Below are 57,671 nucleotides of genomic sequence, written 5' to 3' on the forward strand. Positions count from 1 at the left end.
GCGCGACCTTTCGCGCCACCATGGAGGCCGGGAAATTCCACGGCGTGATCGTGCCGACGATGCCGACCGGCTGCTTGATCACGAACATCCGCCGGTCCGTGGACGGTGCCGGAAACGTTTCGCCATAGACGCGCTTTGCCTCCTCCGCATACCATTCGATATAGGCTGCGGCATGCTGCACCTCCGAGCGCGCCTCGCCCAGCGGCTTGCCCATTTCGGCGGTCAGGATCGCGGCGAGATCGTCGATATGCGCGAGAACGAGATCGTGCCAGCGCCGCATGAGCTGGCTGCGGTCCTTGGCGGGCAGCCCCGCCCAGGCCGGCTGCACCACCGATGCCCGCTCGATCGCCGCACGTGTTTCCGGCACGCCCATATCCGGCAGGGTCGCCAGCAGAACGCCGGAAGAGGGATTGCGGACCTCGAACGCCGCACCCGTCACCTCGGCCTCGGCAAGGATCCGCGGATCCCGGAGATGGCGGGTGAGGTCGGATGTGACACGCATGGCAGGCTCCCGGATCAAGGCAATTCCCCACCTCGTCAGGCGTTCTAATGCCCCGGGGAGAAGGCTCCGGACATTGCGGCGATTGTCCCGACATGACCAATGAAATCCGCTGATCGGATGACCACACCGGCGAATGATAGAGGCAAACGATCGTCAAGCGTCGATGGCTGCAGCGGGAAATGCGACCCGCGCCTTCAGGCCGCGGCCGGTCCCGCCCTCGTCCACTAAGGTCGGCCCGAGCGAAAGGCGACCCTCGAAGCGAACCGCGATCTCCTCGACGATCGGCAGCCCGAGCCCAAGACCCGGCGCCTCGCTCTCGCCGCGGGCAAAGCGCTGGCGCACGGCGGACAATCTTTCCGGTGGAATTCCCGGCCCGTTGTCCTCGACATCAAGGAACACAACGGCCAGCTCGTGGCCCACCCTCACCGTTACCTCGGCACCCTGTCCGGCATAGGCGAGCGCATTTTCCACGAGGTTGCGCAGGAGTTCGCCGATCAGCAGCGGCTCCGCGGCGATGAAGGCCGTTCCCTCGCCTTCGAAGCCGAGATCGATACCGGCATCGGCTGCACGGGGCACGTATTCCGCCGTGATCTCCCGCACAACCATCGTCAGGTCCATCGGCACCGGAGTGGTCGACGATCCCGATCCCGTCGCATCGATCTTTGCCAGAAGCAGCAACTGCGCAAGAATCCGTTCCGCATGACCGACGGCCTCGTCGCTGCGGGCGATGAACGTCTTGATGTCCTCCGGCTTTTCGGACCGGGCCGCGAGCGCGAGCTGCGTACGCACCACGGCGAGCGGCGTGCGCAGCTGGTGGCCCGCATTGCCGGAGAAATGCCGCATGGCATCGAGCGACGATTGCAGCCGCACCATGAAGGAATTGACCGTCTCGACCAACCCTTCCACCTCCCGCGGCACGGATTGTCGGATCGGGCGCAGATCGTCCGGACTGCGCTCGGCGATCGCGTCGCCCAGCCGGTAGAGCGGACGAAGCGACAATGTGACGGCGATCCAGACGATGGTCGCCGCCCCGAAGATCAGGAGGAACAGGCGTAGCGCCGAGCGAAACAGCAGCGCACGGGCCAGCTGCTGCCTCGCCACCGTGGTTTCCGCCACCGTCACGACGAAGGGTACGGAATTGATCCCCGTCGAGGCGGAGCGTTCAAGCGCGGCGATACGGATCGGCTCTCCGCGATAATCCGAATCGAGATAGACGGCCTGCCGCCCCTGCATTTCGGCGATGCCCGGCAGCGTCCGGTAACCGGTGATGAAATGGCCGGGCGGCCCATCGACCCGGTAGAACACCCGGTCCTGCGCTGCCGAGGTCAGCATTTCCAGCGCGACATAGGGCATATCGACCTCGAGCGTACCGTCTTCCGCAACGACGACGCGGTCGGCGATGGCGAGCGCCGATCCCGCCAGCACACGATCCGACACGCTGTTCGCCGTCTTCATGGCTTCCCGATAGGTATCGCCGAGCGCGATGATGCCGATGACGGCCGTGGCCGCGAGCAGCCAGGCGAGAAGCCGCCTGCGCAGCGAATGCGCTGCCCGCACCCCGCTCATGCCATGTCCGGCGCAGGGTCGGCCGGCACCGCCGCCTTGTCGAGATAATAGCCGATGCCGCGCGCCGTGCGCACCGTCAGCCCATAGGGCGAGAGGCGCTTGCGCAGGCGGCTGACATATTGCTCGATGGCATTGGGGCTGAGATCGTCGTCGAAGGCCGTCAAAGACTGCATGATGGCGTCCTTCGCCACCACCTTCCCGGCCCGCATGAACAGGATCTCCAGAAGCCCGGTCTCGCGCAGGGGAATGTCGATGGGGATGCCGTCGGACGAAAAGGTCCGCGAGGTCAGGTCCAGCGAAACCGAGCCGAAGGTGACCATGGAAGAGCGCAGGCCTGCCTGCCGCCGCAGGAGAACACGCACGCGCGCCTCGAACTCGCCGATGTCGAAGGGCTTGATCATATAGTCGTCGGCGCCGAGATCGAGCCCGCGCACCTTCTCCTCCGCACTCCCCCGCGCGGTGAGGATCAGTACGGCCGACCGGTTCTGCCGCGCCCGCATGGAGCGCAGCACGTCGAGCCCGTCCATCTCGGGCAGGGTCAGATCGAGGATCACGAGGTCGAACCGCTCGGTCGCCGCCGCCGCATCGGCCGAGGCACCGTCGCGCACCACGTCCACGGCATAGCCGCTGCCGCGCAGGATGGCGGCAAGCCCCTCCGACAGGACCTTGTTGTCTTCGACCAGAAGAATTCTCAAAACGCGGCGGCTCCTCGACGGGGGCGATCCTAGAATAAGTCCCCGCACGGACAAAACGATTTCCAGCCACATCGCGCCATCGATTTGGAATGGCAGAGGAAGCCGGCTTGCCCACGCTTGTGCGAAGGCCACCGCTGGCGCACACTCCGCCGATGTTTCGCCTCGCCGCAGCCCTTCTCCTGTTTCTCGCCGGTCCGATCGCTGCTGTTGGCGCGCCCGATTTTTTTCCCGCACGATCCGGCAGGACGGATGCGCCGGTGCTCAACGTCTATTCCTCGCTGGACGATCCCCTGGCGCAGCCGCTGATCAACGGGTTCCAGTCCGCCAATCCCGACATTGCCGTTCGCCATGAAAACATGCTGACCGGCGAGATCTACGACCGGATCGTCCGGGAAACGGATGCCGGACAGAAGACGGCGGACTTCGCCTTTTCCTCGGCGATGGACCTGCAGGTGAAGCTGACCAATGACGGCTATGCCCAGCCAAGCGACCTGCCCCTCACCCGCTCCTGGCCGGCCTGGGCCAACTGGCGCAACACCGCCTATGCCCTGACCTTCGAGCCGGCCGTCTTCGTCTACCACAAGCCGAGCTTTGCCGGCCGCAAACCGCCCTCGACCCGCGCGGAGTTCGTGCGCTTCCTGCAGGAGGCGGGCAGCAAGGCCTTTGGCCGCATCGGCACCTACGATATCGAGCGTTCCGGCGTCGGCTTCCTGTTCATGGCGCGCGATCAGGAGCAGTTCGGCGACATCTGGTCGGTGATCCGCGCCATGGGCGAGGCCGGGGTCAAGCTTTATGCCACGAGTTCCGATATTCTGGAGCGGGTCGCCGATGGGCGCTTCCTCCTCGGCTACAACATCGTCGGCTCCTACGCGGCCGATTGGGCCGAACATCATCCCGATCTCGGCATTATCCTGCCGACCGACTACACCGTCGTCATCTCCCGGATCGGCCTCGTGCCGGAGGCAGCCGCTGCACCCGAACTCGGACGGCGCTACCTCGAATTCTTCATGTCCGCCGAGGGTCAGTCGATCATGGCGCGCGAGCTTCATATCGCCGCCGTCAATCCGGACGTGGCCGGCGACAACACGGCAAGCACGTTGCAGGACATTCTGGGCGCGCAGCTGCGTCCCGTTCCCGTCAGCCCCGGCCTGATGGTCTATCTCGACCAGGTGAAGCGTGCCCGCCTCATCGCCCGCTGGAAGGACGTGCTCGGCCTCCCTGAACCGTGACTCCCAGACGGAAACCAAAGCCCCCGCGAAATCTGGCGCGATCTATCCTGAGTTATGCACGGGATGCATGGATGTCAGGTTGATGTCAGCTTACTATGGTGGCTTAGTGGTGTTCGTCAGCCGTGGAGGCGGTGACGAAGCGGTGCGGAGGAGTGTCTCACCCAAAACGGCCCGAGCGAAGATCCCTCGATCTCACGCGCGCCTGTTCCACATACTCCTCGCGTCAAGACTCGAAACAAAGCGCGCAAACGCGCTGACGGAGGACGTCACCTTGAAACAGTTTCTCATTGCATCCCTGATCGCCGGTGCCATGGCGCTCCCAGTGGCCGCTGCCGACTACACCATCATCGCACCGGCCAACCCCGGTGGCGGCTGGGATCAGACAGCGCGCTCCATGCAGACCGCCCTGCAGCAGGAAAAGATCTCCGGCAACGTGCAGGTGCAGAACGTACCCGGCGCCGGCGGCACGATCGGTCTCGCCCAGTTCGCCAGCCAGTCGGCCGGCAACCCCAATGCCCTGCTCGTCGGCGGCTACGTCATGGTCGGCGCCATCCTGACGAACAAGTCGCCGGTTTCGCTGAGCGAAGTCGAGCCGATCGCCCGCCTGACCGGCGAATACGAAGCGATCGTCGTTCCCGCCGAATCGCCGCTGAAGACCATGGGCGACCTCGTCGAGGCGCTGAAGAAGGATCCGGGTTCGGTCTCCTGGGCTGGCGGCTCGGCCGGCGGCACCGACCATATCGCGGTCGGCCTCATCGCCAAGGCAGCCGGCGTCGATCCAACCAAGATCAACTACATCGCGTTTTCGGGCGGCGGCGAAGCGCTGGCAGCCATTCTCGGCAATCAGGTCACCGCCGGCATCTCCGGCTACGGCGAATTCGAATCGCAGGTGAAATCCGGCACGCTGCGCCTCCTCGCCGTCTCCAGCGCCGAGAAGATCGCCGGCGTCGAAGCCCCGACGCTGAAGGAAAGCGGCCTCGACGTGGTCGTGCAGAACTGGCGCATGGTCGCCGCTGCGCCCGGCCTGTCTGCCGAACAGAAGGCCGCCGTTACCGCCGACGTCGAAAAGATGGTGAAGTCCGCCTCCTGGCAGGAAACGCTGAAGACCAAGGGCTGGCAGGACACCTACCTTTCGGGCGACGCCTTCAAGGAGCAGCTCGCCAAGGACGTCTCGGCCACCGAAACCATCCTTAAAGACATCGGTCTCGTTCAATGAGCGAACTTTCGCGCACACAAAGCGCAACCTCGCGCCGCCCCGACAGGGCGGCGCTTGCCGTTGCGGTCTTCCTCGGCGGCCTTGCCGGCCTGATCTTCTGGGATAGCTCCCGCCTTTCGGCCATGGCCAATTACTCCAAGATCGGCCCTGCCACCGTTCCCTTCGTCATCGCTTGGTGTCTTCTCGGCCTGGCCATCTGGACCGCCGTTGCCGCTTTCCGCAGCGAGTTCCCGGCGCGTGAACGCCAGGACATTCCGCCGGTCGCGTGGATCGTCGGGGGTCTCGTCCTGCAGATGCTCCTGCTTCGCATCGCCGGCTTCTCGATTGCCACGGGCCTGCTCTTCGCCTTCACGGCTGCGGGCTTCGGCCGGCGCAAGCTGTGGATCACCATTCCGGTCGGCATCGTGCTCTGTCTCGCCGTCTGGCTCATCTTCGCCGGTCTCCTGCAGCTGTCGCTGCCGGCAGGGCCGCTCGAACACCTCTTCTTTTAAGAGACCGTCATGTCGACATTCGAATTCCTGCTCCAGGGCATCGGCATTGCCATGCAGCCGATGAACCTGCTCTACGCGCTGGTCGGCGTGACGCTGGGCACCGCGGTCGGCGTTCTCCCGGGCATCGGCCCGGCGCTGACGGTCGCACTCCTGCTGCCCGTGACCTACCGGCTCGATCCCGCGGGATCGCTGATCATGTTCGCGGGCATCTATTATGGCGGCATGTATGGCGGCTCCACCACGTCGATCCTGCTCAACACGCCCGGCGAAAGCGCCTCCATCGTCACAGCGCTGGAGGGCAACAAGATGGCCCGGAAGGGCCGGGGCGGGCCCGCGCTTGCCACGGCCGCCATTGGATCCTTCGTCGCCGGCCTCATCGCCACCATCGGCCTGGCGTTCATCGCGCCCTTCGTGGTCAAGGTGGCGCTGGTCTTCGGGCCGCGCGAATATTTCGCGCTGATGGTTCTCGCCTTCGTCACCGTATCCTCGGCCTTCGGGGATTCCACCCTGCGCGGGCTGACCTCGCTCTTCATCGGCTTTGCCCTGGCCATCGTCGGCATTGACCAGCTGACCGGTCAGGCGCGCATGAGCTTCGGTGTGCCGGATCTGCTCGACGGCATCGAGGTGACGACGCTCGCCGTCGCCCTCTTCGCCATCGGCGAAACGCTCTACATCGCCGCACAGGGCGCGACGGGGCCGGACAAGGTCGAGGCCGTCAAGGGCTCGGTGTGGATGACCAAGCAGGATTGGTCGCGCTCCTGGAAGCCTTGGCTGCGCGGCACGTTGATCGGCTTCCCGATCGGCGCCATGCCGGCCGGCGGTGCCGAAATCGGCACCTTCCTCTCCTACGCGACCGAAAAGCGGCTGACGAAGCACCCGGAAGAATTCGGACACGGTGCGATCGAAGGTGTCGCCGGACCGGAGGCCGCCAACAACGCGTCTGCCGCCGGCACGCTGGTGCCCCTCCTGACACTCGGCCTGCCCACGACGGCGACCGCCGCCATCATGCTCGCGGGCTTCCAGCAATATGGCCTGCAGCCGGGCCCGCTTCTGTTTGCGACCAACCCGCAACTCGTCTGGGGTCTCATCGCATCGCTGCTGATCGCCAACTTCATGCTGCTCGTCCTCAATCTGCCGCTGGTGGGCCTCTGGGTAAAGCTGCTGACGATCCCGAAGCCCTGGCTCTATGCTGGCATCCTGTTGTTCGCGACGCTCGGCACCATCGGCGCCAATCCGTCCGTCTTCGAACTCGGCATGCTGCTCGGCTTCGGCCTTCTCGGCTACATCATGCGCATCCTCGGCTATCCCATCGCGCCCGTCGTCGTCGGCCTCATTCTCGGGCCGCTCGCCGAACAGCAGCTGCGCCGGGCGCTGGCGATCAGCCAGGGCGATCCGAGCGTGCTCTTCACCTCGCCGATCGCGGCCGTGCTGCTGACCATCGCAGCGCTGGCTCTGATCGTGCCGCTGATCCTGCGGGCGCGGGGACGCGGACAGGTGCTCTCGCAACTCGCCGCCAGCGAAGACTGATCCGAGGCTTCATCGCCCATGACATCGAATGGCCGGATGCTCCCTCGAGGGGCATCCGGCCATGTCCATTTCCGGCTTAGAACAGCGACAATATAATCGATTTAATTCTGGTGATACTTGTCTCTGCAAACGTCTTAGCGGCGCCCTCGCGAAGTAATATTTTCTTAAGACATCCGTCTTGCTTGCCGCGCATGGCTGCAATGAACTCTTGTGCATTGTGAAAGGGGCTTGGGAAGCCCATCTTCAGGTCACAGAAGAAGAGCAGGAGACGAAGACAATGACCAGCAAGCGTAACATTTTCGGCCGTGCCTTTGCCGTTATCGGTGCCGCATCCGCAGCAGCAGCAGCCATCGAAGGCGGCCGTCGCCCGCAGGCCCGCGACCTCAACACCCTCGGCATCGACCCGACCAGCTTCCCGGCTCCCTATCGCCGCGGTTGATACGACGCGACTGCCGACAAGCAGTTGCAGTAAAAGATTTCGCCTGGGATCATTCATCCCGGGCCGCAAAAAGCCCGCAGGTCCATGACGGACCGGCGGGCTTTGCTTTTGGGGGATAGCGCGTAGACGAGACGTCCCTTCCCACCACGCCCACCGTCTCCATCACAGTCGATAAAAAAACCCGCGGTCCTTTCGAACCGCGGGTCTGTCTGCGAGGAGATTGACGGCGACCTGTGCCGCCAGCCTCGATAATCAATGCGGGGCGACAGCGTCGGCCCCGACCGGGTGATGCTTCTTGTTGTAACGAATGGACGACCAGAGAGCGATGCCGATGAGCGTCGCGCCACCGAGACCGGTGATGACTTCGGGGATATGCACCAGCGTCTGGACGTACATGATCACCGAGAGGATCAGGATCGCGTAGAACGCGCCGTGCTCCAGATAGCGATATTCCGCGAGCGTTCCCTTCTCCACCAGCATGATCGTCATGGAGCGCACATACATGGCGCCGATGCCGAGGCCGATGGCGATGACGAACAGGTTCTGCGTCAGGGCGAAGGCGCCGATGACGCCGTCGAACGAGAAGCTGGCATCGAGCACTTCGAGATAGATGAACGCACCGAGGCCGCCCTTTGCCGCTTCGCTCATCGTCTTCTGCGACGCGTCGAGCAAACCGCCAATGACCTCGACCACGAGGAAGGTGACGAGGCCGTAGATGGCCGAGAAGACGAAGGTCGTGCTCTCGATATCCGGCGTCGCCGCATCGTCCGGGATCAGCGCGGAGAAGGCGAGGATCAGGACGAGGACGAAGGCGATTTCGACGCCCTTGATGCTGGCCGCCGCCGACAGACGCTTCTCGATGAAGGAGATCCAATGGATCTTCTTGTCATGGTCGAAGAAGTAGGAAAGGCCGACCATCATCAGGAAGGTGCCGCCGAAGGCTGCGATCGGCAGGTGGGCATCGTTCATGATGCGCGCATACTCATCCGGCCGTGCGGCGGCGAGGATGATGGCATCGATCGGACCGATGCCGGCCGCGATCACCACGATCAGCAGCGGAAAGACGATCCGCATGCCGAAGACGGCGATGAGAATGCCCCAGGTCAGGAACCGCTGCTGCCAGATCGGCGTCATGTCCTTGAGCTTGTTGGCATTGACGATAGCATTGTCGAAGGAAAGCGAGATTTCGAGCACGGCGAGCACCGTGCAGATGAAGAAGACGGTGGCCATGCCGCCGATCGTGCCGGTCTCGTTCCAGCCGAGCCAGGCGCCGAGCGCAAGACCGAGGCCGGTGACGATGAAGGCCCAGGTGAAATAGCTGAGTGTCGATGTCTGGGTGGAGGGGTTCATGCGCCCGCCCTCCCGTTCGAAGCGACGTTCGCTCCGTTGCTGATCGGATCGGGGGTGGCAAAAAGCGATGCCATGCCCGCACGGGTATGCATCGTCGTAGAGACGTTCTTTGTCATGGGAATTTACATCCGCCGGCTCGGTGTGCTGGCGGTACCGACATCGCGAGAGCGCCGTTAAAACTCTCGCCAGAGGGGCCCGGCACCAAATTCGTCCCGCGCGAGTGTCGATGTCGTATGCGCGGGATTGCTGAACTATCTAGCCATCCCTGATCCCGCGTCAAGATGCCACCCGTGCAACGGAGAAACTCATTTCCTTTTGTCATGAAGCCATCGTCAACCGGCACTGGATCGGGCAGGCCTTTTATGGCAACAGGCAGAGCCTCTTGCCGCGCCTGATCGAGCGCGCATCGGCCCGATCCCCGATCATGCGCCCCGATCCCGCCGAGCAGCCCGCCATGCCCTCAACCGTCCCTCCGAAACCCTCTGCCATTCAACACGGTTCAGCCAGCCTGGGCATCGTCTTCATGCTCTTGGGCATGCTGATGTTTTCGCTGAACGACACGATGGGGAAATGGCTGGTCGAGACCTATCCGGTTCTGCAACTGATGGCGATCCGCAGCGTTGCCGCGCTTCTCGTGCTGCTGCCGCTCGTGCTCCGCCGCGGCATCATGACGGTGATCAGGGTCGAGCGTCCCGGGCTGCAGGCCCTGCGCGCGCTGCTGTTTGCCATCGACGCGACCGCTTTCTACTTCGCCGTCGGCTACATGCCGCTGGCCGATGCGATGATCTACTGGCTTGCGGCCCCCATCTATGTCGCGGCGCTGTCGCCCTTCCTGCTTGGCGAAAAGGTCGGATGGCGACGCTGGACCGCGATCCTCATCGGCTTTGCCGGCGTGATCATCGCGCTCGATCCCTCGCGCGAAAGCCTGTCGATGCCCGCATTGGTCGCGCTCTTCGGCAGTGCCTGCTTTGCCTTTGCCATCATGCTCGGCCGCACGCTGCGCACCACGCCGGATACGACGCTGGTCGTCTGGCAGTTCGTCGGCTCGCTGGTCTTCTCGCTCATCGGCGTCGCCGTCGTCCCCGGCAGCTGGAAGCCGCTCGATCCCGCGACGATCCTGCTTCCGGCCCTTCTCGGCATCGTCGCCATGCTCGCCCACGTGCTCGTCAGCCGCTCTCTGAAGCTTGCGGATGCCGCGACCGTCGTTCCTCTGCAATACACGCTGCTTTTCTGGGCGGTGGTCTTCGGCTGGATCTTCTTCGGAGATACGCCACGCCCGACCGTCATCATCGGCGCCGCCCTCATCGTTGCCTCAGGTCTCTTCATCTTTTTCCGTGAGCAGACGCTAAAGAAATTTCGGCAGGTCGACGAATAGCGGCCTTCTCCGTTGCCAAAACAGTTGCGATCCTTATGCTGGTCAACCAGAGAGATCCGGCGGTCGTCGCTCCGAGGGCACCACGACGTCACTTGGGAAGCCCGCCCGGAGCATGGGAAAAGAGCAGCCGCAACCAGAGCGGACGGCACAATGGGAGAGAGTGAATGGGACTGATCAGCCTTCGGCAATTGCTGGATCATGCGGCCGAAAACGACTATGCGGTACCGGCCTTCAACGTGAACAATCTGGAATATGTCCAGGCGGTCATGCGCGCGGCGGACAAGACCGACAGCCCCGTCATCCTTCAGGCCAGCCGCGGTGCGCGGGCCTATGCCGGCGATGGCTTCCTGCGGCACCTGATCCTCGGCGCGGCCGAGGAGTATCCGCACATTCCGATCTGCCTTCATCTCGATCACGGCGACCAGCCCTCCACCTGTATCTCCGCCATCACCAACGGCTTCACCTCGGTCATGATGGACGGCTCTCTGCTGGCCGACGGCAAGACGGTGGCAAGCTATGAATACAACGTCGCTGTCACAGCCGAAGTCGTGAAGATCGCGCATGCGGCCGGCGTCTCGGTCGAAGGCGAACTCGGCTGCCTCGGCAATCTGGAAACCGGCGCAGGCGAGAAGGAAGACGGGCACGGCTTCGAAGGCAGGCTGACGCGCGAGGAACTGCTGACCGACCCGGAACAGGCGCTCGACTTCGTGAGTAAGACCGGCGTCGATGCGCTCGCCGTCGCCATCGGCACCAGCCATGGCGCCTACAAGTTCACCCGCGCGCCGGATGGCGACATCCTGTCGATCGATACCATCGAGAGGATCCACAAGGCCCTGCCCAACACGCACCTCGTCATGCACGGCTCCTCCACGGTGCCGCAGGACCTGCAGGACCTCTTCACCGCCTATGGCGGCGAGATGACCCAGACCTGGGGCGTGCCCGTATCGGAAATCCAGCGCGGCATTCCCTTCGGCGTGCGCAAGGTCAATATCGACACCGACCTGCGCCTGGCGATGACCGGGACGATCCGCAAGTGCTTCAAGGAGAAGCCGGAGAACTTCGACCCGCGCAGTTACCTGAAGCCCGCGACGGCCCTGATGACCGACGTCTGCCTGGAGCGTTTCGAGGCCTTCCGGACCGCCGGCAAGGCATCGTCGATCCGCATCAAGCGGATGGCCGATATGGCGGCCACCTACGCGAAGATGGCCTGATCCACGTGCCGGACATCGATAGCAAAAACGGGCGGCCTTCCGCCTCCCGCACCGCCCCGCAGGAGGGGACGGCCGTTCACCTGCCCGCACCCGTGGTCGTCATGGGCGTCAGCGGCTGCGGCAAAAGCTCCGTCGGCGAGGCCATCGCCGCGGCTTTTGTGACCGACTTCATCGAGGGCGACGCCCTGCACCCGCCGGAGAACATCGCCAAGATGTCGGCGGGCACGCCACTGACCGATGAGGACCGCTGGCCGTGGCTCGATGCCATCGGCAAGGCCCTGCATCAGGGATCCGACGCAGGTCACGCGGTCGTGGTGTCCTGCTCCGCGCTGAAGAAGGTCTATCGCGACCATCTGCGCAAAGCCGCAGGCGGCAGGCTTGCCTTCGTCTACCTCACGGGCACCCGAGCCGTCCTCGAATCCCGCATGGGCCATCGCACCGGCCATTTCATGCCCACCTCCCTGCTCGACAGTCAATTCAGAACGCTGGAGCCCCCGACGGGCGAAGACCTCGTCGTCACCGTGGATATCGACCGACCGCTCGACGCCGTTATTGCCGCCGCCCTGGAAGGCCTCGCCGATCTGCGGACCGCGTGAGAGCCTTCCTGCGGGATGTCCTTCGTCTCCGGCACCCGATCTGCGTCATTTTTGACGCAGCCCAACCCGGCCTGTCCTGAAGCGCACGCACCCCGTGACTCCGACGTCAAAAGCGCTTTAAGGACGTTCGGTAAGGCGGCACCCGTGATTCTCCACCGCTCGCGACACCGGGAAACGCAGCCGAGGAGATGTGAGGCGGTAACCGCAGGCGATGTCATGACGTCGTCACATGAGAATGACACGCGTGCCGCAAACGACGGCAAATACCACATCCGCTTCGACAGGCGTCTCCCGGTGCTCGGACGATGTGGAACAGGAACGACCGCCAAGGCTTTGCCGAATGCGCAAAGACCGGAAGCAGGCCATGATCGAGGATGCGATGCGCTACGCCCTTTATTTCACCCCACCGAAAGACGATGCCCTGACGCTGGCCGCCGCGGCCTGGCTGTCGCGCGACGCCTTTCTCGATGGCCGGGTGCCGACACCCGAGGTTCCCAGCTTCACGACGGAAGAGCTGGGCACGCTGACGGCGGAACCGCGGCGCTACGGCTTCCACGCCACGCTGAAGGCACCCTTCGAGCTTGCGCCCGGCCGCACGGAAACCGAGCTGCTGGCAGCCCTCGATGAATTCTCCGCCGAAAGCGAACCCTTCGAGATCCCGTCCCTGACGCTCGGGCAACTCGGCCCCTTCTTCGCGCTCGTTCCCGGCGCGCCCTCGGATGCGCTCTCACGCTTCGCCGCCGAGACCGTGCGCCGGTTCGAGCCCTTTCGTGCGGCCCTGTCGGCAGAAGACATTGCCCGGCGAAATCCGGAAATGCTGCCCACAGCACAGCGAGAGAACCTGGAAAACTGGGGTTACCCCTATGTTTTCGACGAATTCCGCTTTCACATGACGCTGACCGGTGCGGTTCCCGAGGTGAGGCGCCCGGCCGTGCGGGCAGCGCTCGAAGAGGCGTTCGCCGGCTTCCTGGACAAGCCACTGCCCGTGACCGCACTCGCGCTCTTCATCGAGCCGAAGCGCGGCAGCCCCTTTACCGTCCACTCGCTGATGCCGCTGGGCGACGCCGCGACCGAAGGAGACAGATGAATGGCCCTTGAGCAGATCTTCACCAATGCCAGCATTGTCCTGCCGGATGAAATCGTAAAAGGCTCCGTCCTCGTACGCGACGGAGAGATTGCCGATATCTCGACCGGCGCGCTTCACAGCGGCGAGGACTTCGAGGGCGATTACCTCATTCCGGGCCTCGTGGAGCTGCACACCGACCATCTGGAAACGCATTATTCCCCACGCCCCGGCCTGCGCTGGATGAAGATGGCGGCGATCCAGGCGCATGACGCGCAGATCGTAACCTCCGGCATCACCACGGTCTTCGATTGTCTGCGCATGGGCTCTGCAGAGGGCGACGACGGCTTTGCCACGGGCGAAATGCGCGCCATGGCCGATGCGCTGGCCGAGGCCGAGCGGGAGAACCGCCTGCGTGCCGACCACCGCATCCACCTGCGCTGCGAGGTCTCGACCGACAACGTGCTCGATCAGTTCGACGCCTTCCGCGACGATCCGAAGGTCGGCCTCGTCTCGCTCATGGACCACGCGCCGGGCCAGCGCCAGTTCCAGACGATGGATCAGTACATCCTCTACTACAAGATCAAGCGCGGCCTCTCGGACGAGGCCTTCGCGATCTATGTCGAGAAGCAGCTGGCGCTGTCGGAGCGCAATTCCGCCCGCCACCGGATCGCGCTCGCCGACATCTGCGCTGCCCGCGGCATCCCGATCGCGAGCCACGACGATGCGACGGCGGCTCACGTGACGGAATCGATAGACCTCGGCGTCAAGCTGGCGGAATTCCCGACCAGTCTGGAGGCCGCCGATCTCTCCCACGAGGCCGGCCTCAGCGTGCTGATGGGCGCGCCGAACGTCGTGCGCGGCGGCTCGCACTCCGGCAACATCGCTGCGCGGGATCTCGCCGAGCGCGGCGTGCTCGACGTGCTCTCTTCCGACTACGTGCCCTTCAGCCTTATCCACGCCCCCTTCCTGCTCGCCGATGCGATCGAGGGCTTCGGCCTGGAAAGAGCGATCGCGCTCGTCAGCGACAATCCGGCCCGCACGGTCGGTCTCGACGACCGAGGACGGATTGCGATCGGCCGCCGTGCCGACCTCGTGCGTGTCGAGCGGCCGAGCGGCGTGCCGATCGTCCGCTCCGTCTGGCGCAACGGGCGGCGTGTCGCATGACCCCGGATCACCCGACGGGCGGCACCGGTGCCATGATCGTCGTCGTCGGCCCCAGCGGCGCCGGCAAGGACAGCGTCATCGACTATGCCATGGCCCGGCTGAAGGCCCGATCGGCCGAGGTCGAGCTCGTCCGTCGCGTGATCACCCGCGCGCAGGATGCCGGCGGAGAGGATCACGAAGCGATCTCGCCCGAGGATTTCCGCGCCCGTGCCGAGCAGGGCGCCTTCGCCGTGCATTGGGAGGCCCACGGCCTTCATTACGGCATCCCCGTCGCGTGCCACGCCAAGCTCGAGGAGGGACGCACCCTGGTTGCCAATGGCAGCCGCGCCGTGCTCGACAGTTTTCGAGACGCGTTTCCGCGCGTGGCAGTCGTCAATATCGTAGCGTCGCCCGAGGTCATCGCGGCCCGGCTGATCGCTCGCGCCCGGGAAAGCGAAGCCGAGATCCGCCGGCGTCTCGCCCGCCAGGTGCCGGATATCGATGGGGACCCGCACCTGACCACCATCGACAATAGCGGCCCGCTGGAAGAGGCCGGCGAGCGCTTCGCAGCCTTCGTGCTGTCGCTGGCGAAAGCCGAAGCGAGTTAGTCCAAGGAATGAGGGCGGATAACGCGCCCTCATTCCTTGTCGTCCTTATTCGATGTCGAACGAGACGCCCTGCGCCAGCGGCAGCGCCTTGGAATAGTTCACCGTGTTCGTCGCCCGGCGCATATAGGCTTTCCAGGCATCCGAACCGGATTCGCGACCGCCGCCGGTTTCCTTCTCGCCACCGAACGCACCCCCGATCTCGGCACCGGACGTACCGATGTTGACGTTGGCGATGCCGCAATCCGAACCGTCGGCCGATAGGAACCGCTCGGATTCCTGCAGGTCGCGGGTGAAGATCGATGAGGAGAGGCCGGCGGCCACGGCATTGTGGGCCGCAATCGCCGTGTCGAAGTCGCTATATTTCATGACGTAGAGGATCGGCGCGAAGGTTTCCTCCAGCACCGGGCCCGCCTGCTCCGGCATTTCGACCAGCGCGGGCTTGACGTAATAGGCGTCGGTATGGCCGAGATCGACGCGCTCGCCACCCGTCACGCTGCCGCCATGGGCCTTGGCCTCCTCAAGCGCCTTCTGCATGCCCTCATAGGCCGGGCGATCGACCAGCGGGCCGACGAGGGCCGTACTTTCGAGCGGATTGCCGACGGACACGCTGCCATATGCCTTCTTCAGCCGCGGCAGGAGCGCGTCATAGACGCTCTCATGGACGAACAGGCGGCGGAGCGTCGTGCAGCGCTGGCCGGCCGTGCCCATGGCGCCGAAGGCGATTGCGCGCAGCGCCATGTCGAGATCTGCAGACGGGCAGACGATGCCGCCATTATTGCCGCCGAGCTCCAGAATGCCGCGCGCAAAGCGCTTGGCAAGCCGCGGGCCGACATCGCGGCCCATGCGGGTGGAGCCCGTTGCCGAAACGAGCGGGACCCTGGGATGATCGACCAGAACTTCGCCGATCGTGCGGTCTCCGATCAGCACGAAGGAGAGACCGGACGGTGCGTCATCGCCGAAGCGCTTGATGGCCTTTTCGAGAACGGCCTGGCAGGCGAGCGCCGTCAGCGGCGTCTTTTCCGAAGGCTTCCAGACCACGGCATTGCCGCAGACGAAGGCGAGGGCCGCGTTCCAGGCCCAGACGGCGACCGGGAAGTTGAAGGCCGAGATGACGCCGATGACGCCCAGCGGGTGCCAGGTTTCCATCATCCGGTGGCCGGGGCGCTCGGTCGCGATGGTCAGGCCGTAGAGCTGGCGGGAAAGACCGACGGCGAAATCGCAGATGTCGATCATCTCCTGCACTTCGCCGAGACCTTCGGACGGGATCTTGCCGGCTTCCAGCGAAACGAGGCGGCCGAGATCGGCCTTGTGCGCGCGCAGCTCCTCGCCGAGCAGACGGACCAGTTCGCCACGTCGCGGCGCGGGGATCAGGCGCCAGGCCTTGAACGCCTCATGCGCGGCCTCGATGCGGGCAGCGGTCTCGTCGGCCGAAATGGTCTTGAGGCGCGCGATTTCCTGGCCGGTGACCGGCGAGAAGGACGCCATGTCGCCACCGGTGTAAAGGGACGGATCGACGCCGAGAAGGCCGAGAAGGCGGCCCGTCTCTGCGACGACGTCGAGCGGCTTGTGAGCGATGTTCATGGGTTCAACTCCTGAAAGGGGATCAGCCAAAGCGGACGGTGCCGAGACCGCCGGGCGAGGTGAGGGTGAGAAGGCCGCAGGCCATGTCCTTGATCTTCTGCGGCGTATAAAGATCGTAATAATGCTGGTTCTTGCGGCCGATGGCGTGCTCGGCGCTGAAGCTGCCGGCAAAATCCTCGACGGTCACGGCATAGACCCAGTCGCGCAACGCCGTTTCCAGCGAACCGTCGGCAAGCCCCTCCGCGTCGCGCGGAAAGACGATGTTGAGATGGACGCCGCCATCGCCGATATGGCCAAAATCGCAGATCCGCCCCTGCGGAAAGCGCTCCGGCATGTCGCGCTTCATCCGCTCGCAGAACGCCATGATGTCGCCGCGACGAAACGCGACGTCGAAGGCAATGAGACGGCCGGACTGCTTGACGCCCTCCGACAGGGCATGCCGCAACGCCCACATCTCGTGCGCGGGACCGATGAAGGCATCGGCCAGCGGCGCAGCCTCTGTCTCGAAGATTTCGGCCAGCACGGATTCGAGCATGTCGCCGAGCGGCTCCTCGCTCTCACGCGCCTGCCACGTCCGGCTGACCTCGGCGAGGATCACATAGTCCGGGATCTCGCCGTTCTGGAACGGGTTGCGAAGCGACGGCACATGATCGAGCGCCGCGGCAATAGCATTGCGCGACATGCCCTCAAAGGCCGACAGCGTCGTGCCGAGCCTCTCCTCCATCATCCGCAGCAGCGGCATCACCGCCTCGGGTCCCGCCGGCACCAGATAGGCGGTGGCGGTCTGCAGCGGCAGGCGCTCCAGGTTGAGCACGCAGCGTGTGACGACGCCGAACGCGCCGGATGTACCGATGAACAGCTGCTTCCAGTCCACGCCGGTATTGTTCTTGCGCAGCGCCTGCCCGAATTCGAGGATCGTCCCCTCGGCATCGGCCAGCACCACCGTCAGCCCGAGCACGTTGCGCCTGACATCGCCATATTTCAGAAACCGGGAGCCGCCGGTGTTGGTGGCGATCATGCCGCCGAGCCGCGGATCGGCCCCGAGATCGATCGGAAAGAACAGGCCGGACGCCTCCAGCCGCCGGTTGACGTCCGACAGCAGCAAGCCCGCATCGGCCTCCAGCGAGCGGTTATCGGCATCGAGCGCGAAATGCCTGGTCATCCGGTCGAGGCTAAGCACCACCTGCCCGCCCGCCGCATCAGGCGTCGAGCCGGAGACGAGGCCCGTATTGCCCGACTGCGGTACGACGGCAAGGCCGTGACGCACGCAGTAGGAGAGGACGGCGGACACCTCCTGCGTGGTCTGCGGCCGCACCACGGCCAGCGCCCGGCCGGCATCATAGCGCGCGCCGGTCTCATAAGCCGCCATGTCACCGGCGTCGGACACGAAGCCGCGTTCGCCCACTAGCGCCGTCAGCGCCCGCGCATGCTCGTCTACGATGGCAACGCGAACGGTCACTCGGCCGCCTCTGCGCGCGATGTCGCCTGTCCCGACGTGGCGGACATGCAGGCCGCGATAGAAGCCGCTTCGATCGCGGCATAATGGTCGAATTCGTTCAGCACGGCCTGTCCGAGATCGGCCTCGAACTGCTGCTGGCTGGGGCTCGCGGAGAAATCCTGCGCGGCGGCATTGCCGAGGTTCGACTGGAAGATGCCGGCGGCACTGACGGGAAGGAAATCCTCGTAGACGATCGGGTCGAACCGCACGAGCCCGTCACGCAACAGCGTCTCAAGGTCGCCCGACATCTCGGCACCGCGGCCGGCATCCGTCAGGCTGTAGGTGAAATAGCCAAGCCCCTGCGCGCGAATACCGTCCCAGCTGTCCGGAAACGCCTCGAAGGCATCCGCCAGCGCCTGCTCGTAGGCTGCGGCATTGGAGCCATCCGCGGCCGGACGGACATGTTTGCGCGACTGATCGAGCAACGCATCGTAAAGCGCCCGCCCCTTCGGCGTCAGGGCAATGCCGCGCTGCTCGATCTCGCCGAAGCGGGCCGTGTGCGAACCGGTAACCCAGTTGCCGTTCTCGTCCTTGAACGAAACCGGCTCGTCCAGCGCCTTGAACGAGGTCTGGCGCAGGAGGATCGGGCAGGCCCGCGTCGGCGGACCTTCGATGACGGCCTTCGGGGCAATGCCCTTTTCCGGCATGCGGGCCTGCACTGCGTCGATATCGAGTGTGCGCGGCGTCAGGTGGTTGATGTGCGGACCCTTGAAGGAAACGACGTCGGCCATCAGGCGATGCGCATCGTGCAGCCGCTTGTAGAGGCCCGCATCCACGATGGCCTTGTCGTGCCAGCGGAACGTCTCCAGCACCGCCTCGACAAAGGCATCAGCGTCCTCGGCATTCAGCCCACCCTCGGCCTCCGCCTTCTCGGTGAGCGCTACGGCACCAGGCGTGAAGATCGCGCGCGTCGAAAGCACGCGTTCGGCTTCTGCCCGCAACTCGGCATCGTCGATCAGGTCTAGACGCAGCAGCGAGGTGAAGACACGGAAGGGGTTGCGGCTGAGGGCTGCCGCACCGACCGGACGAAACGCCGTGGAGTGGACCGGAACGCCCGCCGTGCTGAGGTCGTAATAGCCGACCGGAAACATGCCCATGACCGCAAAGACGCGGCGCATCATCGACAATTCCGCAGGCGTGCCGAGCCGGATGGCGCCATGCCGCTCCTGCGAAATCCGCTCCAGCGCATCGGTCTCCGTCAACCGCTCGGCAAGAGCGGGCTCTGCGGCGAGCACATGCGCATTCACCTCGGCAACGAGATCCATCAGCGTGCCATAGGCCGGCACTTCCGCCCGGTACATGGCCGACATGGCGGCAGAAAAGGCGGAACGGATAGCGTCGTTCTGAACGAAGGTCTTCTCGGTCATGGCGGCTTGCCTCGCGATATGGCGTCACGATAGGATGTGGCGCGCTGATCATTCTGGTTTCGTATGATACTACCCCGAAATGCGCTTTGATTGCGACGGTTTTGACTATGATCATGCGGGGGCGGAATGAAGTTGAGCCGAAGATTGGTGCCCGACATCGCCACGCTGCAGGCGTTCGAATGCGCCGCGCGGCATGGCAGCTTCACGCAGGCCGCAGCGGAATTAAGCCTCACCCAGAGCGCCGTCAGCCGCCAGATCAAGGACCTTGAAGGCCAGCTCGGCGTGCTCCTCTTCGAACGCATCCGCCAGCGCGTCATCCTGTCGGATGCGGGGCAGAAGTTCCTGCCCGAAGTGCGCCGCCTGCTCCGCCAGTCGGAGGAGCTGATGGTGCGGGCCATGGGCGCTGCCCGCTCCGACAATGCGCTGTCGATCGCGACGCTGCCAACCTTCGGCAGCCGGTGGCTGACGCCGCGCCTGTCCGATTTTCTCCGCCTTCACCCCGATACCATTCTCAACATCGCCGCCCGGTCGCAGCCGTTCGATTTCGGCGAAGAGAATTTCGACGTGGCGATCCACTACGGCCAGCCTGTCTGGGCGCATGCGATCTGCGACTATCTCTGCAGCGAGGTCATCGTGCCCGTGGCCAGTGCAGCCCTTTTGGCGCGCCACCCTGCCCCCGAACCGACCGACCTCGACGGCGCTGCGCTGCTGCACCTCGCAACCCGGCCGAAAATGTGGGCGGAGTGGTTCGAGGCGAACGGCACGACGGCCGGCAGCGCCTATCGCGGCAGCCGGTTCGACCAGTTCGCCATGGTGATCGAGGCGGCAATCGCCGGCCTCGGCTTTGCGCTCCTGCCGCGCTATCTCATCGAGCACGAGCTTGAAATCGGCCGCCTCGTCGTGGTGTTCGACCGGCCGATGAAGACCGAAAACAGCTATTACCTCGTGGTGCCCGAGGGAAAGATGGAGAACCGGGCAGGCCTTGCCTTCCGGGACTGGATCATGGGTCAGGTGACATGACGACAGAGCTTGAGACCTTCACATTCAAGACACAACTTACGGAACAAAAGGCCGCACGCTGCGTTTCCATGGGGAGAGAAATGCCATGCTTTCGCTTTAAGCCCGGGAGGTGGCGGCCATCGAATGTCATCCGAAAAGACCTGTGACGACGCTCTGTCCTCCCGCGCTCCACACTCTGTGGCCGGCTGCGCCGAAGCTGCGCTTTGCCTTGCAAGCGCACCGGCATCCCGCTAGAAAACAAAGCCTTTATTTCAGATACCTCACATCCGATCGGCAATCGCGCCTGTCGGCGATCGAGAGGGCGCTTTTCCGCACCCTCTCACGGATCGGCTGCCGCGATGCCGGCGGGGTCCCGAAGCCGGGTTTTCCCGGTCGCGGTCCACTGCAAACGATGCCGGCGCCGTGAAAGCGCCCGATTGAGAGGCCACGCCTCACGCCGACCGACTGCGCCTCGTGCAGTCGCCTTACCTCTTAACTCAACGGTTGGATCCAGAACCCGCTCCATGGCCCTGCAAGAAACAAACACGACCTCGCCGCGCGGAGCCCAGCCCGCCCTCCTCGACACCAACGACTCGATCCGTTCGACCTATTTCACGAACGAGGAACTTCGGGCCGCAGGTGCCGCACTGGCACGAGACGGTGCGACGACCCTGCCGAGCTTCCTCCCGTTCGAGTTCCAACAGCGTCACCGCGAGAACGAAGGCGAGATCTTCCGGGTCTACAAGATCACGGCCGCCGACGTGGAAGCCGGCGCCACCATCACGCCGGCGGCGGAGTGGCTGCTTGACAACCATTATGTCGTGGAAGAAGCCATCCAGGAGGTCCGGCGCGACTTCCCCCGCAAGTTCTACCGCCAGCTGCCCACGATCCCGGTCGCCGGCACGTCCATTCCGCGCACTATGGCGCTGGCCTGGCTCTACACGGCCCACACGCACTCCACCGTATCGCGCGAAAGCCTGACCGCCATGGTCGAGGGCTTCCATGAGCATGCCACCTTCAAGATCGGCGAGCTCTGGGCCCTTCCCTCCATCCTTCGCTTCATCCTCATCGAAAACCTGCGCCGCATCGCCATCCGCGTCGAGCGCTCGCGCGCCATGCGCCACAAGGCCAACGACGTGGCCGACCAGATCGTCCGCCTGAGCGATCCGGAAAAGGCGGCGACGCTCCTGAAGGACTACGAAGGCCTGACGGCCGACAATTCCTTCGTCGCCCAGCTTCTCTACCGCCTGCGCGACGGCTCCCAGAGCGGACGCGTCGTCATCGGCTGGCTCGAGGAACAGCTGGAAAAGCGCGGCAGCGACGTCGAGGAGGCCCTGGTCGCCGAGCAGAACCGCCTGTCGTCCGGCAATGCGACGATGAGCAACATCATACGGTCGCTGCGCGAAATCGACGACAATGACTGGGCCGTCTGGTTCGAAAGCGTCAGCAAGCTCGACGCGGAACTGCGCGAGCACTCCGATTACATGGCGCTCGATTTCGGCTCCCGCAACAAGTACCGCACGACGATCGAGCGGCTCGCCAAGCGCTCCGGCCTGACCGAGCTGGAGGTTACCCAGCGCGCCATCGCCATGGCCGCCGAAGGGCAGAATATCGTGCCGATCCGGCCGGCAGCCGACGAGACGTCGGTGGAGGCCGGCATAGAGCCTGTGATCGAAGACGACATTCAGGTCCATGCCACCAATGTCGGCGATTTCCTGGTCGGCAACCGGACCGACGCTTTCGAGGAGGCCATCGGCTACCGCCCGACGCCCGTCCAGTCGGTGGTGCGCACGGCGCGCCGCATGGGCTGGCTCGCCATCGCTCTACCCAACCTCATCCTCACGATCCTCGCCATCGTGCTCGTCTATGATTTCATCAGCCCCATGGACATGCCGACAGGCGCCAAGCTGATCATCCTGCTTCTCTTCGCCCTGCCCGCCTCCGAAGGTGCTGCCGGCCTCTTCAACACGGTCGTGACCTTCTTCCTCACCCCGTCGCGGCTCGTCGGATACGAATTCCTCTCCGGCGTTCCTGAGGACGCCCGCACGCTGGTCGTCGTTCCCTGCCTGATCTCCAAGCGCGATCACGTGGACGAACTCGTCCGCAATATCGAGGTCCACTACCTCGCAAATCCCAAGGGTGAGATCTATTTCGCGCTGGTCAGCGACTGGGCCGACAGCCAGACCGAGGAAACCGCCGCCGACCTCGACGTCCTGGAATATGCCAAGGACGAAATCGCGACGCTTTCCAAGCGCTACGCCCATGATGGCCGCACCCGCTTCTACCTGCTGCACCGCCGCCGCCTCTACAACGAGGGCGAAGGCGCGTGGATGGGCTGGGAGCGCAAGCGCGGCAAGCTGCACGAGCTGAACCTGCTTCTGCGCGGCGACCGCGACACGACCTTTATTGCCGGCGCCGACAAGGTGCCCGAGAACGTTCAATACGTCATGACGCTCGACAGCGACACGCGCCTGATGCGCGATGCCGTCACCAAGCTCGTCGGCAAGATGTACCACCCCATCAACCGCCCCGTGATCGACGCCAAGAACCAGAAGATCCTGTCGGGCTATTCGATCCTGCAGCCGCGCGTCACGCCGTCGCTGACGACCGGCAGCGAAGCCTCGTCCTTCCAGCGTATCTTCTCGGCCAATCGCGGCATCGACCCTTACGTCTTCACGGTCTCCGACGTCTATCAGGACATCGTTTCGGAAGGCACGTTCACCGGCAAGGGTCTCTACCACGTCGATGCCTTCGAAGCGGCGATCAAGGGCCGCATCGACGAGAACGCGGTTCTCAGCCATGACCTTCTCGAAGGATCGTTCGCGCGCTGCGCGCTGGTGACCGATGTCGAACTCGTTGAGGATTTCCCGATCCGCTACGAAGTCGAGACCTCGCGCCAGCATCGCTGGGCGCGTGGCGACTGGCAGCTCCTCCCCTACATCTTCAGCCCGTCCAACGGCCTTTCCATGCTCGGCCGCTGGAAGATGTACGACAATCTGCGCCGCTCGCTGATCCCCGTCGCGTGGCTGATCGCCTCCGTGCTCGGCTGGTACTACATGGAGCCGACGCAGGCGCTGATCTGGCAGGTCGTGCTGATCTTCTCGCTCTTCGTCGCCCCCACCCTCTCGCTCATCTCAGGCCTGATGCCGCGCCGCAACGACATCGTCGCCCGCGCCCATTTCCACGCCGTCCTCTCCGAGATCAGCGCCGCCAATGCCCAGGTCGCACTCCGCATCGTCTTCATCGCCCATTCCGCCGGCATGATGGTGGATGCGATCGTGCGGGCCGTCTACCGTACCTTCGTCAGCGGCAAGCTGATGCTGGAATGGCGTACGGCAGCACAAGTCCAGAGCAGCGCCACCGGCACCGTGCTCGACTACTACCGCACCATGTGGATCGCTCCGGTGATCGCCGTCGTGTCGCTCGGTCTGGCCGCCGTCTCGGCCACCGGCCTGCCCTTCATCGGCATTCCCTTCGCCGTTCTCTGGGCGCTCTCCCCGGCCATTGCCTGGCTCGTCAGCCAGTCGGCAGAAACCGAAGACCAGCTCGACGTTTCCGACGAGGTGAAGGCCGAGTTCCGCAAGATTGCACGGCGCACCTGGCGCTTCTACGAGGATTTCGTCACCGCCGAGCAGCACTTCCTGCCGCCGGACAATTTTCAGGAAATTCCGCATCCGATCCTTGCGGAACGGACGTCGCCGACCAATATCGGCGTCTACCTGCTCTCGGTCATGTCGGCCCGCGACTTCGGCTGGATCGGTTTCGAGGAAACCATCCGCCGTCTCGAGGAAACCGTCGCGACCGTGGATGCCCTGCCGAAATATCGCGGCCACCTGTTCAACTGGTACACGACCAACCGCCTGGAAACGATGGAGCCGAAATACGTCTCGGCCGTCGACAGCGGTAACCTCGCCGGTCACCTCATCGCCGTCTCCTCCATGTGCCGCGAATGGGCGGAAGCGCCCTCGGCGCACGTACAGGGTAGCCTCGACGGCATCGGCGACGTGGTCTCGATCCTTGCCGAAATGCTGGCCGCCCTGCCCGACGACCGCAAAACGGTTCGCCCATTGCGTCGCCGTATCGAGGAACGCCTGATCGGCTTCCAAAGCGCGCTGCAGGCGGTCAAACGCGAGCATGAATTCGCCTCGATCCGCGTCATCAATCTCTCGGTCCTCGCCCGCGACATCCAGAAGCTGTCGCTGAACCTCGACCACGAGGTGAAAAGCGGCGCCAGCGGCGAAGTCGTCAAGTGGTCGGGCCTGCTCGTCCAGACCTGCGAAGCGCACATCGCCGACAGCGTCTTCGACCTCGGCGCCATCGACGCGCTGCGCCAGCGCCTCATCGTGCTGCGCGACCGCAGCCGCGACATCGCGTTCTCGATGGACTTCACGTTCCTCTTCCGCAAGGAGCGCCGCCTGCTCTCGATCGGCTACCGCGTCAACAGCGGCGAGCTCGACGAAGCCTGCTACGACCTTCTCGCCTCGGAATGCCGCCTGACCAGCCTGTTTGCGATCGCAAAGGGCGACCTGCCGACGGAGCACTGGTACAAGCTCGGCCGTCCGGTCGTGCCGATCGGCGCGCGTGGCGCGTTGGTCTCCTGGTCCGGCTCGATGTTCGAATATCTAATGCCTCCGCTCGTCATGCAGGAGCGCCAGGGCGGCATTCTCAACCAGACGAACAATCTGATCGTGCGCGAGCAGATGAATCATGGCCGTCGTCTCGGCACGCCATGGGGCATCTCGGAAGCCGCCTTCAACGCGCGCGACCATGAGTTGACCTACCAGTACACCAATTTCGGCGTGCCTTCGCTCGGCCTGAAGCGCGGTCTCGGCCAGAACGCCGTCATTGCGCCCTATGCCTCGATCCTCGCCAGCATGTACGATCCGAAGGCAGCCCTTGCCAACCTTGATCGCCTGCGCGGCTTCGGGGCGTTGGGTGTGTACGGCTTCTACGACTCGGTCGACTTCACGCCGACCCGCGTTCCCGAAGGCAAGACCTGCGCGGTCGTGCGCAACTACTATGCGCACCACCATGGCATGTCGATCGCCGCGGTCGCCAACGTGGTCTTCAATGGCCGCCTGCGCGAGTGGTTCCACGCCGATCCGGTCATCGAGGCCGCCGAACTCCTGCTGCAGGAAAAGGCGCCGCGCGACATCCCGATCATAAACGCCAAGCGGGAGCCGGAAGCCCTCGGCAAGGGCCAGGAAGACCTGCTCCGCCCCGAAGTCCGCGTCGTCAAGAACCCGCTCGCCAAGGACCGCGAGACCGTGTTCCTCTCGAACGGCCACTACGCGATCATGCTGACTGCCGTCGGCTCGGGCTATTCCCGCTGGAACGGCCAGACCGTCGTGCGCTGGAAGCCGGATCCGGTCGAGGATCGCACCGGCACCTTCATCTTCCTGCGCGACACCGCAAACGGCGACTGGTGGTCGGCCACCGCCGAGCCGCGCCGAGCGGAAGGCGAGAAGGCGACGACCCGCTTCGGTGACGACAAGGCCGAGTTCATCAAGATCGTTGGCGATCTCACCAGCGAAGTCGAGGTCATCGTCGCAACCGAACACGATGCCGAAGGCCGGCGCGTGACGCTGGTCAACACCGGCTCCGAGGACCGCTTCATCGAAGTGACCTCCTATGCCGAACCGGTGCTGACGACGGACGATACCGACAACGCCCATCCGCTCTTCGCCAAGATGTTCCTGAAGACGGAAATCGACGCCAAGGGCGACCTCATCCGCGTGATGCGCAACAAGCGCACGCCAAGCGAGCCCGACATGCAGGTCGCGCACCTGATCGTCGATAATGCCGGCACCGATCGTCCGACGGAGGTCGAGACCGACCGCCGCCGCTTCATCGGCGAAGGCCGCACGCTGGCGGAGGCCCGCGCCTTCGACGGCGATGTCAGCCTCTCCGGCACATCGGGCTTCACGCTCGATCCGGTCATGGCGCTGCGCCGCACCGTGCGCGTGCCCGCCGGCAAGAAGGTCAGCGTCATCTTCTGGACGATCGCGGCACCCAACCGTGCGGATATCGATCGCGCCGTCGAGCGCTACCGCCACCCGGACAGCTTCAGCCATGAGATGATCCATGCGTGGACGCGCAGCCAGGTGCAGATGCGCCATGTCGGCGTGACCTCGCAGGAAGCCGCCAGCTTCCAGATCCTCGGCCGCTACCTCGTCTATCCCGACATGCAGCTGCGTGCGGACACGGCGACGGTGCGCGCCGGCCTCGGTCCGCAGTCGGCCCTCTGGCCGCTTGCGATCTCCGGCGATTTCCCGATCTTCACCGTCCGCATCAACGACGATGTCGATATGGGCATCGCCCGCGAAGCCCTGCGCGCGCAGGAATATATGCGCGCCCGCGGCGTCACAGCCGATCTGGTGATCATCAACGAGCGCGCCGCCTCCTACGCTCAGGACATGCAGCACGCGATCGACAGCATGTGCGAGAACCTGCGCCTGCGCGGCCAGTCCGATGGTGCGCGCCAGCACGTCTTCGCCGTCCGCCGCGATATCATGGAAGCCGAGACATGGGCGGCGCTGCTGTCCGCCTCGCGCGCCGTCTTCCATGCCCGCAACGGCAAGATCTCCGACCAGATGGCCCGTGCCGAAGCGCTGTATTCGACGCCGAGCATCAAGAAGGACAAGCCGGCAACCGGTTCCGTACCGCTGCTGGCAGCCCCGACCGTGACCGATGCCGTACCCGCCACGATTTCCGGCGATGGCCTCGACTTCTGGAACGGCTATGGCGGCTTCTCCGCGGATGGCCGCGAATACGTCACGCGTCTGCGCGGTGGCGAGGCGACGCCCCATCCGTGGATCAACGTCATCTCCAACGACATCTTCGGCTTCCACGTCTCGGCCGAAGGTTCGGCCTTCACCTGGAGCCGCAATTCGCGCGACTACCAGCTGACGTCCTGGACCAACGATCCGGTCGGCAACCGCCCCGGAGAAGCGATCTTCATCAAGGACATGACCAGCGGTTCGGTCGTCACCCCCTATGGCGCGCTCTCGCGTCGCAAGGATGTGACCTTCGAAACCCGCCATGGCCTCGGCGTCTCCACCTTCTCGAGCGTTCAGGACGGTCTGACGGTGGAAGCCACGCAGACCGTGCATCGCACGCTGCCCGTAAAATACACCCGCCTGCGCCTGACGAACGGCGCCGGCGAAGCCCGTCGCCTACGCCTGTACGGCTATGTCGAATGGGTGCTCGGCAACAACCGCGCCCGCACCGCGCCCTTCGTCGTCAGCCATTATGACGAAGTCGCGGAAATGATGTCGGCGACCAACCCGTACAGCATCGACTATGCAGGGCGGACCGCCTACCTCGCCGTCAGCGAAACCCCGGCAAGCTTCACCGCAAGCCGCCGGGAGTTCCTCGGCCGCACCGGTGGCATCCTTGCACCGCAGGCTGTGGTCGATGGTGCCGTTCTCACCGGCAGCTCCGACATTGACGGCGATGCCTGCGCCGCGCTCTCGCTCGACGTCACCCTGAAGCCGGGCGAAACCCGCGATCTCGTCTTCTACATCGGCGACAGCGACAACCGGGCCCAGGCGCTCGAACATCTGGAAGCCGCCAAGGCTGACACGTTCGATGCCGTTCTGGAAGCATCGACCGCCTTCTGGGAAGCCTTCACCGGCGTCTTGGAAATCGAGACCCCGGACAAGGCGTTCAACAACCTCGTCAACCGCTGGCTCCCCTATCAGAGCCTCGGTTGCCGGATTCTCGCTCGGTCCGCCTTCTATCAGGCAAGCGGCGCCTTCGGCTTCCGCGATCAGCTGCAGGATACGCTCGCCTTCATCGTGCACCGGCCGGAACTGGCGCGGACGCAGATCCTCAATGCTGCCGCCCGGCAGTTTGCGGAAGGCGACGTGCTGCATTGGTGGCTGCCGGGATCCGGCGCCGGCGTGCGCACGCTGATCTCCGACGATGTCGTCTGGCTCGGCCACGCCACGCAGCATTATTGCGAGGTGACCGGCACCACGGACATTCTGGACGAGACCATTCCCTTCATCGAGGGAGCGGCGCTCGAGCCAGGCCAGCACGACAGCTTCTTCCAGCCGAAGGTCTCGGAAACCACCGCAAGCCTCTACGAGCATTGCGCCCGGGCTCTCGACCTCGCCATCAAGCGGACCGGCGAAAACGGCCTGCCATTGATCCTCGGCGGCGACTGGAACGACGGCATGAACCGTGTCGGAATCGAAGGCCGCGGCACCAGCGTCTGGCTCGGCTGGTTCCTCGCCTCCACCCTGCGCGCCTTCACGGGCATCGCAGAGGCGCGCGGCGACAGCACCCGCGTCACCGCCTGGACCGCCCATCTCGAAAGCCTCAAGCAGGCGCTGGAGACGGCCGGCTGGGACGGCACGCACTACCGCCGCGGCTACTATGACGACGGCACGCCGCTCGGCTCGGCCACGTCCGACGAATGCCGCATCGACTCGATTGCCCAGTCCTGGAGCGTGCTCTCGGGCGAAGGCGATCCGGCCCGGGCCACGCAGGCCATGGATGCGGTGCTCTCCGAGCTTGCCGATGACGAACATCGCCTGATCCGCCTGTTCACCCCGCCGCTCTCCGGCACCGAGCAGGACCCGGGCTACATCAAGGCCTATCCGCCCGGCGTCCGTGAAAACGGCGGGCAGTACACCCATGCAGCAACGTGGGTCGTCCTGGCGCTCGCCCGCCTGAAGCGCGGCGACGATGCCTGGAAGGCGTTCCAGATGCTGAACCCGGTGACCCATGCGCTGAACCGTGAAGACGCCAATGTCTATCGGGTCGAGCCCTATGTCGTGGCAGCCGACGTCTACGGCCATGGAGACCTGACCGGCCGTGGCGGCTGGACCTGGTACACCGGCTCGGCCGCCTGGCTCTATCGCGTTGCCGTGGAAGGGATCCTCGGCCTGCGCAAGGAGGGCGAGCGGCTGATCGTCGATCCCGCCCTTCCCTCGGAGTGGCAGGGCTTCAAGGCCCGGCTGACCATCGACGGCAAGGTGCACGAGATCGCCGTGGCCAGAAGCGGCGACGATAATGGTGCGTTTGAAGTTACGGTTGATACGACTGTCACAAAAAACGCGCATGATGGCGTTTTGCTCTAGCAACCAATGGCAGACCGGCCCGGTCGAACCCGGGCCGGTCTGCAAAGAAGCCTGAACGATATCGGCGAGGTTGAGGGGCTGGGGCGCCAAGATCCGCATGAGACCTCGAATGCTTCATGACACGCCTCCGGTGCTGCGCACCGCTCCTCCGGCCCTTCTGCAGCCCTTGCTGCAGCCGGTGTCCGCGTCAACGCCCAGTGTGCCACCCACTCCGGCGCCCTCGCGGACGCCCGTTCCGGGCGAGCGCGATACGCGGCTGGATACCTATCGGGCCATCTGCCTGTTGATGATCTTCATCAACCATGTGCCGGGCCAATATCTCGAATATCTGACGACGAAAAACTTTGGCTTCTCGGATTCGGCCGAAGCCTTCGTACTGATCTCAGGTCTTTCGGCCGGCCTTGCCTATGGGCGGAAGTTCCTGCCCGGCAACCGGCTGGCGCTCAGCCTGCGCATCTGGCGCCGCGCCTTCACGCTCTACATCGCCCACATCATGTCGAGCATCATCACGCTCGCGATCTTTGCCGGCGGTGCGCTCTATTTCCACCGGCAGGATCTGATCAGCGAGATCAACATCCGCCCCCTGGTCGACAACACGGAGCAGGGCGTGGTGGCGATGGTGCTGCTCGGCCACCAGTTCGGTTACAACAATATCCTGTCCATGTATGCGGTGGTATTCCTCATGCTTCCAGGCATGCTGCTGCTGCAAAAGATCGGTCCCGCCCTTCTTTTGGGCGTCTCGGCGCTGGTTTGGCTTCTCGCCGGCATCTTCCACATCGTGCCGATCAACTTCCTCGATCATAACTACTGGTTCCTGAACCCCTTTTCGTGGCAATTCCTGTTCGCCATCGGCCTCGTCGCCATGATGCGCAGTCGCAAGGGCCTCTCCCTGCCGCGCCACCCCGCCCTCGTCTCGATAGCTGCCCTCTATGTCGGCGTCTCCTTCGCCTGGGTGCTGTTTTCCTGGTGGTCGATCGATTTCTCCCACGGCCTCCCCGCCGTTCTCACCGGCTTCGACAAGACCTTTCTGTCGCTGACCCGCCTCCTCCATGTTCTCGCGCTCGGTTATCTCCTCGCCATCACCCCCGTCTTCAACCGGCTGTCGCGTCTGCGTCTCGATCACCCCTTGGTCATGATCGGTCGCCACTCGTTGCCCGTCTTCATCTTCGGGACGATCCTTGCGATGATTGGCCAGGTCCTGCTGTTCGTCACCGGCAAGGACCCGATCATCGGCACCCTGTTCGTGATGGTCGGCATCGCGCTCCATTTCGCCTATGCCCGATATCTCGACTGGCTCGGCGGCCTCTCCACCATCGCGCCGCTCAAAACCTGACATGACAGGTCTTATTCTTGGAGCGACGGCATTTTCCTGTCGGACGACATGCGGTAAGGAACCCACAATCCGATTTATCAAAGCCATGGGAGGCCTTCTTGTCCACGCGCACACTTTTCCTTCTGCCGGGTGACGGCATCGGTCCGGAAGCCATGGCCGAGGTCGTCAAGATCATCGACCACATGAACACGGACGCCGGAGCCGGCTTCGTCACGGACACGGGTCTCGTTGGCGGTTCGGCGTATGACGCCCATGGCGCCGCCATCTCGGATGCCGACATGGCCAAGGCCATGGCAGCCGATGCCGTTCTCTTCGGCGCCGTCGGCGGCCCGAAGTGGGACGACGTGCCTTACGAAGCACGCCCCGAAGCCGGCCTCCTGCGCCTGCGCAAGGACATGCAGCTGTTTGCAAACCTGCGCCCCGCCATCTGCTACCCCGCGCTCTCGGCCGCATCGTCGCTGAAGCCGGAGCTGGTCGAAGGCCTCGACATCCTCATCGTGCGCGAACTGACGGGCGGCGTCTATTTCGGCGAGCCGAAGGAAATCATCGACCTCGGTAACGGCCAGAAGCGCGGCATCGACACGCAGGTCTACGACACCTACGAGATCGAGCGCATCGCCGGCGTCGCCTTCGAGCTCGCCCGCACCCGCTCGAACCGCGTCTGCTCCATGGAAAAGCGCAACGTCATGAAGTCGGGCGTGCTCTGGAATCAGGTCGTCACGGCAAGTCACAAGGAAAAATATTCCGACGTGCAGCTGGATCACATGCTGGCCGATGCCGGCGGCATGCAGCTGGTTCGCCAGCCCAAGCAGTTCGACGTCATCGTCACCGACAACCTGTTCGGCGACATGCTGTCGGATGTCGCCTCCATGCTGACCGGCTCGCTCGGCATGCTGCCTTCCGCCTCGCTCGGCGCGCCCGACGAGACGACGGGTAAGCGCAAGGCGATGTACGAGCCCGTACACGGCTCGGCCCCCGATATTGCCGGCCGCGGCATCGCCAACCCGATCGCGATGATCGCGTCGTTTGCCATGTGCCTGCGCTACTCGTTCAACATGATTGCGGAAGCCGACCGTCTGGAAAAGGCGATCGCCAACGTGCTCGATCAGGGCATCCGCACCGGTGACATCATGGCGCCGGGTGCCCGCCAGGTCGGCACGAACGAAATGGGCGACGCCATCCTGGCCGAGTTCAAGGCACTTTCGGCCTGATATCTCCAGAAAGACACGTTAGATGCCCCGGCTCCCCGCGGAGACCGGGGCATTTTCATGTCCGGCGGTTGACTTCAGCGAAAGCGAAAACACTTTCCGGGGGATCGACCGGGCGGAAGAATAAAGGAACATCATGAACAAGCCGATCTCCTCCTCCGTCTGGCTGCTTCTGGGCGCCATCCTCCTCGTCGTCGCGCTCGTGCCCTTCGATCCGCACCTGTCGCAATCGGCGCAGGCGCTACCGGAACCCTTCGTCGCCTTCAATGCCCGCATCACGGATTTCGGCACCTTCGCCTGGATGATCTACGGCTCCGCAACCCTGGTCATCATCGCCTACATCCTCGCGCGCGTCGTCAGCAGCCACGGCTTCGCCGAGAAGGCGAGGGCGGCACGGCGCCTGTCGCTCTACTTCCTCGTGACGATCGGCACCGCCAGCGCTGTGGTCCATATCCTCAAATTCTTCATCGGCCGCGCCCGGCCGGAAGCCTTTTCCGATCTCGGTGCCTATAGCCTGACACCCTTCGCCTCCGAATGGCTGTTCCAGAGCTTCCCCTCGGGTCACTCGGCGGCCGTCGGCTCCTTCTTCGGCGCCTTCGCCATGCTGGCCCCGCGCCTGCGGATCCTCTTTGCGCTCGGCGCGCTCACCATTGGCGTCACTCGTGTCGTCGTCGGCGCGCATTATCCGAGCGACGTGGCCGCCGGCCTGCTGGTCGGTCTATGGAGCGCCCTGATGATCGCCTTCCTCTTTGCCCGGCAGAACTGGGTGTTCCGGCTCGACGACAAGGGCTGGCCACGGCCCAAGACGCAGTTTCCGACCCACGAGAACGTCTGACGAGAAACCCGGCGAGGTGACCCGCCGGGTTCGTATCTGCTGGGATTAGGGTCTCGCTCAATCCATGGCGTGGATATCGCGGTCCTTGGTTTCCGGCAGGAAGAGCATGCCGATGACCAGCGTGATGCCTGCAAAGATGATCGGGTACCAGAGGCCGTAATAGATGTCGCCCTTGGCCGCACTCATCGCAAAGGCCATGGCCGGAAGCAGGCCGCCGAACCAGCCATTGCCGATGTGATAGGGCAGGGACATCCCCGAATACCGAATACGGGTCGGGAACAGTTCGACCAGCAGCGCGGCGATCGGGCCGTAGACCATGGTCACGTAGATGACGAGAACGGTCAGAACGGCGATCGTGCCGATCCAGTTGACCCGCTGCGGATCGGCGACCATCGAATAGGTACCGCCATTCGCCACCGTGTAGACCGGCATGGACGTCACACCGGCGGCTTCCTCCGCCGTCAGCAGCTTGGCAGCCACCAGTTCGTCAGCCGTCATCGTTGCCGGCGCCGAGGCGCGTACCGTTGCCGGATCGAGCGAAAGCTCCGGATTGGCGGCGACGAAGCCGTCGAGCTTGCTTTCAGGCACCTTCGCCGCACCCCGCTGCAGCGGATAACCCGCATCGTGCAGCGCCATGTTGATACCCTTCTCGAACACCGAAGCCTTGGCTTTCGCATCCGCACCGGCAGCGACCGTATCGTAGCTCGGCACGGTCGCGTCGCCGATCTTGACGGCCGCAGCCTGGCCAGCAGGGCCGGGAACGATGTCGTAGGGTACGGAATTGCGGGTGAGGAACGCGGTTGCCACGTCGCAGGACGTCGTGAACTTCGCCGTGCCCGTGGGGTTGAACTGGAAGGTGCAGTCTGCCGGATCGGCGGTCACCGTCGCGCGGACGGTCGCCTGCGCTTCGGCGAGCGCCGGGTTTGCCGTCCAGGTCATGGCCTTGAACAGCGGGAAGTAGGTCAACATGGCGAGCAGCAGCCCGGCCATGATGATCGGCTTGCGGCCGATCTTGTCAGAGAGCAGGCCGAAGATGACGAAGAAGCTCGTGCCGATGAGCAGCGAGATGGCGACCATGATATTGGCCGACTGACCATCCACCTTCAGGATGTTCTGCAGGAAGAACAGCGCATAGAACTGACCGCAATACCAGACGACGGCCTGGCCCATGGTGGCGCCGAACAGCGCGAGAATGCCGATCTTGGCGTTCTTCCATGTCCCGAAGGCTTCCTTGAGCGGTGCCTTCGACGTCTTGCCTTCTGCCTTCATCTTCTTGAAGGCGGGCGACTCGTTCATCTTGAGGCGGATCCAGACGGAAACGCCGAGAAGCACGACGGAAACCAGGAACGGAATGCGCCAGCCCCAGGCCGCAAAGGCTTCCTTGCCGAGCGCGAACTGGACGCCGAGAATGACGACGAGCGACAGGAACAGCCCGAGCGTTGCCGTCGTCTGGATCCAGGACGTGAAGTAGCCGCGTCGGCCGTGCGGTGCATGCTCGGCCACATAGGTGGCGGCCCCGCCATACTCGCCGCCGAGCGCCAGACCCTGAAGCATGCGCAGGAGGATGAGGATGATCGGGGCGGCAATGCCGATGGTCGCTGCACCCGGCAGGATGCCGACGAGGAAGGTCGAGAGACCCATGATGAGGATGGTGACGAGGAAGGTATATTTGCGACCGACGAGATCGCCCAGCCGCCCGAAGACGAGGGCGCCGAAAGGCCGCACGAGGAAGCCGGCGGCAAAGGCGAGCAGCGCGAAGATGTTGCGCGTCGTCTCCGGATACTGGCTGAAGAAGGTTGCGCCGATATAGACGGCGAGCGAGCCGTAGAGATAGAAATCATACCACTCGAACACGGTGCCGAGCGAGGATGCGAAGATGACCTTGCGCTCCTCCCCGGTCATCGGTGCGGCCTTCGTCCGGCCCACGGATGTCACATTTGCCATTCTCTTTGTCCTCCCAAAACATAGCATGCATCCCACCGATCCTCCTCGATCGGTTCACGGGATGCACCGAAGGGCAAGAATGGCAGATCGGGAGGGCGCCGGGCAGCGATCCTTTCGGATTATGACTTTCGTCTAACAACAGGCCCGCTCCGACGGGTTTTGCCGCGCGAAGAACCTTGACTTTACCGGCAGAATGAATAAGAGCAGCAGCGGAAAGGGAAGGGTTCATGCTTCGTCAGATGTCCATCATCGACTGCGCAAACGGTCTTGCTTCGGCAGGAGCGCCAGAACCCATGTCCGCACTTTTCACAAACACGGCCAAAACGACGACGAAAACCGTCTGACGTCTCTGGCCCACCGCTCTCTCCCCGGCACGGCCGGGGACGCGAAGCCCGCGCCGCAGGCGATCCGGGTTTCTCCCCCAGCTTCCGCGGAGAGAAGAGAAAGAGAGCAAGACAATGGGTTTCAAGATCGCCGTAGCAGGCGCCACCGGCAATGTCGGGCGCGAAATGCTCAACATCCTTTCCGAACGCGGCTTCCCGGCCGATGAGGTCGTGGCACTGGCCTCGGCACGGTCGCACGGCACCGAAGTCTCCTTCGGCGACAAGACGCTGAAGGTCAAGAACCTCGAAAATTACGACTTCTCCGACACGGACATTTGCTTGATGTCGGCCGGCGGCGCGGTCTCGCTCAAGTATTCCCCGAAGATCGCCGCGCAGGGCTGCGTCGTTATCGATAATTCCTCGGCTTGGCGCTACGATCAGGACGTTCCGCTGATCGTTCCGGAAGTCAATCCCGACGCCATCACCCAGTTTACCAAGCGCAACATCATCGCCAACCCGAATTGCTCCACGGCGCAGCTCGTGGTCGCGCTGAAGCCGCTGCACGACTTCGCCAAGATCAAGCGCGTCGTCGTCTCGACCTACCAGTCCGTTTCGGGCGCGGGCAAGGACGGCATGGACGAACTCTTCAACCAGACCCGCGCCGTCTTCGTGGCCGATCCGGTCGAAAGCAAGAAGTTCACCAAGCGCATCGCCTTCAACGTCATTCCGCACATCGATAGCTTCATGGAAGACGGCTACACGAAGGAAGAGTGGAAGGTTCTGGCCGAGACCAAGAAGATGCTCGATCCGAAGATCAAGGTGACCTGCACGGCCGTGCGCGTTCCCGTCTTCATCGGCCACTCGGAATCGGTCAACATCGAATTCGAAAACGAGATCACCGCCGATCAGGCCCGCGACATTCTGCGCGAAGCGCCCGGTTGCCTCGTTATCGACAAGCACGAAAATGGCGGGTACATGACGCCTTACGAAAGCGCTGGTGAGGACGCGACCTATATTTCACGCATTCGTGAAGATGCGACGGTCGAAAACGGCCTGAACATCTGGGTTGTGTCCGATAACTTACGCAAGGGTGCCGCACTCAACGCGATCCAGATCGCTGAACTGCTGGTCGCCCGCGGGCTGATCACGGCCAAGAAGCAGGCTGCCTGATCGGCAGCAAAGAGACGAGGGCACCCGCCGACCGGGACAGGAACGGCGGGTACCCGAACATTGAAGACGGACGGTGACGGACGGATTCACGTGAAACATCAAGGCGCTGCCTCTGCCAGACGGCAAGGTTGTCGGCCATCAGAAGCAGGGCTACGGGGTTTTTTATGCTGAAGAAGACGTTCGCACTGGCAGGTCTTGTACTGGCCGCCGCCCTCGCGCCGCAAGCGGCCTTTGCCGCCAGCTGTGGCAACACGTCTGCCGGCTTCGACGCCTGGGTTCAGGACTTCAAGCAGGAAGCTTCCGGCCGTATCAGCCCCGCCGTGCTCGACCGCGCCTTTGCCAATGTGAAGTACAACACGGCCACGATCCGCGCCGACCGCGGCCAGAAGAGCTTCAAGCTCTCGCTCAGCGAATTCATGAAGAAGCGCGGTGGCGCGACCATCGTCTCGCGTGGCAAGAAGATGAAGGCCCAGAATGCGGCCCTCTTTGCGTCCATCGAACAGCGCTACGGCGTGCCGGCGGGCCCGCTGATCGCAATCTGGGGCATGGAAACCGGTTTCGGCAACTTCCTCGGCAAGGAGCACACGCTGTCTGCCGTTTCGACACTCGCCTATGACTGCCGCCGGTCCGACTACTTCACCGACCAGCTCTACGCAGCTCTGACGCTCGTCCAGCGCGGCGATCTTGCGACGGATGCCCGCGGTGCGGCCCATGGTGAAATCGGCCAGACGCAGTTCCTTCCCGCAAACGTCGTGAAATATGGCGTCGATGGCGATGGCAACGGCCATGTCGACATGGTTCGCTCCAAGGCCGACGCCCTGGCCTCAACGGCCAACTTCCTGCGCGGCCATGGCTGGCGGGCAGGGGGCGGCTATCAGCCGGGTGAAGCCAATTTCGGCGCCATCCAGGGCTGGAACGCGGCCAGCGTCTACCAGCAGGCCATCGCCCAGATCGCAGCCGACATCGACGGCTGATCCTTTCGGATTTTGATGACAGAAAAGCCCCGGCGCGGATGCGTTCCGGGGCTTTTTCATGGTCATTTTCAAGAAGGCTGCAACGGTTCGACCCGTGCAGCTTTCTTGAAACGATAATCTGGCGCGTGTCAGGTCCCGGGCCGGGAGAAATCACCCGACTTCGGATCCATCACCCACAGCTCCCCTGTCGAAATATCGAACCAGGCGCCATGCAGCTGCAGCTTGCCGCGCTGCTCGAGGATCTGGACGCAGGGGAACGTCCGCAGGTTGACGATAGAATTACGGATGGACACATGCTCCATCGCACGCTGCCGTTCCGCCGCCGTCATCATGTCATTGCCTGCAATCTGTTCGGCCGCCGGCTTCAGCATGTTCATCCATTTGCCGATGAAATCGCCGGGCGACAGAGGCTCGGCGCTGCTATCGAGCACCGCCTTGATGCCGCCGCAGCGGCCATGGCCCATGACGACGATATCCTTGACGCGCAGCGACTGGACAGCGAATTCCAGTGCTGCCGAGGTCGAATGATACTGGCCATCGGGCTCGTAGGGCGGAACCATATTGGCGACGTTGCGCACAACGAAGAGTTCGCCCGGTCCGCTGTCGAAGATGGTTTCCGGCGCGGCGCGAGAGTCGCAACAGGCAACGATCAGCGTCTTCGGCTGCTGTCCGGTGTCCGCCAGCGTCTTGTAGCGGGCCTGCTGCTCGGTGAACCGGCCGTTCATGAATTTCTGGTAACCGCCCAGCAGGTGCTCGGGAAAATGATACATGTGCCTGTGCCCTTTTTGCTGCCTCGTGTTTAAGCGCCGAATGCCCGATGAGGCAAGAGTAACGCGGTCAGCTGGGTTAATTTGCGGCGCGCCGGGCACGACGCCGCCCGCAAATCCCCGTATCAGCGCCTACGCGTCTGCGACGGATGCATCAGATGCCGCATCTGCACCAGCGACATCGGCCCGGTCAGGCAATGCGCGTCCTGCTGCAGCGTCAGCTCGTCCGCGCCGCGTCGTGCCGAGCGGGCCACCATCTCGAACACGCTGGCGGTGGCAAGCTGCAGCGCCTTCTCCTCGCTCTGCCCCTCCAGCAGCCGTCCCAGAAACAGCGCGGCCATCAGGTCGCCTGTCCCGTTCGGCGGATTGTCCACCAGCCGGTGCTCGGCCAGCAGCGCATGATGTCCGGAGAGGTAGAGATTGCCCGTGCTGCCGTTCATCATGGCGATCGCCGACGTTACCAGCATGCGCGATGGCCCGAGCGCCAAGGCGGCATCCAGAATGGCCGCATTGCTATCGAGCGCCGCATTCGAGAGCCACGACAGTTCGAACCGGTTCGGCGTGGCGAGCCCCGCCAAAGGCAGCAACCTGTCCCGGATGCCCGAGGCCACCGGTTCCGGCACATAGAGATCGCCCCGGTCGCCGATCACGGGATCGCAGGCATAGATGAGGTGAGGATTGCGCACCTTCAGCGTCTCGACCAGCCGTGCCACCGCCTCGACCTGCTGCGCATTGCCGAGATAGCCGGACAATACGGCCCGAACCTCGCCCACCCAGGGGGACGCCGCAAGCTCGCCCAGCATCGCATCGAACGTATCCGGGTCGATCGCCATCCGCGTCGAGCGTCCGTGACCGGGATGCCAGGGCATGATGACCGTCGGCACGGCCCACACGGTAAAACCCAGCGTCTCCAGCGCGAAGACGACGGCCCGGTTGCCGACGGAGCCGCGCATGACGTGGCTGGAAATGACGATAACGGCACCGGCAGCGGTCTCGGACATGCAGCAGGTCTCTCTTTCGGGTTCTCCCGCCAGATCGCCTGACGGTCATGCCGCTGTCAACTGCGCATGGGAAGAGGAGCAGGTGCCTCACGAGGACGAGATCACGTATCCGATCCGCTCTACCCATCGTCTGCGGAGACCACGGCCGTGCTTTGGAAGAAACAGGCAGGCTTAGCGGTCGCAAATGCGAATTGTTCTGCTAGGTTCACGTAAAAATAACGGCTGGAGGACGAAACATCATGGGCACGCGACATCATCCGAAGAAAACCCGCTTGATCGGCGAGATCGAGCAGGCGGCAGAACGCCTCGGCCAGCCCTTCCTGTCGCCGGCCATCCTCTTCGGACGCGCGAGCCCCGACGATATCGCCGCCTATGATGCCGGCATGCTCGCCGCCGCCGCCGCGCACGCCTATCAGGAAGTGACCGCCCGCAAGAGGAACACATCCCGCGTCACCGTTACGGATCTGGAAAGCGTGAAGCCCGGCGGCGCGCCAGTCTCCGTTCTCTGCGTCACAGACCGCAACATGCCCTTCCTCTATGATTCCATCATGGGCGAGGTCACGAGCCGGCACCGTGATCTCTCGCTCGCCGTCCACCCGATCCTGGTGGTGTCCAAGGGCGCCGCGCCCGTGCTGTTCGATCCCGAGGAGGAGAGCGATCCGACGGATCGCGTCAGCCATATCCAGATCCACCTCAGCCACCTCGTGGCCGAGGAGGCGACGGCACTGGTGGGCGCGATCGAGACCGTGCTTGCGCAGGTGCATCAGGCCGTGGGCGACTGGGAGCCGATGAAGACGCTTCTCGGCGAAGCCATGGGCGAACTGGAAGGGCAGACGACAAGCGACCGCGACGCCGACCGCAAGGAGGCGCTCGCTTTCCTGAAATGGCTGCGCGACGACAACTTCACCTTTCTCGGCATGCGCGAATACAGCTATTCCGGCGACGGGCAGAAAGCGACGCTCGACCGCGGCACCGGCCACGGCCTCGGCATCCTTTCCGATCCGAACGTGCGCGTGCTGCGCCAGGGACACGACGCCGTCGTCACCACGCCGGAAATCCTCGCCTTCCTGCAGGGTCCGGATTTCCTGATCGTCACAAAGGCGAACACCAAGGCCCTCGTCCACCGCCGCGCCTATATGGATTACATCGGCATCAAACGCTTCGACGCAAAGGGCAACGTGATCGGCGAGCTGCGCGTCGTCGGCCTCTTCACCTCGACGGCCTATACGCGCTCGGCCTCCGACATTCCGCTGCTGCGGCTGAAGGTGCGCCGCGTCATCGAGCATTTCGGCTTCGATCCGCACAGCCATTCCGGCAAGATGCTGATCAACACGCTGGAATCTTACCCGCGCGACGACCTGTTTCAGATCGATGTCGAAGAGCTGCAGGTGTTCTGCGAGCAGATCAACGAGCTCGCCGATCGCCCGCGCGTACGCGTCCTGCCGCGCATCGACCGTTTCGATCGCTTCGTCTCGATCATCGTCTACGTGCCGCGCGAACAATATGATTCCCGCGTGCGCGAGCGTATCGGCGATGTTTTCAAGGATGTCTACGAGGGCCGGGTTTCCGCCTATTACCCAGCCTTTCCGGCCGGCGGGCTCGCCCGCGTCCACTTCATCATCGGCCGTTCCGGCGGCACGACGCCACGTGTCGCCCAGAGCACGCTGGAAGATGCCGTGCGCGAGATCGTCACGCGCTGGTCCGATCGCTTCCATCTGCTCGCCCGCCGCGACGGCGTATCGCTGAGCGTGAGCGAAGGCTATCAGGCGGCCTTCACCCCCGCTGAAGCCTATGCCGACCTGCCCGACATCGCCGCCGCGCAAACGGACGACCCGATCCGCATCGCCTTCTACGAGCGCCACCGGCCGCAGGACACGCCATCGGAGACGGCCGGGGAGGACACGCCGAACGCGGACCGCCTCGAACTGAAGATCTTCCATGCCGATCGAGCCGTCTCGCTGTCCCAGCGCGTGCCGCTGCTCGAAAATCTCGGCTTCCGCGTCATCAGCGAGCAGACCCACGATCTCTCCGTTTCCGATACGAAGGGCGAGCGGCTGGTTGTCCTCCACGACATGGAACTGATCCACCGTGATGGAAAGACGCTCGACGTCTCGTCCATGGGCCCGCTGCTGGAAGAGGCCTTTCTCTCCGCCTGGACGGGCAAGATCGAGGACGACGCCTTCAACCGGCTGATCCTGCTGGCCGGCCTCAACGCACGCGACGTCACGGTGCTGCGTGCCTATGCGCGCTACCTCCGCCAGGCCGGCATCCCTTATTCTCAAGGGTTGATCGCCGAGACGCTCAACAAATACCCCGCGATATCCGCCGATATCTTCCGCCTCTTCATCGCGCGAATGGATCCACGGATCGAAGAGAAGGCGCGAACGCGCGACGTCTCCAACCTCCAGACGAGCCTCGAAGATGCGCTGAACGCCGTTCCCAGCCTCGACGAGGACCGCATTCTCCGGCGCATGATGAACGCCGTGCTCTCGACGCTGCGCACCAACTATTTCCAGCGCGACGAAGCGGGCGAACCGCGTGTCATGCTGGCCTTCAAGTTCGATCCGAAACTCCTCGACGGCCTGCCCGAGCCGCGGCCCTTCCGCGAGATCTTCGTCTATGGCGTCGAGGTCGAGGGCGTGCATCTGCGCTTCGGCAAGGTCGCCCGCGGTGGCCTGCGCTGGTCGGACCGGGCGCAGGATTATCGCACCGAGGTTCTGGGCCTGGTGAAGGCGCAGCAGGTCAAGAATGCCGTCATCGTGCCCGTCGGCGCCAAGGGCGGCTTCTTCCCGAAGCTGCTGCCGGCCGGGGGGCCACGCGACGAGATCTTCCGCGTCGGCACCGAGGCCTACAAGACCTATATCCGCACCATGTTGTCGATCACCGACAACATCGTCGATCAGGAGATTGTGCCGCCTAACAACACGCTGCGGCTGGATGGTGACGATCCCTACTTCGTGGTGGCGGCCGACAAGGGCACGGCCACATTCTCCGATACGGCGAACGGCCTCGCGCAGGACGCCGGCTTCTGGCTGGACGATGCCTTCGCCTCCGGCGGCTCCGCCGGCTACGACCACAAGAAGATGGGCATTACGGCACGCGGCGCCTGGGAAACGGTCAAGCGCCACTTCCGCGAGATGAACATCGACATTCAGACGACGCCGTTCAGCGTCGTCGGTGTCGGCGACATGTCCGGCGACGTCTTCGGTAATGGCATGCTGCTGTCGCGCCAGATCCGCCTCATCGGCGCCTTCGATCACCGCGGCATCATCATCGATCCCGATCCCGATATCGCCGCATCCTTTGCCGAGCGCGAGCGTCTGTTCGCCCTGCCACGCTCCAGCTGGCAGGATTACGACCGCTCCACGCTGTCGAAGGGCGGCATGATCATTCCGCGAACCGAAAAATCGGTGAAGCTGACCCCGGAAGCGGCGGCCGCTATCGGGCTAGAGAAGTCCCAGGCGACGCCCTTCGAGATCATGACGGCCATCCTGAAGACGCGCGTCGACCTGCTCTGGTTCGGCGGCATCGGCACCTATGTGCGCGGACCGACCGAGAACGACGCCGATGTCGGTGACCGCGCGAACGACCCGATCCGCATCACGGCGGACGAGGTGGGCGCACGAGTCATCGGGGAGGGCGCCAATCTCGGCGTCACGCAGCGCGGGCGCATTGCCTTCGGCCTTGCCGGCGGCCGCTGCAACTCGGATGCCATCGACAATTCGGCCGGCGTCAATTCCTCCGACGTCGAGGTCAACATCAAGATCGCGCTGGCCTCCGCCATGCGCGACGGCCGCCTGACACGCGCCAAGCGCAACACGCTTCTGGCATCGATGACCGACGAGGTCGCGTCTCTCGTGCTCGACAACAACTACCAGCAGTCCCTCGCGATATCGCTGACCGAAATGCAAGGCGCTGCCAACCGCACCTCGCTCGCCCGGCTGATGACGCGGCTGGAGGCGGAAGGGCTCTTGAACCGCAAGGTCGAGGTTCTGCCGAACGACAGTGCGCTCAGCGAGCGCTACCAGTCCGGCAAGGCCCTGACCCGGGCCGAAATCGGCGTCCTGCTCTCCTACGCCAAGATCGTGCTCTTCGACGAGATCATCGACAGTGATTTGCCCGACGATCCCTATTTCCACGAAACGCTGATCGGCTATTTCCCGGGCAAGATGCAGAAGGCGCATCAGGGCGACATCGAGACCCATCGCCTGCGCCGCGAGATCATCGCCACGCTGCTCTGCAACGACGTGATCAACCGTGGCGGCCCGGCCTTCATCTCGACCATGATAGACCAGACGGGCTTCCTGCCGGCCGATGTGGTGAAAGCCGCCGTGCTGACGCGCGATGGCTACGACCTGCCGCGCCTTTACCGTGCCATCGACGCGCTCGACAACGTGGTGCCGGGCACGGTGCAGAACGAGCTCTACCAGGATGTCGGCCGCATCTTCGCGATCGTCACAGAACGCACGCTGCGAACTCGGGCCATCACCGGGCCTCTGGGTCAGGCGATCGACAAGCTGCGCAAGGCGCTGGAGAAACTGACCACGGCCGCACACGGCGCCGTGCCGGAAGAGGCGGTGACGGAGATCGAGGCCCGCGCTGCTGCCCTTATCGAAAAGGGCGTTCCGGAAGCGTTGGCGCAGGATATCGCCCGCCTGTTCCTCATCACCCTCGTGCCGGAGATCATGCAGATCTCCTCGGTTGCCGGAACGTCGCTTGCCCGAACCGCACAGAGCTACTTCGCGGTAACGCAGAGCCTCAAGGTCGGCCGACTGCTGGCAGCGGCCGAGCGCATCATCACCACCGACCCTTACGAGGCCATGGCACTCGCCCGCAGCACCAGCGATATCGCCGATGCCCGCCGCGCCATCACCATCGCCGCTCTCACGCAGCGCAAAGGCGAGAAGGAGCCCGTGCTCGCCTGGCAGGAAGGCGACGCCGACCGCTTCAACCGCGTCGTGACGCAGCTGGCGCAGATGACAGAGAAGGGTGAGACGACACTCGCCAAGATCACCGTTGCGGCAGGCCTGCTGAGTGATCTGGCTGAAGACAGGGCCCGGTGATGGCGGAGACGGTGGAGGGAGCACCAGCGCCGGCAAAACAGGGTCAAACCCGCCGCGCGGGCCTTTGGGGCTGGATGCTGTTCGATCTAGCAGCCCAGCCCTTCTTCACCGTCGTCATCACCTTCATCTTCGGCCCCTATTTCGTCTCCCGCCTGACGGCCGATCCGGCAGCGGGCCAGGCGATGTGGGGCTATACGCTCACCGTCTCCGGCCTCATCATCGCAGTGATGTCGCCGATCCTCGGATCTCTGGCGGACGCCACGGGCGCGCGAAAGCCTTGGATCGCCAGCTTCGCGGTCGTCAAGATCGCCGCCTTGTCGGCGCTCTGGTTCGCGGTTCCGGGGTCCCCGCTGATCCTGCCCTTCGCCTGCATCGTGCTGGCATCGATCGCGGCCGAGTTTTCCATCGTCTTCAACGACAGTATGATGCCGCGGCTGGTGCCGCCGGAGGACACCGGCCGGATCTCCAACATCGCCTGGGGCATCGGCTATCTCGGCGGCATGATCGTCCTGATCGCCGTCGTGGCGCTTCTCGCCGGTAGTCCCGAAACGGGCGTCACGGCGCTCGGCATCGCCCCGCTCTTCGGCCTCGACCCTGCAACCGGCGCCGATGCCCGCATCACCGGACCGCTGGCCGCCGCCTGGTACGCGCTCTTCATCCTGCCGATGTTCCTGTTCACGCCGGATGCGCCGAAGACCACGATATCAGCGAGCCGGGCGATCGCAGAGGGCCTTACGGACCTGAAAAGCGCGATCCTCGGCCTCCGCCAGCGGCGCGGCATCCTCAAATTCCTGATCGCCCGGATGATCTTCCAGGATGGCGTCAACGCTTTGGTTGTTCTCGGGGGAACGTTTGCGGCGGGCATGTTCGCCTGGCGGACGCTGGAACTTGGCCTCTATGGCATCATCCTCAACGTCGTGGCGATCGGCGGGTGCCTGGTGGCGAGCCGCCTCGACACGGCACTGGGCTCGAAGACCATCGTCGTTCTCAGCCTGCTGAGCCTGATCGTCGCCACCATCGGCATTGTCTCGACAGGGCCCGGCTTTACGCTGTTCGGCCTCGTGCAACTCTCGACCGCCGATAGCGGCGGTCTATTCGGCACCGCGGCAGAGAAAGCCTATATCCTCTTCGGCCTATTGGTCGGCATCGCCTTCGGGCCGGTGCAGGCCTCCGCCCGCTCCTACCTTGCCCGCAGCGTCGCACCGGAGGAGGCCGGCCGCTATTTCGGCCTCTACGCGCTGTCGGGTCGCGCGACCTCGTTCCTGGCACCCGCCAGCGTCGCGACCCTGACACTTGCCACCGGCTCTGCACGGGTCGGCATGATGGCGCTGATCGCGTTCCTCGTCATCGGGCTCCTGATCCTCCTGACGACGCCCTATCCGGCCGACAAGGGCGACCGGACAGGATAGGGTTTTTCAGCCTGTTACGGCTTAATGCCGGAAATGGCGCATGCCGGTGAAGACCATGGCGACGCCCGCCTCATCGGCCGCGGCGATCACTTCCTCGTCGCGCATCGAGCCGCCCGGCTGAATGACAGCGGTCGCACCGGCCGCAACGGCGGACAGAAGACCATCGGCAAACGGCAGGAAGGCTTCGGACGCCACCGCCGAGCCGATCGTCAGCGGCTTGTCGAGCCCCAGAGCCCGTGCGGCCTCCTCGGCCTTGATGGCGGCGATGCGAACCGAGTCGACACGGCTCATCTGCCCGGCACCGATGCCTACCGTCTGGCCATCCTTGGCATAGACGACGGCGTTCGACTTCACGTGCTTTGCGACCTTGAAGGCGAACTTCATGTCGATGAGTTCCTGCGCCGTCGGTGCGCGACGGGTGACGACCTTGAGGTCGAGATCCTCGACCATGCCGTTGTCGCGCGTCTGCACGAGGAGACCGCCGGCCACCGTCTTGGCCGACAGGCCGGGCAGGCGCGGGTCGGGCAGGGCGCCGGTGACGAGCAGGCGCAGATTGGCCTTGCGGGCGATGATCGCCTTCGCCTCGTCGCTGACCGACGGTGCGATGATGACTTCGGTGAAGAGCTTGACGATCTCTTCCGCCGTCGCACCGTCCAGTTCCTGGTTCAGCGCAATGATGCCGCCGAAGGCCGAGGTGCTGTCGCAGGCCAGCGCGCGCCGATAGGCATCCACGAGCGTCGTTGCCGTGGCCACGCCGCAGGGGTTGGCATGCTTGATGATGGCGCAGGCAGGCGCCGTTTCCGGCGGAAACTCGGCCACCAGTTCGAAGGCGGCATCCGTGTCGTTGATGTTGTTGTAGGAAAGCTGCTTGCCCTGCAGCAGCGTCGCGGTGGCCACGCCGGGACGGTTCTCGCCAGTAACGTAGAAGGCCGCCTTCTGATGCGGATTCTCGCCGTAGCGCATTTCTTCTTTCAGCACGCCACCGATGGCGCGATGCCGCGGCATCGGCGTGTCCAGCACCTCGGCAAACCAGCCCGAAATCGCCGTGTCGTAGGCCGCCGTCCGCGCATAGGCCTTGGCAGCCATCTGGCGCCGGAAGGCGAACGTCGTCGCGGCATCGTCGCCGAGCTGCGCGATCAGCGTGTCGTAGTCGGAAGGGTCGGTGATGACGGTGACATAGGCGTGGTTCTTCGCGGCCGCACGGATCATGGCCGGGCCGCCGATATCGATATTCTCGACCGTCGTCGGATAATCTCCGCCCTTGGCGCGCACGTCCTCGAACGGATAGAGGTTGATGACCGCGAGATCGATCGCGGCGATCCCATGGGTCTCCATGGCCGCGACGTGTTCGGCATCGTCGCGGATCGCGAGCAACCCACCATGGACGCCGGGATGCAGCGTCTTCACGCGACCGTCCATGACCTCGGGAAAGCCCGTCAGCTCGGACACGTCGCGCACCGGCAGGCCGGCTTCCGACAATGTCTTGTGCGTCCCGCCTGTCGAAACGAGCGCCACGCCCTTTTCATGCAGCGCACGGGCAAGCTCGACGATGCCGCTCTTGTCGGACACGGACAGAAGGGCCGTGCGCAGGGCAACGCGGTCGGGGGCGGGAATGTTCTTGGAGGCAACGGCCATGACAGGCTCCTAGCAAGGAAGAGGGGGCAAGGAAGGGAGGCGAGGACGGGCAGGGAAGCCGAAGGGCCACGCGAAAGCCCGGCCGGCCGGATGCCGCTGCCGTTAGCACAGCTAGGGCCGGGAAGGAACCGCACCGGCCTACAGCCCACCGCCATTTCACCCGAATCCTCAAGGCTTCCCCTTGCTTTCCGGCACAGACGTCACGTTCGCCGGGAAAGAATCCACTGGATTTCGGGCTGCTCTCCGGCAGAAAAACCGATCGTCAGCATCTGGGCCTTCCGCAGGCCGGAAGGGTCGGCAAAGAAGATATCCTCCTCCACCAGGATCGCACCATCGCGGCAGGTCAGCACCCAGCTATCACCATCCGGTGCGACCAGCTTGACCTCATGCGCATCCGCCTGTCGCAGGCTGATGGCAGGGTGGATATGGAAGCGCGCAACCGCGCTCGCCGTATGTGCGGGATCTGGATCCGCCCCATTCTCCGTCACCAGCCGGTCGCGACCGCGCAAGGTCGTTCCCGTGGCATTAAGGCTCAGATCCCGCTCATGCATCAGATTGAAGGCACCGGCATAGCCGTTGTGGCGCGCAACCACGCTATCGCCGCCTTCACTGGGCGAATGCGTCACCGAGACCTCCGTCACGCCGCCGGTGATGATCGGCCCCAGAAAGCGCGAGGTCGAAAGCCGGGCAGACGAGCGATCCTCGACGGTAACCGTGGAATGCGCCGCCGTGACCCGGGCCATCTGCCGAAACCGCTCGCCGGCAAAGCGCGGCGCGCCGGAATTGATGATGAACCGATGACGGCCCGAAGACAGCTCGAACGAAAGACACCCGGCATGCGCCTCTCGCGAGAGGGCAGCCGAGAGTGGACAGCCTGTGTCCATGATGACAACGACATCCTTTGCCGCCAGCCGCTCGTACTGGCTGTCCGGCAGACCTTTGAACGGCTGACCGGCCGTCTCGTCGTAGCGCAGCACCGACATCAGTTCGTTTGCCTGCGCGGACGTCGCGCCATTGAACAGCGCCAGCTCGCCGCCCTGATGGCGAAAGAAGCGCAGGGCTGGAAACATGCGGTCGATGGATGGGATCAGCTTGACCGGAACGTCGTGACCGAGATTGACATAGGTCTGGCGCAGCGGCAGCAGGTCGAGAAGGAGATCGAGCGCCACGCGCGGATTGCGCGAGGCATGGCCGCCATCGGGGAGGATCTGGCGATCGAGTTCGTCGTCGAGATGGCGCGCAGCACGGCGGATGGCGGAGCCCGAGGCGGGCATGGAGACCGTCGCGAAAGCGATAGCGATCCGGACCTGTAGCCGTCCCTCGCCATCCGGCACCGCGTTGGCGACATGCCGGAGGTAGCGCACATGCACCGCGAGGCTCTTCAGAAACCGACGATAGAACACGTGATCCGCCTGCTTCAGGATCACTGGGGAATGCGAGAGCCAGGCGATCAAGCGCTGTGCCGCAACATCCGGCTCCCACGCAATGCCCTTGATGCCACGGCCATGCGTGGCCAGCCAGCGGCTGACGAGCTGGCGTGCGCGGGAAAGATCGTCTTCCTCCGTCAGCGCCCTGATGTGACGCGCCCAGCTGAACGTGTGCAGCCGGATCGCGAATTCACGGGAAGGCAGATCCACTTCGAAGGGTGATTCGCCGTCCGTTTCCAGAATACGTCCGGCGAGCGGAAAGCGCCCGGCAACGATTTCGCTGGCCACATGGGGGTCGATGACCCTGAGGTCCGTCGGCGCGACGATCAGCCGGTCGGGCGTCGGGCCGGAGAAGCGGATGAACGACATGCGACCGAGCACGAGGCGGCGCGACAGGCGCCACCAGGCTTCCCGAATAGTGAGAGAGATCAGCCGTCGACTGTCCGACATCCGCATGAATGAAATGAAGCCCCACCCCATTCCGACGACACGCCGGAATGTTCACGATCAATAACACAGTGACGTGTTTCCCTGGTCAGCACCAGTGGATGACCGAGGGAACGTGAGCGGTCAAGGTATGGAAACTCTTTCCTTACAACGATCTACGCAGGACTGTGGCATAAAAGCCGTCCAGCCCGCCGGCAAATCCCGGTTGCGGCGCCAGCATAGCAGGTGTCGTGCGCAGTTCCCCGAGAGGCGTAATGGCGTCCTCCAGACCGGGAAAAGCATGGGGATCGACCGGAACACGCTCGCATCCGCCGTTTGCAACGACACGAGCGACCACCGCTTCACCCTCGGCCGGATCAAGCGAGCAGTTTGAGAAGACCACGAGGCCACCGGGCTTGACGACCGTCAGGGCATGACGCAGCAGTCGCTCCTGCAGGCCCGCAAGCTTGGTGATGTCCTCCGGACCCTTGGTGTAGGGGACATCCGGATGGCGGCGGATCGTGCCGGTCGAGGAACAGGGCGCATCGAGCAGCGCGGCATCGAAGAGCGTCTCTGGCCGGAAGTCCGCCATGTTGCATTCCAGCGTTTCGGCTGTCAGGCCGAGCCGCTCGAGATTGCCGTTCATACGCTTCAGCCGGCTGGCGGACTGATCGAGCGCCGTCACCTCAGCCCCCGCACCGATCAGCTGCGCCGTCTTGCCCCCGGGGGCCGCACAGAGATCAACGACCCGCTGGCCGCGGATGTCGCCGAAAAGTCGCGCCGGCAGCGAGGCTGCAGCATCCTGCACCCACCATTCGCCATCATCGAACCCTTCGAGCGCAGAGACCGCACCCTGGAAAGATGCGAGGCGAACGCTGCCGGTCGGAAGCACGATGCCTCCAAGGCGCTGCGCCCAGCCTTGCGGATCGGACTTCACCGTGATGTCGATGGCCGCCGGCTCCAGAAGCGCATCCGCGATGCGCTGGGCATGATCCTGCCCATAGGTCGAGACGAGCCTTGCCATGTACCAGTCCGGAAGGGATGGAGTCGTTTCGGAAGCGATTCGAAGCAGTTCGTCCTTCTCGCGCGACAATCGGCGCAGGACCGCATTGGTCAGGCTCGCAAAGCGCCGATTGCGTGGATCGGCATTGGCCTGTTCCACAGCAAGGTCCACGGCCGAGTGATCGGGAATATCGAGATAGACGATCTGCGTTGCCGCGACGACGAGCTGGTGATGCAAGGCCCGCGCACCGTCCGGCAGAGGCGTCTTCAGAAGCTGGTCGAGCATTGCCTCGATGCGGGGAAGATGCCGCAACGCCGTGTGGAGAATGGCTTTGACGAGCGTCCGATCGATGTCGGACAGCTGACGGTAAGCCGGGTTGCCACCGATCGGATCGAGCATGCCATCCAGCGAGATCTTCTTTTCGATCACCGCGCCGAGCAGCTTCGCTGCCGCCTGCCGCGCAACGAGGCCGGGCTTCTGAAGCCCGGGAGCCGGCTTTGGGGATCGTTGCGTCGCCGAATCGTTCTTTGTCTTCGTCATCAAGACCACGGGCCCTTTGGAGGTTCGGAGCGATCACGCCCCCAACCTGTGCTGGGCACGGAACGCGTCTTTCGCGTCGCCGTAGCAGGCTGAGCCGTGCGCGTCGAGGGCCGCGAAAAGCTGGAGGCCATGTCTTCGAGAGCCGCGATACGGTTTTCCGTCGCGGGATGGGTCGAAAACAGGTTGTCCATCCGCTCGCCGGAGAGCGGGTTAATAATGAACATATGCGCTGTCGCCGGATTGCGCTCCGCCGTAGCGTTCGGCACTTGGTGCGCGGCACCGGCAATCTTGCGGAGCGCCGAGGCAAGAGCCAGAGGCTGCCCGCAGATTTCGGCACCGCGGCGATCCGCCGAATATTCCCGCGTCCGGCTCACTGCCATCTGCACCATCATGGCGGCAAACGGCGCGATGATCATCGCGGCCAGCGTTCCGATGAAACCGAGCGGATTGTTGTTTTCGCGATTGCCGCCGAAGAAGAAGGCAAAGTTTCCGAGCATGGAAATGGCACCCGCCAGTGTCGCCGTCAGTGTCATCGTCAGCGTGTCCCGGTTCTGCACATGGGCTAGCTCATGCGCCATGACGCCAGCCACTTCGTCATAGGTCAGCGCCTGCAGAAGCCCGGTGGAGGCGGCCACGGCGGCATTTTGCGGATTGCGACCCGTTGCGAACGCGTTCGGCTGCGGATTGTTGATCACGTAAACCCGCGGCATGGGCAGGCCGGCATTGTCCGCAAGGTCCCGGACGATGCCATAATATTCGGGCGCGCTGCGCTCATCGACTTCCTGCGCATCATACATGCGCAGCACGAGTCGGTCCGAATTCCAATAGGAGAAGAAGTTCATGGCGATCGCGATGAGGAGGGCGATCATCATGCCACCCCGACCGCCGATCAGAAGGCCGATGCCCATGAACAGCGCTGTCATGAAAGCCAAAAGCATGGCCGTGCGAATGAGGTTCATGCGCGTCTCCGAAAGCAATAGATGCATTTTCGGCGGCGTTTCACGTGAATCATCGTGGGATTGCCGCGTTTCCCTCTATATGATGGTGCGTAGATGCCACGGATTCAACGGCGTAGTGAGGTCACACAATGCTGAACGACAACGACAACAACCAGGAAACACCGGGCAAGGTTCTCTCGCCGGCGGCACGTCGCGCCCTTGAGGAAGCGGCCGCGCGCCGTGAAGCAAGCGCAGCACTGGAACTGCCGACGGAAATAGGCGGTCGCGGCGGTGCGGAGCCCGTGCGTTTCGGCGACTGGGAAATCAATGGTCGCGCGATCGATTTCTGATTGAGACAGTTTAACGAAGACCGGCAGACGCCACCGCCTGCCGGTCTTCCCAGCTATTTCTTGTTCTGGCGGTTGGCGACGAGATCGTCCACGACACCCGGATCTGCCAGCGTCGAGATATCGCCGAGCGCACCGAAATCATCTTCGGCGATCTTGCGAAGAATGCGCCGCATGATCTTGCCCGAGCGGGTTTTCGGCAGACCCGGCGCAAACTGGATCTTGTCCGGCGACGCGATCGGTCCGATCTCGTTGCGGACGTGTGCGACAAGCGCCTTTCGCAGATCGTCCGACCCCTCCCGGCCCGACATCAGCGTCACATAGCAGTAGATGCCCTGACCCTTGATGTCATGAGGGTAACCCACGACAGCCGCTTCCGATACCGCATCATGACTGACGAGCGCGGACTCGACTTCGGCCGTACCCATGCGATGTCCCGAGACGTTGAGGACGTCATCGACACGGCCAGTGATCCAGTAATAGCCGTCCGCGTCGCGCTTGCAGCCGTCACCCGTGAAATACTTACCCTTATAGGTTGAAAAGTATGTCTGGATGAAGCGCTCGTGATCGCCATAGACAGTTCGCATCTGACCCGGCCAGCTATCTGCAATACAGAGATTGCCGTCCGCGGCACCCTCAAGCACGTTACCCTCGTTATCAACAAGCTCCGGCCGGATGCCGAAGAAGGGCAGGGTGGCAGAGCCCGGCTTCAGTGCCGTTGCACCCGGAAGCGGCGTAATCATGTGACCGCCTGTTTCCGTCTGCCACCAGGTATCGACGACCGGGCAACGACCGTCGCCCACGACGTCATGATACCACTGCCAGGCTTCCGGATTGATGGGCTCGCCGACGGTGCCGAGGATCCGCAGGCTCTTGCGGGAAGATCGCGTCACATAGGCATCGCCGGCGCCCATCAGCGAGCGGATCGCCGTCGGCGCCGTGTAGAAGATGTTCACCTGATGCTTGTCGATGATCTCCCAGAACCGGCCCTGATCGGGGTGGTTCGGCACACCTTCGAACATCAGCGTCGTCGCACCGTTCGCAAGAGGTCCGTAGACGATATAGGAATGACCCGTCACCCAGCCGACATCCGCCGTGCACCAGTAGATATCGCCGGGGTGGTAATCGAACACATATTCGTGGCTCATCGCGACATAGACGAGATAGCCCCCCGTCGTGTGCAGCACGCCCTTCGGCTTACCGGTCGAACCCGAGGTGTAGAGGATGAACAGCGGGTCTTCCGCATTCATCGCCACGGGTTCGCACGCGGCGTCGGCGGCCTGGGTTGCCGTGTGGTACCAGACATCGCGGCCATCCGCCCAGGTGATCTTGCCGCCCGTCCGGCGTACGACGAGGACGGTCTTCACGTCGATGCCGTTTTTTGCGGCGATCTCCACCGCCTTGTCCGTATTGTCCTTCAGGGGAATCGGCTTGCCGCCGCGCATGCCCTCGTCACAGGTGACGATAAAGGTGGAGGCACAGTCCACCAGCCGTCCGGCGAGCGCATCGGGAGAAAATCCCCCGAAGACGACGGAATGGACGGCGCCGATGCGGGCGCAGGCGAGCATCGCATAGGCGGCTTCCGGGATCATCGGCATATAGATTGTCACGCGATCGCCCTTGCCGACGCCCTGCGCCTTCATGACGTTCGCCAGCCGGCAGACATGCTGGTGCAGCTCGCGATAGGTGATCTTCTTGTCGATATAGGGGTTGTCACCCTCGAAGATGATCGCGACCTGATCGCCTCGTGTCTCCAGATGCCGATCGATGCAGTTGAAGGAGACGTTGGTCTGCCCGTCCTCGAACCATTTGATCGAGACATCGCCGGTAAACGAGGTGTTCTTGACCTTGGTATAAGGCTTCGACCAGTCGATCCGCTTGCCGTGCTCACCCCAGAACGCATCCGGGTTTTCGACGCTCTCGCGATACCACGTGTCATAGGTCGCCTGGTCCACGAGGGCGCGTGCCTGAGTTTCCTCCGAGACGGGGTAGGTCTTGTCGGACATGGTCTTCTCTCTCCCTGCTGTCGTGCTTGCGCATCCTCACGGCGCTTTTCACGGGATACATATCAGGTGCAGAGCCGGCGGCAATGAGACGAAAGTCAGGACGTCGAGAAGAATTGCAATTCTGCGACAAGAGGGGTATAGAAGCGCCCTATTCCCGGAAATCAGTGGTATTCCACGGCCCGCGACACCGGCGCGGCGGACAGAAGGACTATATCTATGGCTCAACAATTGCTGATGCCGAAAGCCACGGCGGTCTGGCTTGTCGATAATACCGCCCTGTCGTTCGAGCAGATCGCCACGTTCTGCAAGCTGCACCCCCTGGAAGTCAAGGCGATCGCCGATGGCGAATCAGCCCAGGGCATCAAGGGCCTCGATCCCATCGCCACCGGCCAGCTGTCGCGTGATGAAATCGTCCGCGCCGAAGGCAATCCGAACCACAAGCTGAAGATTTCCGAGCCGAAGGTTCGCGTCCCCGAGTCCAAGCGCAAGGGCCCGCGCTACACCCCGGTCTCCAAGCGCCAGGACCGCCCGAACGCCATTCTCTGGCTGGTTCGCAACCATCCCGAACTCAAGGACGCCCAGATCTCGCGTCTCGTCGGCACGACCAAGTCGACGATCGAGCAGATCCGCGAGCGCACGCACTGGAACTCGGCCAACCTGACGGCGAGCGACCCGGTTACGCTCGGCCTCTGCAGCCAGATCGATCTCGACCTCGAAGTCGAACGCGCCTCCAAGGGCCGCCCGCTGCCGACAGCCGCCGATCTCGGCGCCACGCTGGAACCGGCGCAGGAAACCCAACGCTTCAGCTATGGCTATGAGCGCGAGGAAGAGAAGGAAATGGACGCAGACGCCGTTTTCGCAAAGCTGAAGTCGCTGAAGTCCGCAACGCCGGACGAAGAAGAAGAGAAATACTGATCCGCAGAAGCGTCCTTGCGGCATTCATCGAAAACCCGGCCATACGCCGGGTTTTTTGTGACCTCAGGTTTTCAAGATCCTCAAGCAGGCCGCGCAACGACATCGCGCAGACCAAAGATCGCCGACCCCACGCGAACGCTGGTCGCCCCGAAGGCGATGGCGACATCGAAATCGCCCGACATGCCCATCGACAGCTTCTCGACCCCATTCTCTGCGGCAAGCTTTGCCAGCAGCGCGAAATGCGGGCCCGGATTTTCGTCCGCCGGCGGAATGCACATCAACCCTTCCACGAGTAGGTTCAGTGCATCCCGGCACATCGCCACGAAAGCTGCCGTCTCTTCCGGCGCGATGCCCGCCTTCTGCGGCTCGAGCCCGGTGTTCACCTGCACGTAGATCCGGACCGGCTTGCCCTGCCGTGCGATCTCCGCCGCCACAGCGCGTGCGATCTTCTCCCGGTCGATGGTCTCGATGACGTCGAACAGCGCAACGGCGTCGGCAGCCTTGTTGGACTGGAGAGGGCCGATCAGATGCAGCGTGATACCCGACGTCTCTGCCTTCAGCTCCGGCCACTTGCCCTGCGACTCCTGCACCCGGTTTTCGCCGAACACGCGCTGCCCGGCCGTAATCACGGGACGGATGGCGTCTGCATCGAAGGTCTTCGATACCGCAACCAGCGCCACGGAGCCGCGCGCGCGCGCAGCACCGTCCTCCGCCACGTGGATGCGCGACAGCACCTCGTTCCACTGGTCCACTCGGGTCATAGGTAAGGTCTCCCTGGCAGTCATGTGGCTTGAAGCGCCACGGTCACGCGCGATTGCTGGCTCGATATAGACAATCAGCGACAGGCCGCCAAGCAAGCTTGCGGGGAATGCCGCAGGGCCCAAGCAAAGGCCCGCAAAACTTGACGCTACCGTTGTTTCATGATGAAGGTCACGCCACATAAGACCGAGCGGCAGCGCCCCGCCACAATTTCCGGAACGACGAAACACATGGCCACAGAACGCTATAACCCGCGCGATGCAGAACCACGCTGGCAGCGCGAATGGAATGAGAATTCCGTCTACAAGACGGACAATAACGATCCACGGGAAAAATACTACGTCCTGGAGATGTTTCCCTACCCCTCCGGCCGCATCCACATGGGCCATGTGCGCAACTACGCGATGGGCGACGTCGTCGCACGTTACAAGCGCGCCCGCGGCTATAACGTTCTTCATCCCATGGGTTGGGACGCCTTCGGCATGCCCGCGGAAAACGCGGCCATGGAGCGCGGCGTTCATCCCGCCGAATGGACCTACCAGAACATCGCGGCCATGCGGGCGCAGTTGAAGGTCATGGGCCTCTCGCTCGACTGGAGCCGCGAGTTTGCGACCTGCGACGTTGCCTACTACCAGCAGCAGCAGCACCTCTTTCTCGACTTCATGGAAAAAGGGCTGGTCTATCGCAAACAGTCCAAGGTCAACTGGGATCCGGTCGATCATACCGTGCTTGCCAACGAGCAGGTGATCGACGGCCGTGGCTGGCGCTCCAACGCACTCGTGGAACAGCGCGAACTGACGCAGTGGTTCTTCCGCATCACCGACTTCAGCCAGGACCTGCTGGATTCCCTCGATACGCTGGAGCACTGGCCGGAAAAGGTCCGGCTGATGCAGAAGAACTGGATCGGTCGCTCCGAGGGTCTCTCCATCCGCTGGGAGCTCGTCGCAGACGCACGCGCACCCGGCGAAACCGAGGTCGAGGTCTACACGACCCGTCCGGACACTCTGTTCGGCGCTTCCTTCCTGGCGATCGCCGCAGATCATCCGCTGGCGCGCAAGGTCGCTGCCGGGAATGCCGAGCTGGAAGCCTTCTGCGATGAATGCCGTCGCGCGGGAACCTCGCTTGCAGCCCTCGAGACGGCAGAGAAGCGCGGCATCGACACGGGCCTGCGCGTCCGCCATCCGCTCGATCCTTCCTGGGAACTGCCCGTCTACGTCGCCAACTTCGTCCTGATGGACTACGGCACGGGCGCCATCTTCGGCTGCCCTTCGGGCGACCAGCGCGACCTCGATTTCGCGCGCCGCTACGACCTGCCCGTGACGCCCGTGGTCATGCCGGTCGACGGCGATGCCGCGACGTTCAGCGTCGGCACGGAGGCCTATACCGGCGACGGCGTGATGATCCATTCGCGCTTCCTCGACGGCCTCACCACCGAAGCCGCTTTCGAGCGCGTGGCGAGCTTGCTCGAAACTAAGGAGCTTGGCGGTCGTCCTCAGGCCGAACGCAAGGTCAACTTCAGATTGCGCGACTGGGGTATTTCCCGTCAGCGTTATTGGGGCTGCCCCATTCCGGTCATTCATTGCGAAGTCTGCGGTGTCGTTCCCGTGCCGAAGAAGGACCTTCCGGTTCGCCTGCCCGACGACGTCACCTTCGACAAGCCCGGCAACCCGCTCGACCGCCATCCGACCTGGCGCCATGTCGGCTGCCCGCAATGCGGCGCTGCGGCCCGTCGCGAGACCGACACGATGGACACCTTCGTCGATTCCTCCTGGTATTTCATGCGCTTCACAGCGCCGTGGGAAGAACAGCCGACCAACCGAGCGGTTGTCGATCGCTGGATCCCCGTCGATCAGTATATCGGCGGTATCGAGCATGCGATCCTGCATCTCCTCTACTCCCGCTTCTTCACCCGCGCCATGAAGGCTGCCGGTCACGCAGGGCTGTCCGAGCCGTTCAAGGGTCTTTTCACCCAGGGCATGGTCGTGCACGAGACCTACAGCCGTGGAGAAGGCGCCCAGCGCGAATGGATCAACCCCTCGGCCATCACCATCGAGGATCTCGGCACCGGCCGCAGGGCGACGCTGAACGAGACCGGCGAAG

General features: G+C 64.0%; 39 protein-coding genes (2 of these 39 cut by a window edge). 23 read left to right on the forward strand and 16 right to left on the reverse strand.

Annotated features, from left to right (window positions below; all coding sequences use genetic code 11):
- The 3 genes from G8E10_RS10710 to G8E10_RS10720 all read right to left on the reverse strand — a co-directional run.
- Positions 1 to 502 carry the 5' portion of an NAD-dependent succinate-semialdehyde dehydrogenase gene (locus tag G8E10_RS10710; protein WP_167128640.1) on the reverse strand. Its footprint begins 950 nt before the window's first position, so 502 of the gene's 1,452 nt are visible here — the first part of the coding sequence; its start codon is at positions 500 to 502; the stop codon falls past the left edge of the window.
- A 153-nt stretch (positions 503 to 655) separates the two neighbouring features.
- Positions 656 to 2,059 (reverse strand): sensor histidine kinase N-terminal domain-containing protein, encoded by a 1,404-nt coding sequence (locus G8E10_RS10715; RefSeq protein WP_167128859.1) that lies wholly within the window; start codon positions 2,057 to 2,059, stop codon positions 656 to 658.
- Between the two features lie 5 nt (positions 2,060 to 2,064).
- The gene (locus G8E10_RS10720; protein ID WP_132448789.1) at positions 2,065 to 2,763 is read right to left on the reverse strand and encodes a response regulator; all 699 of its coding nucleotides are present in this window, start codon (positions 2,761 to 2,763) and stop codon (positions 2,065 to 2,067) included.
- 152 nt (positions 2,764 to 2,915) lie between these two features.
- On the opposite strand from G8E10_RS10720, the gene G8E10_RS10725 reads away from it, so the two are divergent.
- The 5 genes from G8E10_RS10725 to G8E10_RS10745 all read left to right on the forward strand — a co-directional run bounded on the left by G8E10_RS10725 (position 2,916) and on the right by G8E10_RS10745 (position 7,665).
- Positions 2,916 to 3,992: an ABC transporter substrate-binding protein gene (locus tag G8E10_RS10725; RefSeq protein WP_167128861.1), complete on the forward strand. Its 1,077-nt coding sequence runs from the start codon at positions 2,916 to 2,918 to the stop codon at positions 3,990 to 3,992.
- Between the two features lie 271 nt (positions 3,993 to 4,263).
- Complete coding sequence (locus G8E10_RS10730) at positions 4,264 to 5,208, forward strand: Bug family tripartite tricarboxylate transporter substrate binding protein (RefSeq protein WP_110801207.1); 945 nt, start codon at positions 4,264 to 4,266, stop codon at positions 5,206 to 5,208.
- Positions 5,205 to 5,699: a tripartite tricarboxylate transporter TctB family protein gene (locus tag G8E10_RS10735; protein ID WP_110801111.1), complete on the forward strand. Its 495-nt coding sequence runs from the start codon at positions 5,205 to 5,207 to the stop codon at positions 5,697 to 5,699. The genes G8E10_RS10730 and G8E10_RS10735 overlap by 4 nt, the downstream gene beginning before the upstream one ends.
- A gap of 9 nt (positions 5,700 to 5,708) precedes the next feature.
- On the forward strand, positions 5,709 to 7,226 hold the full coding sequence (locus G8E10_RS10740) for a tripartite tricarboxylate transporter permease (RefSeq protein ID WP_110730386.1): 1,518 nt from the start codon (positions 5,709 to 5,711) through the stop codon (positions 7,224 to 7,226).
- 277 nt (positions 7,227 to 7,503) lie between these two features.
- Positions 7,504 to 7,665 carry a hypothetical protein gene (locus G8E10_RS10745; protein ID WP_092931024.1) on the forward strand — a complete coding sequence of 54 codons (162 nt, stop codon included), beginning with the start codon at positions 7,504 to 7,506 and terminating at the stop codon, positions 7,663 to 7,665.
- 252 nt (positions 7,666 to 7,917) lie between these two features.
- On the opposite strand, the gene G8E10_RS10750 is transcribed toward G8E10_RS10745, so the two are convergent.
- A complete protein-coding gene (locus G8E10_RS10750; protein ID WP_110801112.1) occupies positions 7,918 to 9,015 on the reverse strand; it encodes a DUF475 domain-containing protein in 1,098 nt (365 codons plus the stop codon).
- A 454-nt stretch (positions 9,016 to 9,469) separates the two neighbouring features.
- Between G8E10_RS10750 and G8E10_RS10755 the strand changes: the two genes are divergently transcribed.
- The 6 genes from G8E10_RS10755 (at position 9,470) to phnN (ending at position 15,014) form a co-directional block, all read left to right on the forward strand.
- Positions 9,470 to 10,390, forward strand: a complete 921-nt coding sequence (locus G8E10_RS10755; protein WP_167128865.1) for a DMT family transporter — start codon at positions 9,470 to 9,472, stop codon at positions 10,388 to 10,390.
- A 164-nt stretch (positions 10,391 to 10,554) separates the two neighbouring features.
- Entirely contained in the window at positions 10,555 to 11,601 is a 1,047-nt protein-coding gene (gene fba / locus G8E10_RS10760; RefSeq protein WP_110801113.1) for a class II fructose-bisphosphate aldolase, read from the forward strand.
- A gap of 101 nt (positions 11,602 to 11,702) precedes the next feature.
- Positions 11,703 to 12,197: a gluconokinase gene (locus tag G8E10_RS10765; protein ID WP_167128868.1), complete on the forward strand. Its 495-nt coding sequence runs from the start codon at positions 11,703 to 11,705 to the stop codon at positions 12,195 to 12,197.
- 379 nt (positions 12,198 to 12,576) lie between these two features.
- Entirely contained in the window at positions 12,577 to 13,284 is a 708-nt protein-coding gene (locus G8E10_RS10770) for a DUF1045 domain-containing protein (protein WP_167128871.1), read from the forward strand.
- Complete coding sequence (locus G8E10_RS10775) at positions 13,285 to 14,427, forward strand: alpha-D-ribose 1-methylphosphonate 5-triphosphate diphosphatase (protein WP_167128643.1); 1,143 nt, start codon at positions 13,285 to 13,287, stop codon at positions 14,425 to 14,427.
- Positions 14,424 to 15,014, forward strand: a complete 591-nt coding sequence (gene phnN, locus G8E10_RS10780) for a phosphonate metabolism protein/1,5-bisphosphokinase (PRPP-forming) PhnN (protein WP_281517508.1) — start codon at positions 14,424 to 14,426, stop codon at positions 15,012 to 15,014. Before G8E10_RS10775 ends, phnN begins: the two co-directional genes overlap by 4 nt.
- A gap of 45 nt (positions 15,015 to 15,059) precedes the next feature.
- Here the strand turns inward: phnN and amaB are convergent, their stop codons facing one another.
- Genes amaB through hglS form a run of 3 tightly spaced genes read right to left on the reverse strand, consistent with a single transcriptional unit; the run spans position 15,060 to position 19,460 of the window.
- Positions 15,060 to 16,595 (reverse strand): L-piperidine-6-carboxylate dehydrogenase, encoded by a 1,536-nt coding sequence (gene amaB, locus G8E10_RS10785; protein ID WP_167128646.1) that lies wholly within the window; start codon positions 16,593 to 16,595, stop codon positions 15,060 to 15,062.
- A 22-nt stretch (positions 16,596 to 16,617) separates the two neighbouring features.
- Complete coding sequence (locus tag G8E10_RS10790) at positions 16,618 to 18,036, reverse strand: FAD-binding oxidoreductase (protein WP_343289721.1); 1,419 nt, start codon at positions 18,034 to 18,036, stop codon at positions 16,618 to 16,620.
- A gap of 14 nt (positions 18,037 to 18,050) precedes the next feature.
- The gene (gene hglS, locus G8E10_RS10795) at positions 18,051 to 19,460 is read right to left on the reverse strand and encodes a 2-oxoadipate dioxygenase/decarboxylase HglS (protein WP_167128649.1); all 1,410 of its coding nucleotides are present in this window, start codon (positions 19,458 to 19,460) and stop codon (positions 18,051 to 18,053) included.
- 126 nt (positions 19,461 to 19,586) lie between these two features.
- Between hglS and G8E10_RS10800 the strand changes: the two genes are divergently transcribed.
- The 5 genes from G8E10_RS10800 (at position 19,587) to G8E10_RS10820 (ending at position 32,924) form a co-directional block, all read left to right on the forward strand.
- The gene (locus G8E10_RS10800; RefSeq protein WP_132448795.1) at positions 19,587 to 20,480 is read left to right on the forward strand and encodes a LysR family transcriptional regulator; all 894 of its coding nucleotides are present in this window, start codon (positions 19,587 to 19,589) and stop codon (positions 20,478 to 20,480) included.
- 503 nt (positions 20,481 to 20,983) lie between these two features.
- A complete protein-coding gene (locus tag G8E10_RS10805; protein ID WP_167128652.1) occupies positions 20,984 to 29,548 on the forward strand; it encodes a glycoside hydrolase family 94 protein in 8,565 nt (2,854 codons plus the stop codon).
- Positions 29,549 to 29,657: 109 nt separating this feature from the next.
- Positions 29,658 to 30,881 carry an OpgC family protein gene (locus G8E10_RS10810; RefSeq protein ID WP_167128655.1) on the forward strand — a complete coding sequence of 408 codons (1,224 nt, stop codon included), beginning with the start codon at positions 29,658 to 29,660 and terminating at the stop codon, positions 30,879 to 30,881.
- A gap of 98 nt (positions 30,882 to 30,979) precedes the next feature.
- Positions 30,980 to 32,092 (forward strand): 3-isopropylmalate dehydrogenase, encoded by a 1,113-nt coding sequence (gene leuB / locus G8E10_RS10815; protein WP_167128658.1) that lies wholly within the window; start codon positions 30,980 to 30,982, stop codon positions 32,090 to 32,092.
- 133 nt (positions 32,093 to 32,225) lie between these two features.
- Complete coding sequence (locus tag G8E10_RS10820; protein ID WP_132664856.1) at positions 32,226 to 32,924, forward strand: phosphatase PAP2 family protein; 699 nt, start codon at positions 32,226 to 32,228, stop codon at positions 32,922 to 32,924.
- Between the two features lie 57 nt (positions 32,925 to 32,981).
- Here the strand turns inward: G8E10_RS10820 and G8E10_RS10825 are convergent, their stop codons facing one another.
- Entirely contained in the window at positions 32,982 to 34,868 is a 1,887-nt protein-coding gene (locus tag G8E10_RS10825) for an MFS transporter (protein ID WP_132448800.1), read from the reverse strand.
- Between the two features lie 458 nt (positions 34,869 to 35,326).
- Here G8E10_RS10825 and G8E10_RS10830 point away from each other — a divergent pair, with 458 nt between their 5' ends.
- Complete coding sequence (locus G8E10_RS10830) at positions 35,327 to 36,361, forward strand: aspartate-semialdehyde dehydrogenase (RefSeq protein WP_110801123.1); 1,035 nt, start codon at positions 35,327 to 35,329, stop codon at positions 36,359 to 36,361.
- 164 nt (positions 36,362 to 36,525) lie between these two features.
- Positions 36,526 to 37,335: a lytic murein transglycosylase gene (locus G8E10_RS10835; protein ID WP_167128661.1), complete on the forward strand. Its 810-nt coding sequence runs from the start codon at positions 36,526 to 36,528 to the stop codon at positions 37,333 to 37,335.
- 128 nt (positions 37,336 to 37,463) lie between these two features.
- Here G8E10_RS10835 and G8E10_RS10840 read toward each other — a convergent pair whose 3' ends face one another.
- Together G8E10_RS10840 and pdxY are read right to left on the reverse strand one after the other, a co-directional pair.
- Positions 37,464 to 38,105: a carbonic anhydrase gene (locus tag G8E10_RS10840; RefSeq protein WP_092931054.1), complete on the reverse strand. Its 642-nt coding sequence runs from the start codon at positions 38,103 to 38,105 to the stop codon at positions 37,464 to 37,466.
- A gap of 122 nt (positions 38,106 to 38,227) precedes the next feature.
- The gene (gene pdxY, locus G8E10_RS10845) at positions 38,228 to 39,103 is read right to left on the reverse strand and encodes a pyridoxal kinase PdxY (RefSeq protein ID WP_167128664.1); all 876 of its coding nucleotides are present in this window, start codon (positions 39,101 to 39,103) and stop codon (positions 38,228 to 38,230) included.
- A 239-nt stretch (positions 39,104 to 39,342) separates the two neighbouring features.
- Here pdxY and G8E10_RS10850 point away from each other — a divergent pair, with 239 nt between their 5' ends.
- Complete coding sequence (locus G8E10_RS10850) at positions 39,343 to 44,166, forward strand: NAD-glutamate dehydrogenase (protein ID WP_167128667.1); 4,824 nt, start codon at positions 39,343 to 39,345, stop codon at positions 44,164 to 44,166.
- The gene (locus G8E10_RS10855) at positions 44,166 to 45,575 is read left to right on the forward strand and encodes an MFS transporter (protein ID WP_167128670.1); all 1,410 of its coding nucleotides are present in this window, start codon (positions 44,166 to 44,168) and stop codon (positions 45,573 to 45,575) included. Before G8E10_RS10850 ends, G8E10_RS10855 begins: the two co-directional genes overlap by 1 nt.
- A 21-nt stretch (positions 45,576 to 45,596) precedes the next feature.
- Here G8E10_RS10855 and purH read toward each other — a convergent pair whose 3' ends face one another.
- From purH to htpX, 4 genes are all read right to left on the reverse strand, one after another.
- The gene (gene purH / locus G8E10_RS10860) at positions 45,597 to 47,210 is read right to left on the reverse strand and encodes a bifunctional phosphoribosylaminoimidazolecarboxamide formyltransferase/IMP cyclohydrolase (protein ID WP_132712496.1); all 1,614 of its coding nucleotides are present in this window, start codon (positions 47,208 to 47,210) and stop codon (positions 45,597 to 45,599) included.
- Between the two features lie 200 nt (positions 47,211 to 47,410).
- The gene (locus G8E10_RS10865; RefSeq protein ID WP_167128673.1) at positions 47,411 to 49,093 is read right to left on the reverse strand and encodes a heparinase II/III family protein; all 1,683 of its coding nucleotides are present in this window, start codon (positions 49,091 to 49,093) and stop codon (positions 47,411 to 47,413) included.
- Between the two features lie 136 nt (positions 49,094 to 49,229).
- Positions 49,230 to 50,609, reverse strand: a complete 1,380-nt coding sequence (locus G8E10_RS10870; RefSeq protein ID WP_425530830.1) for an RsmB/NOP family class I SAM-dependent RNA methyltransferase — start codon at positions 50,607 to 50,609, stop codon at positions 49,230 to 49,232.
- Positions 50,606 to 51,565 (reverse strand): zinc metalloprotease HtpX, encoded by a 960-nt coding sequence (gene htpX, locus G8E10_RS10875; protein WP_167128680.1) that lies wholly within the window; start codon positions 51,563 to 51,565, stop codon positions 50,606 to 50,608. Before htpX ends, G8E10_RS10870 begins: the two co-directional genes overlap by 4 nt.
- A gap of 128 nt (positions 51,566 to 51,693) precedes the next feature.
- On the opposite strand from htpX, the gene G8E10_RS10880 reads away from it, so the two are divergent.
- A complete protein-coding gene (locus G8E10_RS10880; protein ID WP_110730363.1) occupies positions 51,694 to 51,894 on the forward strand; it encodes a DUF1674 domain-containing protein in 201 nt (66 codons plus the stop codon).
- Positions 51,895 to 51,947: 53 nt separating this feature from the next.
- Here G8E10_RS10880 and acs read toward each other — a convergent pair whose 3' ends face one another.
- Entirely contained in the window at positions 51,948 to 53,897 is a 1,950-nt protein-coding gene (gene acs, locus G8E10_RS10885) for an acetate--CoA ligase (protein ID WP_167128683.1), read from the reverse strand.
- Between the two features lie 216 nt (positions 53,898 to 54,113).
- Here acs and G8E10_RS10890 point away from each other — a divergent pair, with 216 nt between their 5' ends.
- Positions 54,114 to 54,812 carry a DUF1013 domain-containing protein gene (locus G8E10_RS10890; RefSeq protein ID WP_110801132.1) on the forward strand — a complete coding sequence of 233 codons (699 nt, stop codon included), beginning with the start codon at positions 54,114 to 54,116 and terminating at the stop codon, positions 54,810 to 54,812.
- An 80-nt stretch (positions 54,813 to 54,892) separates the two neighbouring features.
- On the opposite strand, the gene G8E10_RS10895 is transcribed toward G8E10_RS10890, so the two are convergent.
- A complete protein-coding gene (locus G8E10_RS10895; RefSeq protein WP_167128686.1) occupies positions 54,893 to 55,573 on the reverse strand; it encodes a YggS family pyridoxal phosphate-dependent enzyme in 681 nt (226 codons plus the stop codon).
- A 228-nt stretch (positions 55,574 to 55,801) separates the two neighbouring features.
- Here G8E10_RS10895 and leuS point away from each other — a divergent pair, with 228 nt between their 5' ends.
- On the forward strand, positions 55,802 to 57,671 hold the 5' portion of the coding sequence (gene leuS, locus G8E10_RS10900) for a leucine--tRNA ligase (protein ID WP_167128689.1). The gene runs 758 nt beyond the window's last position; the window shows 1,870 of its 2,628 coding nt (coding positions 1-1,870); the start codon lies at positions 55,802 to 55,804; its stop codon lies off the right edge, out of view.

The organism is Ferranicluibacter rubi, from assembly GCF_011603255.1.
GTDB classification, from domain to species: domain Bacteria; phylum Pseudomonadota; class Alphaproteobacteria; order Rhizobiales; family Rhizobiaceae; genus Ferranicluibacter; species Ferranicluibacter rubi.

Coding starts and splice junctions, on each gene's coding strand:
- G8E10_RS10725 (WP_167128861.1), top strand. CDS start 2,916: ATGTTTCGCCTCGCCGCAGCCCTTCTCCTGTTTCTCGCCGGTCCGATC.
- G8E10_RS10735 (WP_110801111.1), top strand. CDS start 5,205: ATGAGCGAACTTTCGCGCACACAAAGCGCAACCTCGCGCCGCCCCGAC.
- G8E10_RS10740 (WP_110730386.1), top strand. CDS start 5,709: ATGTCGACATTCGAATTCCTGCTCCAGGGCATCGGCATTGCCATGCAG.
- G8E10_RS10745 (WP_092931024.1), top strand. CDS start 7,504: ATGACCAGCAAGCGTAACATTTTCGGCCGTGCCTTTGCCGTTATCGGT.
- G8E10_RS10750 (WP_110801112.1), bottom strand. CDS start 9,015: ATGAACCCCTCCACCCAGACATCGACACTCAGCTATTTCACCTGGGCC.
- G8E10_RS10755 (WP_167128865.1), top strand. CDS start 9,470: ATGCCCTCAACCGTCCCTCCGAAACCCTCTGCCATTCAACACGGTTCA.
- fba (WP_110801113.1), top strand. CDS start 10,555: ATGGGACTGATCAGCCTTCGGCAATTGCTGGATCATGCGGCCGAAAAC.
- G8E10_RS10765 (WP_167128868.1), top strand. CDS start 11,703: ATGGGCGTCAGCGGCTGCGGCAAAAGCTCCGTCGGCGAGGCCATCGCC.
- G8E10_RS10770 (WP_167128871.1), top strand. CDS start 12,577: ATGCGCTACGCCCTTTATTTCACCCCACCGAAAGACGATGCCCTGACG.
- G8E10_RS10775 (WP_167128643.1), top strand. CDS start 13,285: ATGGCCCTTGAGCAGATCTTCACCAATGCCAGCATTGTCCTGCCGGAT.
- phnN (WP_281517508.1), top strand. CDS start 14,424: ATGACCCCGGATCACCCGACGGGCGGCACCGGTGCCATGATCGTCGTC.
- amaB (WP_167128646.1), bottom strand. CDS start 16,595: ATGAACATCGCTCACAAGCCGCTCGACGTCGTCGCAGAGACGGGCCGC.
- hglS (WP_167128649.1), bottom strand. CDS start 19,460: ATGACCGAGAAGACCTTCGTTCAGAACGACGCTATCCGTTCCGCCTTT.
- G8E10_RS10800 (WP_132448795.1), top strand. CDS start 19,587: ATGAAGTTGAGCCGAAGATTGGTGCCCGACATCGCCACGCTGCAGGCG.
- G8E10_RS10805 (WP_167128652.1), top strand. CDS start 20,984: ATGGCCCTGCAAGAAACAAACACGACCTCGCCGCGCGGAGCCCAGCCC.
- G8E10_RS10810 (WP_167128655.1), top strand. CDS start 29,658: ATGCTTCATGACACGCCTCCGGTGCTGCGCACCGCTCCTCCGGCCCTT.
- G8E10_RS10820 (WP_132664856.1), top strand. CDS start 32,226: ATGAACAAGCCGATCTCCTCCTCCGTCTGGCTGCTTCTGGGCGCCATC.
- G8E10_RS10825 (WP_132448800.1), bottom strand. CDS start 34,868: ATGGCAAATGTGACATCCGTGGGCCGGACGAAGGCCGCACCGATGACC.
- G8E10_RS10830 (WP_110801123.1), top strand. CDS start 35,327: ATGGGTTTCAAGATCGCCGTAGCAGGCGCCACCGGCAATGTCGGGCGC.
- G8E10_RS10835 (WP_167128661.1), top strand. CDS start 36,526: ATGCTGAAGAAGACGTTCGCACTGGCAGGTCTTGTACTGGCCGCCGCC.
- G8E10_RS10840 (WP_092931054.1), bottom strand. CDS start 38,105: ATGTATCATTTTCCCGAGCACCTGCTGGGCGGTTACCAGAAATTCATG.
- pdxY (WP_167128664.1), bottom strand. CDS start 39,103: ATGTCCGAGACCGCTGCCGGTGCCGTTATCGTCATTTCCAGCCACGTC.
- G8E10_RS10850 (WP_167128667.1), top strand. CDS start 39,343: ATGGGCACGCGACATCATCCGAAGAAAACCCGCTTGATCGGCGAGATC.
- G8E10_RS10855 (WP_167128670.1), top strand. CDS start 44,166: ATGGCGGAGACGGTGGAGGGAGCACCAGCGCCGGCAAAACAGGGTCAA.
- purH (WP_132712496.1), bottom strand. CDS start 47,210: ATGGCCGTTGCCTCCAAGAACATTCCCGCCCCCGACCGCGTTGCCCTG.
- G8E10_RS10865 (WP_167128673.1), bottom strand. CDS start 49,093: ATGCGGATGTCGGACAGTCGACGGCTGATCTCTCTCACTATTCGGGAA.
- htpX (WP_167128680.1), bottom strand. CDS start 51,565: ATGAACCTCATTCGCACGGCCATGCTTTTGGCTTTCATGACAGCGCTG.
- G8E10_RS10880 (WP_110730363.1), top strand. CDS start 51,694: ATGCTGAACGACAACGACAACAACCAGGAAACACCGGGCAAGGTTCTC.
- acs (WP_167128683.1), bottom strand. CDS start 53,897: ATGTCCGACAAGACCTACCCCGTCTCGGAGGAAACTCAGGCACGCGCC.
- G8E10_RS10890 (WP_110801132.1), top strand. CDS start 54,114: ATGGCTCAACAATTGCTGATGCCGAAAGCCACGGCGGTCTGGCTTGTC.
- G8E10_RS10895 (WP_167128686.1), bottom strand. CDS start 55,573: ATGACCCGAGTGGACCAGTGGAACGAGGTGCTGTCGCGCATCCACGTG.